The 57671-nt window shown below is 33.1% G+C and carries 68 protein-coding genes, 1 tRNA gene and 1 riboswitch (2 of these 70 only partly in view); of the genes, 41 read left to right on the forward strand and 28 right to left on the reverse strand.

The features are described from left to right. On the reverse strand, positions 1-554 hold the 5' portion of the coding sequence (locus ASJ80_RS10255; RefSeq protein ID WP_069582791.1) for an SDR family NAD(P)-dependent oxidoreductase. Its footprint begins 283 nt before the window's first position; only the first 554 of its 837 coding nucleotides appear in the window; its start codon is at positions 552-554; its stop codon lies beyond the left edge, outside the window. 43 nt (positions 555-597) lie between these two features. Further along, the gene (locus ASJ80_RS10260; RefSeq protein WP_069582792.1) at positions 598-1392 is read right to left on the reverse strand and encodes an acetoacetate decarboxylase family protein; all 795 of its coding nucleotides are present in this window, start codon (positions 1390-1392) and stop codon (positions 598-600) included. Between the two features lie 492 nt (positions 1393-1884). On the opposite strand from ASJ80_RS10260, the gene ASJ80_RS10265 reads away from it, so the two are divergent. Next, positions 1885-2415: a dihydrofolate reductase family protein gene (locus tag ASJ80_RS10265; protein WP_069582793.1), complete on the forward strand. Its 531-nt coding sequence runs from the start codon at positions 1885-1887 to the stop codon at positions 2413-2415. 59 nt (positions 2416-2474) lie between these two features. On the opposite strand, the gene ASJ80_RS10270 is transcribed toward ASJ80_RS10265, so the two are convergent. Together ASJ80_RS10270 and ASJ80_RS10275 are read right to left on the reverse strand one after the other, a co-directional pair. Further along, positions 2475-4112 carry a sensor histidine kinase gene (locus ASJ80_RS10270; RefSeq protein ID WP_069582794.1) on the reverse strand — a complete coding sequence of 546 codons (1638 nt, stop codon included), beginning with the start codon at positions 4110-4112 and terminating at the stop codon, positions 2475-2477. 491 nt (positions 4113-4603) lie between these two features. Further along, on the reverse strand, positions 4604-5041 hold the full coding sequence (locus ASJ80_RS10275) for a DUF3795 domain-containing protein (protein WP_069582795.1): 438 nt from the start codon (positions 5039-5041) through the stop codon (positions 4604-4606). 288 nt (positions 5042-5329) lie between these two features. Between ASJ80_RS10275 and ASJ80_RS10280 the strand changes: the two genes are divergently transcribed. Further along, positions 5330-5710 (forward strand): DUF5518 domain-containing protein, encoded by a 381-nt coding sequence (locus tag ASJ80_RS10280; RefSeq protein WP_069582796.1) that lies wholly within the window; start codon positions 5330-5332, stop codon positions 5708-5710. 96 nt (positions 5711-5806) lie between these two features. On the opposite strand, the gene ASJ80_RS10285 is transcribed toward ASJ80_RS10280, so the two are convergent. Further along, entirely contained in the window at positions 5807-6220 is a 414-nt protein-coding gene (locus ASJ80_RS10285) for a HEPN domain-containing protein (protein WP_069582797.1), read from the reverse strand. Between the two features lie 410 nt (positions 6221-6630). Then, positions 6631-6864 (reverse strand): hypothetical protein, encoded by a 234-nt coding sequence (locus ASJ80_RS10290; protein WP_069582798.1) that lies wholly within the window; start codon positions 6862-6864, stop codon positions 6631-6633. A gap of 918 nt (positions 6865-7782) precedes the next feature. On the opposite strand from ASJ80_RS10290, the gene ASJ80_RS10295 reads away from it, so the two are divergent. The 4 genes from ASJ80_RS10295 to ASJ80_RS10310 all read left to right on the forward strand — a co-directional run bounded on the left by ASJ80_RS10295 (position 7783) and on the right by ASJ80_RS10310 (position 10155). Then, entirely contained in the window at positions 7783-8148 is a 366-nt protein-coding gene (locus ASJ80_RS10295; protein WP_069582799.1) for a response regulator, read from the forward strand. Between the two features lie 56 nt (positions 8149-8204). Continuing rightward, the gene (locus ASJ80_RS10300; protein WP_069582800.1) at positions 8205-8444 is read left to right on the forward strand and encodes a thioredoxin family protein; all 240 of its coding nucleotides are present in this window, start codon (positions 8205-8207) and stop codon (positions 8442-8444) included. Between the two features lie 284 nt (positions 8445-8728). Then, a complete protein-coding gene (locus ASJ80_RS10305; RefSeq protein WP_069582801.1) occupies positions 8729-9385 on the forward strand; it encodes an NAD(P)H-binding protein in 657 nt (218 codons plus the stop codon). Positions 9386-9495: 110 nt separating this feature from the next. Further along, positions 9496-10155, forward strand: a complete 660-nt coding sequence (locus ASJ80_RS10310; protein WP_069582802.1) for a DUF998 domain-containing protein — start codon at positions 9496-9498, stop codon at positions 10153-10155. Between the two features lie 191 nt (positions 10156-10346). On the opposite strand, the gene ASJ80_RS10315 is transcribed toward ASJ80_RS10310, so the two are convergent. Both ASJ80_RS10315 and ASJ80_RS10320 read right to left on the reverse strand, forming a co-directional pair. Further along, the gene (locus ASJ80_RS10315; protein WP_069582803.1) at positions 10347-10562 is read right to left on the reverse strand and encodes a hypothetical protein; all 216 of its coding nucleotides are present in this window, start codon (positions 10560-10562) and stop codon (positions 10347-10349) included. A 178-nt stretch (positions 10563-10740) separates the two neighbouring features. Beyond that, on the reverse strand, positions 10741-11133 hold the full coding sequence (locus ASJ80_RS10320; RefSeq protein ID WP_069582804.1) for a hypothetical protein: 393 nt from the start codon (positions 11131-11133) through the stop codon (positions 10741-10743). 165 nt (positions 11134-11298) lie between these two features. Between ASJ80_RS10320 and ASJ80_RS16655 the strand changes: the two genes are divergently transcribed. After that, positions 11299-11550, forward strand: a complete 252-nt coding sequence (locus tag ASJ80_RS16655; RefSeq protein ID WP_141705151.1) for a hypothetical protein — start codon at positions 11299-11301, stop codon at positions 11548-11550. Here ASJ80_RS16655 and ASJ80_RS10330 read toward each other — a convergent pair. From ASJ80_RS10330 to ASJ80_RS10345, 4 genes are all read right to left on the reverse strand, one after another. Further along, a complete protein-coding gene (locus tag ASJ80_RS10330; protein ID WP_069582849.1) occupies positions 11524-12150 on the reverse strand; it encodes a hypothetical protein in 627 nt (208 codons plus the stop codon). The two genes, ASJ80_RS16655 and ASJ80_RS10330, sit on opposite strands and share 27 nt — an antisense overlap. 271 nt (positions 12151-12421) lie before the next feature. Further along, on the reverse strand, positions 12422-13885 hold the full coding sequence (locus ASJ80_RS10335; protein ID WP_069582806.1) for an MFS transporter: 1464 nt from the start codon (positions 13883-13885) through the stop codon (positions 12422-12424). 289 nt (positions 13886-14174) lie between these two features. Then, positions 14175-14834, reverse strand: coding sequence for an alpha/beta hydrolase (locus ASJ80_RS10340; protein ID WP_069582807.1), 660 nt, complete (start codon positions 14832-14834; stop codon positions 14175-14177). Between the two features lie 41 nt (positions 14835-14875). Next, the gene (locus ASJ80_RS10345) at positions 14876-15451 is read right to left on the reverse strand and encodes a flavodoxin family protein (RefSeq protein WP_245837558.1); all 576 of its coding nucleotides are present in this window, start codon (positions 15449-15451) and stop codon (positions 14876-14878) included. A 204-nt stretch (positions 15452-15655) separates the two neighbouring features. Between ASJ80_RS10345 and ASJ80_RS10350 the strand changes: the two genes are divergently transcribed. The 5 genes from ASJ80_RS10350 to ASJ80_RS10365 all read left to right on the forward strand — a co-directional run bounded on the left by ASJ80_RS10350 (position 15656) and on the right by ASJ80_RS10365 (position 18760). After that, complete coding sequence (locus ASJ80_RS10350) at positions 15656-16054, forward strand: winged helix-turn-helix transcriptional regulator (RefSeq protein ID WP_245837559.1); 399 nt, start codon at positions 15656-15658, stop codon at positions 16052-16054. Positions 16055-16270: 216 nt separating this feature from the next. Further along, a complete protein-coding gene (locus ASJ80_RS17080) occupies positions 16271-16423 on the forward strand; it encodes a hypothetical protein (protein ID WP_176720180.1) in 153 nt (50 codons plus the stop codon). 283 nt (positions 16424-16706) lie between these two features. Next, a complete protein-coding gene (locus ASJ80_RS17085; protein ID WP_069582809.1) occupies positions 16707-16901 on the forward strand; it encodes a hypothetical protein in 195 nt (64 codons plus the stop codon). Between the two features lie 29 nt (positions 16902-16930). Further along, entirely contained in the window at positions 16931-17626 is a 696-nt protein-coding gene (locus ASJ80_RS10360; RefSeq protein ID WP_069582810.1) for an MBL fold metallo-hydrolase, read from the forward strand. Positions 17627-17701: 75 nt separating this feature from the next. Then, complete coding sequence (locus ASJ80_RS10365; RefSeq protein ID WP_069582811.1) at positions 17702-18760, forward strand: AI-2E family transporter; 1059 nt, start codon at positions 17702-17704, stop codon at positions 18758-18760. Between the two features lie 39 nt (positions 18761-18799). Here the strand turns inward: ASJ80_RS10365 and ASJ80_RS10370 are convergent, their stop codons facing one another. Further along, positions 18800-19558 (reverse strand): nitroreductase family protein, encoded by a 759-nt coding sequence (locus ASJ80_RS10370; protein WP_069582812.1) that lies wholly within the window; start codon positions 19556-19558, stop codon positions 18800-18802. 221 nt (positions 19559-19779) lie between these two features. Between ASJ80_RS10370 and ASJ80_RS17090 the strand changes: the two genes are divergently transcribed. Next, positions 19780-19941 (forward strand): hypothetical protein, encoded by a 162-nt coding sequence (locus ASJ80_RS17090; protein ID WP_176720181.1) that lies wholly within the window; start codon positions 19780-19782, stop codon positions 19939-19941. 28 nt (positions 19942-19969) lie between these two features. On the opposite strand, the gene ASJ80_RS10375 is transcribed toward ASJ80_RS17090, so the two are convergent. Next, entirely contained in the window at positions 19970-22294 is a 2325-nt protein-coding gene (locus ASJ80_RS10375; protein WP_069582813.1) for a PAS domain S-box protein, read from the reverse strand. Between the two features lie 138 nt (positions 22295-22432). On the opposite strand from ASJ80_RS10375, the gene ASJ80_RS10380 reads away from it, so the two are divergent. Both ASJ80_RS10380 and ASJ80_RS10385 read left to right on the forward strand, forming a co-directional pair. Then, a complete protein-coding gene (locus tag ASJ80_RS10380; protein ID WP_069582814.1) occupies positions 22433-22693 on the forward strand; it encodes a hypothetical protein in 261 nt (86 codons plus the stop codon). Positions 22694-22716: 23 nt separating this feature from the next. After that, the gene (locus ASJ80_RS10385) at positions 22717-23316 is read left to right on the forward strand and encodes a flavin reductase family protein (RefSeq protein WP_069582815.1); all 600 of its coding nucleotides are present in this window, start codon (positions 22717-22719) and stop codon (positions 23314-23316) included. Positions 23317-23333: 17 nt separating this feature from the next. Here ASJ80_RS10385 and ASJ80_RS10390 read toward each other — a convergent pair whose 3' ends face one another. Further along, positions 23334-24560, reverse strand: coding sequence for an aldo/keto reductase (locus tag ASJ80_RS10390; RefSeq protein ID WP_069582816.1), 1227 nt, complete (start codon positions 24558-24560; stop codon positions 23334-23336). Between the two features lie 60 nt (positions 24561-24620). Continuing rightward, positions 24621-25181 (reverse strand): TetR/AcrR family transcriptional regulator, encoded by a 561-nt coding sequence (locus ASJ80_RS10395; RefSeq protein WP_069582817.1) that lies wholly within the window; start codon positions 25179-25181, stop codon positions 24621-24623. 435 nt (positions 25182-25616) lie between these two features. On the opposite strand from ASJ80_RS10395, the gene ASJ80_RS10400 reads away from it, so the two are divergent. The 3 genes from ASJ80_RS10400 (at position 25617) to ASJ80_RS10410 (ending at position 27021) form a co-directional block, all read left to right on the forward strand. After that, positions 25617-26111 (forward strand): TIGR00288 family NYN domain-containing protein, encoded by a 495-nt coding sequence (locus tag ASJ80_RS10400; RefSeq protein ID WP_069582818.1) that lies wholly within the window; start codon positions 25617-25619, stop codon positions 26109-26111. Between the two features lie 278 nt (positions 26112-26389). Then, entirely contained in the window at positions 26390-26833 is a 444-nt protein-coding gene (locus tag ASJ80_RS10405; protein ID WP_083240864.1) for a GNAT family N-acetyltransferase, read from the forward strand. Between the two features lie 104 nt (positions 26834-26937). After that, positions 26938-27021 (forward strand) — tRNA-Ser (locus ASJ80_RS10410). 70 nt (positions 27022-27091) lie between these two features. Here ASJ80_RS10410 and ASJ80_RS10415 read toward each other — a convergent pair. Beyond that, the gene (locus ASJ80_RS10415) at positions 27092-27343 is read right to left on the reverse strand and encodes a DUF5654 family protein (RefSeq protein WP_069582820.1); all 252 of its coding nucleotides are present in this window, start codon (positions 27341-27343) and stop codon (positions 27092-27094) included. A gap of 194 nt (positions 27344-27537) precedes the next feature. Here ASJ80_RS10415 and ASJ80_RS10420 point away from each other — a divergent pair, with 194 nt between their 5' ends. Further along, the gene (locus ASJ80_RS10420; protein ID WP_218105033.1) at positions 27538-28185 is read left to right on the forward strand and encodes a class I SAM-dependent methyltransferase; all 648 of its coding nucleotides are present in this window, start codon (positions 27538-27540) and stop codon (positions 28183-28185) included. A gap of 101 nt (positions 28186-28286) precedes the next feature. Here ASJ80_RS10420 and ASJ80_RS10425 read toward each other — a convergent pair whose 3' ends face one another. Further along, positions 28287-28574: a DUF5654 family protein gene (locus ASJ80_RS10425; protein ID WP_245837560.1), complete on the reverse strand. Its 288-nt coding sequence runs from the start codon at positions 28572-28574 to the stop codon at positions 28287-28289. A 393-nt stretch (positions 28575-28967) separates the two neighbouring features. Here ASJ80_RS10425 and ASJ80_RS10430 point away from each other — a divergent pair, with 393 nt between their 5' ends. From ASJ80_RS10430 to ASJ80_RS10480, 11 genes are all read left to right on the forward strand, one after another. Next, positions 28968-29423 carry a GyrI-like domain-containing protein gene (locus ASJ80_RS10430; RefSeq protein WP_069582821.1) on the forward strand — a complete coding sequence of 152 codons (456 nt, stop codon included), beginning with the start codon at positions 28968-28970 and terminating at the stop codon, positions 29421-29423. Between the two features lie 195 nt (positions 29424-29618). Then, positions 29619-30077, forward strand: coding sequence for a GyrI-like domain-containing protein (locus tag ASJ80_RS10435; protein ID WP_069582822.1), 459 nt, complete (start codon positions 29619-29621; stop codon positions 30075-30077). 38 nt (positions 30078-30115) lie between these two features. After that, positions 30116-30577, forward strand: a complete 462-nt coding sequence (locus ASJ80_RS10440) for an AraC family transcriptional regulator (protein WP_069582823.1) — start codon at positions 30116-30118, stop codon at positions 30575-30577. Between the two features lie 746 nt (positions 30578-31323). Beyond that, on the forward strand, positions 31324-31785 hold the full coding sequence (locus tag ASJ80_RS10445; RefSeq protein WP_069582824.1) for a GNAT family N-acetyltransferase: 462 nt from the start codon (positions 31324-31326) through the stop codon (positions 31783-31785). Between the two features lie 25 nt (positions 31786-31810). Then, positions 31811-32791 (forward strand): SDR family oxidoreductase, encoded by a 981-nt coding sequence (locus ASJ80_RS10450; protein WP_069582825.1) that lies wholly within the window; start codon positions 31811-31813, stop codon positions 32789-32791. 257 nt (positions 32792-33048) lie between these two features. Then, complete coding sequence (locus ASJ80_RS10455; protein WP_218105034.1) at positions 33049-33600, forward strand: PadR family transcriptional regulator; 552 nt, start codon at positions 33049-33051, stop codon at positions 33598-33600. Positions 33601-33757: 157 nt separating this feature from the next. Then, positions 33758-34774 (forward strand): ABC transporter ATP-binding protein, encoded by a 1017-nt coding sequence (locus ASJ80_RS10460; protein ID WP_069582827.1) that lies wholly within the window; start codon positions 33758-33760, stop codon positions 34772-34774. Positions 34775-34778: 4 nt separating this feature from the next. Continuing rightward, positions 34779-35963 carry an ABC transporter permease gene (locus ASJ80_RS10465; RefSeq protein WP_069582828.1) on the forward strand — a complete coding sequence of 395 codons (1185 nt, stop codon included), beginning with the start codon at positions 34779-34781 and terminating at the stop codon, positions 35961-35963. A 139-nt stretch (positions 35964-36102) separates the two neighbouring features. Further along, entirely contained in the window at positions 36103-36570 is a 468-nt protein-coding gene (locus ASJ80_RS10470; protein WP_069582829.1) for a 4Fe-4S ferredoxin, read from the forward strand. A gap of 13 nt (positions 36571-36583) precedes the next feature. Next, the gene (locus ASJ80_RS10475) at positions 36584-37153 is read left to right on the forward strand and encodes a class I SAM-dependent methyltransferase (RefSeq protein WP_245837561.1); all 570 of its coding nucleotides are present in this window, start codon (positions 36584-36586) and stop codon (positions 37151-37153) included. 49 nt (positions 37154-37202) lie between these two features. Next, positions 37203-37832 carry a class I SAM-dependent methyltransferase gene (locus tag ASJ80_RS10480; protein ID WP_069582831.1) on the forward strand — a complete coding sequence of 210 codons (630 nt, stop codon included), beginning with the start codon at positions 37203-37205 and terminating at the stop codon, positions 37830-37832. Positions 37833-37895: 63 nt separating this feature from the next. Here ASJ80_RS10480 and ASJ80_RS10485 read toward each other — a convergent pair whose 3' ends face one another. From ASJ80_RS10485 to ASJ80_RS10515, 7 genes are all read right to left on the reverse strand, one after another. Beyond that, the gene (locus ASJ80_RS10485) at positions 37896-38456 is read right to left on the reverse strand and encodes a DUF2226 domain-containing protein (RefSeq protein ID WP_069582832.1); all 561 of its coding nucleotides are present in this window, start codon (positions 38454-38456) and stop codon (positions 37896-37898) included. A gap of 368 nt (positions 38457-38824) precedes the next feature. After that, positions 38825-39481, reverse strand: a complete 657-nt coding sequence (gene ribB / locus ASJ80_RS10490; protein WP_069582833.1) for a 3,4-dihydroxy-2-butanone-4-phosphate synthase — start codon at positions 39479-39481, stop codon at positions 38825-38827. A gap of 113 nt (positions 39482-39594) precedes the next feature. Continuing rightward, positions 39595-39744, reverse strand: a riboswitch (FMN riboswitch). Positions 39745-39893: 149 nt separating this feature from the next. After that, positions 39894-41039, reverse strand: coding sequence for an O-phospho-L-seryl-tRNA:Cys-tRNA synthase (gene pscS / locus ASJ80_RS10495; protein WP_069582834.1), 1146 nt, complete (start codon positions 41037-41039; stop codon positions 39894-39896). 117 nt (positions 41040-41156) lie between these two features. After that, positions 41157-42074 carry an FAD-dependent oxidoreductase gene (locus tag ASJ80_RS10500; protein ID WP_069582835.1) on the reverse strand — a complete coding sequence of 306 codons (918 nt, stop codon included), beginning with the start codon at positions 42072-42074 and terminating at the stop codon, positions 41157-41159. A 210-nt stretch (positions 42075-42284) separates the two neighbouring features. Further along, the gene (gatE, locus tag ASJ80_RS10505) at positions 42285-44147 is read right to left on the reverse strand and encodes a Glu-tRNA(Gln) amidotransferase subunit GatE (protein ID WP_069582853.1); all 1863 of its coding nucleotides are present in this window, start codon (positions 44145-44147) and stop codon (positions 42285-42287) included. Positions 44148-44172: 25 nt separating this feature from the next. Then, positions 44173-45486 carry a Glu-tRNA(Gln) amidotransferase subunit GatD gene (gene gatD / locus ASJ80_RS10510; RefSeq protein ID WP_069582836.1) on the reverse strand — a complete coding sequence of 438 codons (1314 nt, stop codon included), beginning with the start codon at positions 45484-45486 and terminating at the stop codon, positions 44173-44175. 342 nt (positions 45487-45828) lie between these two features. After that, a complete protein-coding gene (locus tag ASJ80_RS10515; RefSeq protein ID WP_069582854.1) occupies positions 45829-46206 on the reverse strand; it encodes a CBS domain-containing protein in 378 nt (125 codons plus the stop codon). Positions 46207-46583: 377 nt separating this feature from the next. Here ASJ80_RS10515 and thiC point away from each other — a divergent pair, with 377 nt between their 5' ends. The 10 genes from thiC to ASJ80_RS10565 all read left to right on the forward strand — a co-directional run bounded on the left by thiC (position 46584) and on the right by ASJ80_RS10565 (position 54922). Next, positions 46584-47858: a phosphomethylpyrimidine synthase gene (gene thiC / locus ASJ80_RS10520; protein ID WP_069582837.1), complete on the forward strand. Its 1275-nt coding sequence runs from the start codon at positions 46584-46586 to the stop codon at positions 47856-47858. Positions 47859-48000: 142 nt separating this feature from the next. After that, a complete protein-coding gene (locus ASJ80_RS10525; RefSeq protein ID WP_048080498.1) occupies positions 48001-48180 on the forward strand; it encodes a hypothetical protein in 180 nt (59 codons plus the stop codon). Positions 48181-48469: 289 nt separating this feature from the next. Beyond that, entirely contained in the window at positions 48470-48748 is a 279-nt protein-coding gene (locus tag ASJ80_RS10530) for a glutaredoxin family protein (RefSeq protein WP_069582838.1), read from the forward strand. Continuing rightward, positions 48745-49248 carry a ferredoxin-thioredoxin reductase catalytic domain-containing protein gene (locus ASJ80_RS10535; protein WP_069582839.1) on the forward strand — a complete coding sequence of 168 codons (504 nt, stop codon included), beginning with the start codon at positions 48745-48747 and terminating at the stop codon, positions 49246-49248. The genes ASJ80_RS10530 and ASJ80_RS10535 overlap by 4 nt, the downstream gene beginning before the upstream one ends. A 177-nt stretch (positions 49249-49425) precedes the next feature. Then, the gene (locus tag ASJ80_RS10540) at positions 49426-50367 is read left to right on the forward strand and encodes a hypothetical protein (RefSeq protein ID WP_069582840.1); all 942 of its coding nucleotides are present in this window, start codon (positions 49426-49428) and stop codon (positions 50365-50367) included. After that, positions 50330-52162, forward strand: coding sequence for an ATP-dependent DNA ligase (locus ASJ80_RS10545; RefSeq protein WP_083240865.1), 1833 nt, complete (start codon positions 50330-50332; stop codon positions 52160-52162). Before ASJ80_RS10540 ends, ASJ80_RS10545 begins: the two co-directional genes overlap by 38 nt. A gap of 798 nt (positions 52163-52960) precedes the next feature. Beyond that, on the forward strand, positions 52961-53242 hold the full coding sequence (locus ASJ80_RS10550; protein WP_069585676.1) for an ATP cone domain-containing protein: 282 nt from the start codon (positions 52961-52963) through the stop codon (positions 53240-53242). Positions 53243-53340: 98 nt separating this feature from the next. After that, complete coding sequence (locus tag ASJ80_RS10555; RefSeq protein ID WP_069585675.1) at positions 53341-53661, forward strand: ATP cone domain-containing protein; 321 nt, start codon at positions 53341-53343, stop codon at positions 53659-53661. A 180-nt stretch (positions 53662-53841) separates the two neighbouring features. After that, the gene (locus ASJ80_RS10560) at positions 53842-54141 is read left to right on the forward strand and encodes an ATP cone domain-containing protein (protein ID WP_069585674.1); all 300 of its coding nucleotides are present in this window, start codon (positions 53842-53844) and stop codon (positions 54139-54141) included. Between the two features lie 46 nt (positions 54142-54187). Then, positions 54188-54922 carry a DUF72 domain-containing protein gene (locus ASJ80_RS10565; RefSeq protein ID WP_069585673.1) on the forward strand — a complete coding sequence of 245 codons (735 nt, stop codon included), beginning with the start codon at positions 54188-54190 and terminating at the stop codon, positions 54920-54922. On the opposite strand, the gene ASJ80_RS10570 is transcribed toward ASJ80_RS10565, so the two are convergent. The 3 genes from ASJ80_RS10570 to ASJ80_RS10580 form a co-directional block, all read right to left on the reverse strand. Further along, complete coding sequence (locus ASJ80_RS10570; protein WP_069585672.1) at positions 54923-55468, reverse strand: uracil-DNA glycosylase; 546 nt, start codon at positions 55466-55468, stop codon at positions 54923-54925. Between the two features lie 5 nt (positions 55469-55473). After that, positions 55474-55992, reverse strand: a complete 519-nt coding sequence (locus ASJ80_RS10575) for a hypothetical protein (protein WP_069585671.1) — start codon at positions 55990-55992, stop codon at positions 55474-55476. A gap of 282 nt (positions 55993-56274) precedes the next feature. Then, positions 56275-57069: an Fpg/Nei family DNA glycosylase gene (locus tag ASJ80_RS10580; protein ID WP_069585670.1), complete on the reverse strand. Its 795-nt coding sequence runs from the start codon at positions 57067-57069 to the stop codon at positions 56275-56277. 248 nt (positions 57070-57317) lie between these two features. Between ASJ80_RS10580 and ASJ80_RS10585 the strand changes: the two genes are divergently transcribed. Then, positions 57318-57671: the 5' portion of an ATP-dependent DNA ligase gene (locus ASJ80_RS10585; RefSeq protein ID WP_069585669.1), read on the forward strand. It continues 1305 nt past the right edge of the window; 354 of the gene's 1659 nt are visible here — the first part of the coding sequence; it begins with the start codon at positions 57318-57320; its stop codon lies off the right edge, out of view.

Consider the following 57671-nt stretch of genomic DNA (forward strand, 5'->3'; position numbering starts at 1 on the left):
GTTGAAAAATAGATGCCTTTTTCTGCATACTCATATTTCAAGCATTCGGTAAGGCCTGTGACGCCAAATTTTGTAAGAGAATATAACGCCTGGAACGGGAACGGGATAATTCCTGCAACGGAGCTGGTATTGATGATATGCCCATATCCCTGTTTTGCCATAATAGGTACAGCAGTATTGACACCGTAAATGACACTCCAGAGATTAGTATCAATAATAGTTTTCCAATCATCCAGTGTAGCATCTTCAAAAGGCAGCGTACCTCCAACCCCTGCGTTGTTGAATAAGAAGTCCAAACGGCCCGCCTCAGCAGCAGTGTCTTTAATGGCCTTTTCCACCTGTTCTTGAACTGTCACATCCACAATAACTGTGTGAATTCTATTTTCATATTTTGAAAGTTGCTCCGCAGCACTTGCAACCTTTTCAGGATTACGTCCGGCCATATAGACAATAGCTCCTCTTTCTAAAAGCTCTTCACACAATGCATATCCAATACCAGAATTTCCACCAGTTACAATACAAACTTTATCCGTATAATACTCAGAATTACTCATTATACCACCTCTTAAATTATCACACATTACCCAAACATGCCATTCATTTTAAGATTCTAGCGCCAAATGCCCGAAGCGTAGCACTTCCCTCTGAAAATAAGGCGTTAATTATTCTTTTTATAGGTAAAGCAGCGAGACTGTTGATTATGTGGAACTGAACTGGATTTTGCATTGGAGTCATTTCAGTCCACTTAAGACGGGCATTTCCAATTTGTGCTGTTTCCATTTCCATGCCCTGAGGGTAAAGGATAAATTGACTTAATTCTGCTCCAGGAGCTCCAATTTTAGGAATATACCTCCACCCGATGGTGTTTAAAGATGAAGACTGTGCTTTTGCCTGTTCAAATTCATCGCCAGTCAGCTCACCAGTGGCTTCAAAATTCATGTTTAAAAAAGTGTTTCCAGCATAACTGGCTGTGGTGGCATAATGAGGTTTTAGGACATGGAGGTCTTCAATATCGGCAAAAATTTTAGGAATCCCTGTTTGTTCACGTCCCCCCAAGATAGGTGCAGTGTTGTTTTCCCAGACCACCAGCGAATAATTTCCATCCAGTTGTTCATTTTTCCCATTAAATCTGACCGGCGCTGAAACATCAATCAGATTGTAATGCCCACCCTGCATCCAGTTAATTTCTGTGAATTTATTGAAGGCGACCTGAATTTCAGGAGCACTTAATTCAAATCCTTCAGGGATATAATTTTCAAGAAGTTTCTGGTCAGTTTCGTATCTTATCAACAGAGCTGTTGATTTTTGGGTAAGTTTTGCCTCCGGGTCAAACTTACCTCCGCCGAAATGAGCCGGCATTAAATATGTAAAATCTTTTTGCGTTTTAAACATATTATATACTCCTATACCACTTAATTAATTAATTTAATAATATGTTGTATGATATTTAAATATTTATGTTATTACTGACATTAAAAGCCATTTAAATTAATTTTTAATAAATATTAATAAATATTAAATCTATAAATGCGTAAATTTAAATTATAAAATCCATATTTAATTTAAAAATACATTATATACCACTTTATAATCTAAAAACATTTTATAAGCCAAAATATTAAATTAATTTTTAATCGAAATATTTATGGATTTATTGAGATTCCAATATCCTAAATTCAATAAAAAAATGACATATACTCATTTTAATCCATTATAAACTCTTTGAAAAGTCTTTGGTTTAATTTGAATTATTCCAAAATTCAGCCCGTGACATAGTAAAAAATTTTGACCAAAATTATTTCTGATTTAAATAATATATTTATCATGAAAAGTAATAGAAAAAGGGCCTTAAGCGACTGTTTTAACAATTAAACAGGAGATAAAATGAGAACTGTTGTTTATATTGCAACAAGCCTTGACGGGTTTATTGCCCGGCCGGATGGAGATATAGAATGGCTAGTTAATATTCCCAATCCAGATAACAGCGACTTTGGGTATGGCGAGTTTATAGCAGGGATTGATGCAATTTTAATGGGCAGAAATACGTATGAAACTGCTTTGAGCTTTGATTCATGGCCGTATAACAGGCAGGTATTTGTTCTAAGCAATATTTTAGAGAGCGTTCCCCACCAATTATATGGCAAAGCAGAAATAATTAACGGGAACTTAAAAGACATATTAAAGCGCCTTGAAGTTAGGGGAATCAAAAATTTATACGTCGACGGCGGCAGGACCATCCAGTCATTTTTAAAAGAAGATTTAATTGATGAAATGATAATTACCACGGTGCCTATTTTACTGGGCGAAGGTATTCCTTTGTTTGGGCATTTAGATGAGGATTTGAAGTTTAAGTGTGAGAAGGTCGAGTTTATAAGTGAGTATTTGATTAAGCATTATTATAGAAGGGATAAATAAGAACGAAAGAATAAATAATTTTTATTTAAATATAAAAATATTCGAATTTAGTTAATGCGTTATGATTCACCAACAGGAATACTAAAATAGAACACACTGCCCTCACCAAACGTAGATTCAACCCAAATCCTACCACCATGCCTCTCAACAATCCTCTTCGCAACGGAAAGCCCAATCCCAGTCCCAGGATACTCATCTCGCGTATGCAAACGCTGAAAAATGGTGAAAATGCGGCCAAAATACTGTTCTTCTATACCAATCCCATTATCAGAGATTGAAAACACATATTCATTCTTCTCATGGTCACAGGCAACAGAAATATGGATTTTTGGAGGTTCATTTTCTTTTCTAAATTTTATGGCATTTGTAATCAGATTTTGAAACAACAATAAAAGCTGGCTCTCATCACCAAACACCACTGGAAGAGGGTCATGTGTAATTTCAGCACGGCTCCTTTCAATTAAATCATTTAAGTTAACAAGTACATCATTTAGTTCTGACTCTATGTGTATGGCCCGGAACATTTCCTGCTTTGTTCCAACCCTCGAGTACTCCAGCAAATCCATGATCATCTGCTTCATCCGCACGCTGGCATCAACTATGTAGTCCATGAACTCATCAGCATCATCATCAAGCTTTCCTTTGTAGCGCCTTGCCATCAATTGAGTAAAACTGGCAATAGTCCTGAGGGGTTCCTGAAGGTCATGAGAAGTAACATATGCAAACTGCTGTAATTCCTCATTTGAACGCTTTAGTTCATCCAAAAGTGCCTTAATTTCCTCTTCCGCTTTTTTGTATCCTGTGATCTCCGATGCAACACCTACAATCCGAGATATTTCCCCAGATTCATCCATAATAAGGAAAGACTGCATCCATACCCATATAATCTTGCCGTCAGGCCTTATTACACGGTACTCAAAACCTTCTTTGGCTTCATCAATGTTATCAAATCCGTTCCAGATCATTTCAACTGTTCGATCCCTGTCTTCAGGGTGTATGGCCTCAATCCATGATTTATGGTTTTCGTATAAGCTCTGGCAGGTGCGACCCCACACCCACTGGTACACCGGGCTTACATATATTACTTCACCAGTTTTAGGGTCGATGACCCAGAACACTTCCCCCATATTCTCTGCTATTTGTCTGAATTTCTCTTCACTTTCTTTCAATGCATTTTCTGTTTTTTTACGCTCAGTGATATCATTACAACTTACTAAAATTTCTGGAGGAGCACTTCCTTTTTTAAGTAAAGTTGAATGGACTTCAATCCAGTGAATTTTACCATTCCGTTCTGCTATCCTTGATTCAAACGGTTCAACAGGTTTGCCATTTGCTAATTTAGAAATCCGTTCAATATGTGCATTCATTCCCGCTTTAGGCACAAAATCTAACTCTGTAAAAGGTATACCAATTAGCTTTTCCCGCGGCATCCCTGCAAATAATTCTGTTTTCTTATTAAAATTTTTAATTGTGCCATCCAATCCTAAAAGAACTGTGTAAGTAGGAGATAATTCAAAAAGAGCCTCATAATATTCTTGGCTTTCTTTTAAAGATTCAAAAATGTGTTTAGGGATAATTACATGGCTTCCCATATCTATAATTGATTCTGATTTAGAAGAAAATTCAATGAACTCTTTTAAAATATTTTTACTCTCTTTGAATTCATTTAGAGTCTTTTTAGGCGAATTTTCTCCCATAATTCCATCCTGCATATTTTTTTATGCATCCTTTAAACTCAATTAATCAAAATGTTATACTATCTCACATAAGTTTTTTATGACTTGACTTTAAATTAGAAAAAATAATGAAAAAGAGCAATTTAGACCAGTTATTTAACTAAAAACAAATAAATAGTTGATTAAAGTAAAAATAGGAATATCTAACTATTTTAATTTTTTAACATCGCCTATGCTTTAGTATTTCCAAAACTAATCAATATGTAACCAATATATTATGATAACCCACTACAAGCTATTAAAATATAGTGAATGCTCAAATATTTTTGACGCTATTTAATAATATAATTTGTTTATGCGGTTTAATCCTCTAAAAAATATTGAAAATATTTTTTAGGGTTTCGGAAAATTAGAAATTTTCCTCAATTTAAAGACTTAAATTTAATCAATTATCCCAAAGTTATAAGTTTAAAAAGTTACCTCATTCACTATAAAAATAATGATTAGACAGTTTACCAGCATCTATCCCCATTTACAAACTTTTCCACACCTTTCTCTTTAAGGACATCTAAATTTTTAATATGTGCATCACCGTGGGTTGCATTCAAGAAATTAAGCTTTTTACAGCTTTTAAACTCGCCGCATTCCCAGCAGCCCATAATTTCTTTTTCACCACAGCATTTTCTAATTTCACAAAAAGCTGGGCCTCCCCCGTCCCCGCAGCCTTCACAGGTTAGTCTTTTTAAGGTTTTTAATACATCTACAAAGCTGTCATAGTTTTTAAATTCGTTAAAAAAAGGAATTGCAGCAAAATGGTCCGCATTCTTTTTAAAATTTGTATTATCAAGTTCTTCATTAAGTTTTCCCGCTAAAGACGCTATTTTTCCATTATAGCCGTAACAGTCCCCACAGTACAGGCCGCAGCATGTAATCAGTTTTTCGTTTCCCATTTTAATCACTGAAATCAGTTTTTTAGAACATAGATATAAAACTATGGTATGCGAAATTCATTAAACTAAAATTAAATGCAGCAGTTGCTTAAATATGTCAAAAAATGTTTTGTATTTTTGCAACCTGAAATATTTTCAATTATACAAGTATTAGGAAAAAAACCGTTTAATTAAAATTTTTAATTCAAATATTCAATTAGATAAAATAGATTCAAGCACATGCAACCATAAACTTAAAAACATTAAAGGGAAAATTCAAGTAAATATAAACTTTAATGGGGAGATTAAATGGACTGGAAAATTATAGGAATAAGTGCTTTAATTAATGCAATTATAACTAGTGTTTTATCGTTGATATTCTTCCCTCTAGCTTTTTTAGGTCCTATTATTGGAGGATTTCTAGCATCTTACCCCAGTCAAGGGTTTGAAGACTATGAAGGAATGGATGAAAAAGATGGCGCTGTTGTAGGGGCAATTTCAGGCTTAATTGGTGGTTTAATAATTACTTTAATACTTGTCCTGGGCTTTGGAAATATAAGTGCCGTTGGATTAAAAATAGGGTTAGACAATGTCCTAACTACAGGATATATTGTCCTTCAATTATCCATAGTTATAAGCCTGGTTCTAAGTTTGATAGGAGGCGTTATTGGGGTTGTAGTCAAAAGGTGACTTTAAACTTACTCCAATTTAATGCCTAAAAAACATTTTTCCAAGTTTTAATTAGTTACTAATTTTATCTGAATATATGCTGTTTACCTATTAACCTTAAAAAGAACTTTCTACCTCATTAATTAACTTTTTGCTAGATTCAATTATATCCAATGCAATTTTTTCATCATAAATGTAGCTGTAATCTGCCATTTCTCTTGCTTTCATAGCAGCATCAAAATCTAAGAAAATATCATCACTTATAATTCCATAATTTACAAAAAGATTTTTAATTGCAAATTTAAGTCCAGAATGGCTTTTTTCTTTATAACCTCTGCTAAAAAGGAGCCCCCTAAAAGCATGGAACATGGAATAATAACTTTGAACTATAGCCCACTTGTAATTTCCTGATTTAATAGAATTTTCTGCAGATTCTAAATCATAGCGGGATTCTTTAAGCTCTTTTTCAATTAGTTCATAATCGATGCAAATCTGCACTATATTCCCTTTTTTGTATCGATTATAGTTCATTTGCATTCTCCTTTTTTAGTCAAGATTATTTGTTAAACTAGTTAAATCATTGAAATCATGTCATTTCAATATTTTATTCTTTTTGAGTCCTATTGTCCATTACAATTACTGTTAACAATATGAATTACAAAAATCTGTTCTATTATTTTATCAGTTGCAGAATAATTTTATTATTTCCTATTAAATACAAATGGAAAGACTTAATTATTAGTTTTTCAGAGATTTCATTCAAAATATAAAATTTGGATAATGATAGAAATTTAGTTCGCTATACAATTCTATAACGAAGCATGCGAAAATCTCTGATTTTGGAGGGATTTTTTGAGGATTTTGGCAGTATCCAGCATAATTTTTTATTTAAAATCTGTACCATTTACCAAAAAATAGACTTTCAAAAAGTAAAAAATAGATCATTCCACTGTTTTCTCACTTAAACTTTCTTCATTCAGCTTCTTTTTTATTCGCTCCAATGCTTTTGATAGTTCAAGGCTCGAATTAATATGATCTGCTATAAAATCAGTGATAAGGTCTTCATCATTAATTTCTTCATTTTTAGCATACCCTATGATGGCCAATAATGATTCCTGCCACGCTTGATATTCCTTTGTAGCTGCAAATTCATTTATCAAATCATCGTTACTCATATACATCACCCCCATTTGCTTAATTCCCCAATTAAGATTATAATAGAATAGATTTAAGTTAAATTTTAGGTGAAAACCCGCTAAAAAATTTTAAAAACATTTTATATTACTCTGACTTTTTATAGTAATAATTATTACTAATTTAGTAAAAAATTAAGATCGTAAAATAGTTAGAATAACTCCAATTAAAGGTATTTAAAAAGCAAAAAACCAATGTTCATTCCGACTCAGCAGGGGCAAAAACTCCTCATTCAAGAAATTAAGGCCTTTTCCACTCGTTCAAGTAGTACAAAGAATTTTAGTTATTTTGCACACTCCTAAAAGTTTCACTGATTTTAACCGGCTGGTTTTCTGGATTCAACTAAATATAGCTACAGCAGACCACCAATACAACAATAAACTTGTCCCTGCACAATAATGTCTCCAATATTAAAAAGCGCACATTTTGGCATTTTACCTTTTCCCATTAATTATTACAACTTTTTATTTTTCCACGTAAAATTATGATGGTTAACTATGAAAATTAATCTTTATGGAGGTATTTAATAGATATTGGAGCAATTCTCATAAGTGGAGGCACTATTTTAACGCTCCAGTTATGTACACATGTACTCTAGAGGAAAAAACGGCCTAATTACCCCTAAGTTCAGGATACTGATCTTCAAAACTATAAAAAGATTCATTTTTACCATGGAATATCGACATTTTAGAGCCCCTCCCACTTCATACCTGAACTGTACAGGTAACTCCTAACTCCATTCTTTCTGGGAGGGGTTCCCACATTCATCTAAAAAAATAAAGCGTTTCTGTTTAGTCTTTATATTACTTTAAAAATAATAATTAGGCATTTAACCACAATCGCCAATAAAAGTACTGTACTCAAATATAAATAAGATTAGTGCCACATATAAACTTGTTATGAACGTTTTAATCGTTGAAAATGAATCCAGCACTATTTTAGACTTAAAAGCAACTTTAGGGAGCTTAGGACACTCAGTAGTTGCTGTAGCTTCAAGTGGGAAAGAAGCAGTTCAAAAAGTAGGAAATTTAAACCCAGATCTAGTTTTAATAGATATAAAATTAAAGGGTGAAATGAGCGGCGTGGAAGCTGCAAACAAAATAAAGGATCTCTATAAAATTCCAGTTATATTCCTGACTATTTTTATTAAAAACTGCCTGATTAAATCATTCGGGCTACCTGAAGATGCTGTTGTTTTAAATAAGCCTGTGAAGCAGGAACATTTAAAATACGGGATCTCAAGAGCTTTCTCCAAAATTAAATGAATATTTAAACCTTTAAAAAGTAATATTTTTATCATATATATAACATACTACGTATAATGAAACTCCAAATTTACAGAACTGATGATTGTCCTAAATGTGGACTATTTTGGAAAAATCTAAAAGAAGCAGTAAAAGAGCTTAATTTAGATGAAAAAATAGAAAGAATTGATTTAGAGCATGCCATAAAGATGAACATAACTAGCTGTCCTGCACTAATTATAAACGGAGAAATAAAATCCATGGGAACGTTGTTATCAGTCGAAGAATTAAAAAAAATGTTAAAAGAGAATATGTAACATTTAACTAATTATTAGAGGGGATATCTCACATAAACCAACAGAATGAATGAAACAACCATTTGTATTTCATGATTAATTAAAAAATAGCTGGTTTTAATTGTTTATTAACTAAATAAACATCCTTTATAATCACATTGAAGACACCACATCATTATAATATTATCAGTTGAAATCTACATCAAATGTGATAGCACTGCAATTCTTGAAATATATCTTTTATTTTAACAGAAAACATTTATATCACCTGCAATTAAATATTTGGTTATTTAGAAGGTGAAAATTTGAAGATAATTATTTTTGGTGCTACAGGTATGGTCGGTTCAGAGGTAGTTCGCCAGGCGATCAAAAAACAGGATATTAACGAAATTACAGCAGTTGTGCGTAATCCCTTAAGTATTGATGATCCAAAGCTAAAAACAATCTTAAAAACTGATTTTTTAGATTATACCGATTTAATACCTGTTTTTAAAGAGGTAGATGCATGTATATGGTGCCTTGGTATTTCACAAAACCAGGTAAGTAAAGAAGAGTATGAGATAATTACTTATGAATATGCTGTTGCGGCAGCTAAAACTATGCTTGCAGCTAACCCTGCAGTAACTTTTGTTTTTTTAAGTGGACAGGGGGCAGATTCCTCTGAAAAAAGCAGAATTCTTTTTGCAAGAATAAAAGGAAAAACTGAAAATGCATTAAAAGAATTAAATTTTAAAGAGCTGTATATAGCCCGGCCTGGAGGAATTATACCAACATATCCCAAGACCAATGAATCTATTCTCAAGAAAATAACAGTAGGATTCATTAAAATTTCAGGTAAGATTGTCCCATCCACCGTGATAACTTCCAAGCAACTAGCGCAAGCCCTGCTTTACGTGGCTGAAAAAGGCAGTGATGCAATTACACTTGACAATAAATCACTCCAAAAGTTAAGTGCAAATTAAATTTAGTGTTTTTTTTTATGATTTTGCAAAATAGAACTAACATTCCCCACGTCAAAAGTAATAACATCAAGTTATATAATAATAAATAGAAGATGTTTGAAGGTAAAACCATGAAATTTCAAAGGGGAAGTATATTCAGACCAGAAAAAGATTACTATAAAGAAGCGGGAATTTTATTGTTAATAAGTTGTTTACAATTTTTTTTGGCAGTTAACCTAGCCGAAACACAGTTTCCAGGCTACAGCATTGCTAAAAACACATTAAGTGATTTAGGGGGTACATTACCCCCTGTAGAACCATCAGCTATGATTTTTAACCTCAGCGTTATTATCATGGGGATTCTTGTACTTGCAGCAGTTTATTTAATCCTCAAAAGTGGAGGCTGCCGTTTATTTTCATCCTGTCTGGCCATCGCCGCCGCAGGTGCTTTAGGGGTAGGACTATTCCCTTCATATACTGGAAGCACACATGCATTCTTTTCAGTAATTGTATTCCTATTTGGAAGTTTAGCTGTCATTTTTTCCTATAGATTGGGATTAAATATACCCATGGTTGTAGTTTCATTAGTAACTGGCTTATTTTCTCTCATGTTAATCCTATCATTCGCTGTAATTTATGGAAATAATCCTTTTGCAGCATATTTAGGTTTAGGCGGTGCTGAAAGGTTTATTGCATACCCCACTCTTTTATATATCATAGGCCTTGGGGGCTACCTTACAAGCAGGGGAAAAGACTGGGTTCGGATAAGGTTTACTAAAGGGTACTGGTAATATTTTAGTAATTAAAATCCATCACAGCATACTTATCTATTTAAAATCAATAAATATCTTTTTTACATTAAAGTATAATTAAAGAAGTTGAAAACATCTTCTTTAGATCTAAAAACTTAAAAAAGTTACAAACTAACAGCTTTAAAAATTAAAAAATAGAATATTCAGCACGTCAAAAGCAGTAATGAATCCTATTTGGAAATTTTCTCCTTATCATGTATTCTAGAACTCATTCTAGCCGTAAGTATTTTTTTAGCCCTTAAAAGGTTTTCATCAGGGTTTTCGGATTTCTCAATTGCATCTTCAACTTCCTTAAGCACTTTCTTAAAGTCTTTACCTCTGCTTTCACGCGCCTTTTTTAAAAGGTCTTTAGATCTATAACCTTCTTCCGTATTTTGAGGTGTCATTTTTTATAATCCTGTAAATTTGATCATCATATTAAATTATATATTTTTAATAATAAGTACTATTTCATATATCTATTCTTCTTTTAAGGATTCCGTTAGACAGTACTCAGAAAAAATTTACAGTAAATTTTAAAAAGGAACATATAACGCTTTATTTAATCTAAATAATAGATAACATTTATTTCTTTCGAGATTCCAGCAAACCAATAAAACTATCCAAACCATCCTTACTGGATTCTATTATATCTATAGCAGAGTCCAGTTCATCATCTTTAACTTTCTGATCTACCCTTAACCTGTGAATAATAAACCCAATAATGGAGAGTATTGCCATAAAAATCAAGATATAAAAAATTAAAGCCAACACATAAGGTAAAGTGTCCATGTTATCCATTGTAATAAACGATAAAATAAAAAGTACTAAAAATGCACTGCTAAAACAAGCTGCAATGATCAAAAGCAATTTTTTATCGTCATTTTTATCTCTAAATGCAGAATACGCAGCTATAGATAATGAAGCCCCCGCTAAACTAAAAACCAAAAATTCAGGAATTAAAACATTAATATCCATCCTTTTTACTCCTTTTTAATTTTTACTTTTATTTTTACATTTATTAACGCATAATAATTAATTAATCCAATAATAGATAAAATTGCTGTAAAAATCAGAATATAAAAAATTAAAGCTAACATATAAGGTAAAGTATCCAAGTTACCCCTTGTAATAAATGATAAAATGAAAATCACTAAAAATGCACAGTTAAAACAATATGCAATGATCAAAAACAATTTCCTATCGCTATCTCTAAATGCTGAATACGCAGCTATAAATAATGAAGCCCCTGCTAAACTAAAAACCATAAATTTCGGAATTAAAGCCGTGATGTCCATTTTTACTCCTTTTAATCTTTTATTTTTCTATTTATTAACCATAAAATACTGGAATGTTAAAAATTATATCTTATTCATTGTAACACTGCTGGTTTAACACTTCATCTTTAGTTAATAATTGAGCGTGTTCCAACATTTCATTAAACGCATTAACATAAATTTTTATTAATCCCGGATTGCTATTTTTAACACCGACTGATCCCCTGCTTTCATTGTGCCTATGAGGCTTTTCTATATATAAATGACCATTATTAAACTTACGAAAAACTGAGTTTTTCGAGGGCTCCAATAAATTCTGCGAATTTATTGAGAGAATCATGAAGTGTTTAATAGGTCTTATTGGCAAAATAAAGTATTTAACGCTTTTATATTTATCAAGAAGTGTGTAAATTTCAGTTTTATCTTCACAAAAGATTTTAGGTCCAGCTATAATTGTTATTAATCTAAATTTATGATTAATTGCGTGTTTAACTATCTCTTGAGTATCTTCGCTGAATTCTCCAACCACCAATTTGAGTTCCAATTCTCCCGTAATTTTTCCTTTATTTTTTAGGTTCTTCAGCTCTTCAATCAGATTAAATCTCCAAACTCTTTTTTTAAATCGTTCATCACTGTGAAAAAGGATAATTTCATTTCCATATTGCACATTGCCCGGAGGATTATGCCTGTAAATTAATTTAATTAAGACAATAACCATACAAAATGCAAATAAACTGACTAATGTTAAAACTATAAGATAATTAATCTGGATTTTCTGCACCCTCTAGATATCACAAAATGTGATATATTTTACACTTGAAGTGTATGTCTCATCTTACTAATAAATTCTCCGAAACGTATCAGAAAGATTACAACAAAAAAACTAATTTGATAACTATAATCCAAAATAGTAAAAAAACTAATTTAATGTTTTATAAATGCAGTTAAGCTTTATAAGTCCAATTTATCCATGTTATCCCTATTTAAGCCTATTTTGAAGCGCTGTTTAAAATATTTTCCAGATATTTTTTAGTCCTTTCCTCAAAGATACTCTTTCTATGCTTGACAGCATCACCATAATCTGATATAACCTTCTTCTTATTTTTAACACCCGTAAATGACAGTAAAGCCATTAAAGTGCTTAAAATAGCCCCAAATAAAACAACTCTATGTATCCCTGTTGTTAAATCAACTGCTGCACCTGAAAATAACTGATTTTGAAGCATGAGCTGTGAAGATATAGCAGAATTTATCAAAAGTCCTGCATAACAAACAGCAAAAACCATGCCCATATCCCTTACAGTTGCAATAATACCCGATGCCATCCCTGCATTTTTGTGGGACAGTGTTGACATCAATGTTTTATTTGCAGGGGCCTGAAATAATGCCGTACCAAGTCCAAGAAGTGCAAGGCGCCAGAAAACATCTATGACACTGGAAGAAACTGTAATTTGAGTCATTAAAAGCATTGCAGCTATGCAAATAACTGATCCAAAGAAAACTGGAATCCGTGACCCTACTCTATCCGACAAAGAACCACTTACAGTGGCCATAAACATCATAACTATAGGTGAAGCAGTTAAAACCATACCTGATATACTTGAGCTAAGATGCAAGACTTTCTGCAGGTAAAAAGGCATTGCAAAAAGCATCATGTACATGCATATATAATTTAAGTGCAAACACGCGTTGAATGCTGAAAATACTTTATTTTTAAATAATTTCAGTTCTATTATCGGGTTTTTTGATTTTAACTCAGTATGTACAAATATAACAAATGCCATCACCGCGAAAAGCCCCATAATAGCTGCAGTTGTGTAATTTGAGCTTTCTATAAGATTCAATGCATAAATTATCAGGAACAAATAAGTAAATTGAAGTATCGTTCCAGGAATATCCCACTGGACTTCATTAGATTCGCCACGTTTAAGCGTGAAATAGCAGATTCCAAATGCCAGAATTCCAACAGGAATATTTATCAAAAATATAGATCTCCAGCCAAAAAGACCATTCATGATTCCACCTATTGCAGGTCCAAATGCTAAACCTGCTGCAATAGCTACAGAGTATATGCCCATTGCTTTTCCAAGGTAACGCAGTGGAAATGATTTTTCAATGATAACCATTGAAACTGAGAGGATCATAGATGCTGTAACCCCCTGCAATCCCCTGAATATAATTAAAGCTGTAATTGAAGGAGATAAACTGCAAAGTAACGAAGATATTACAAAACCAATAAGTCCCCAAAGAAACAGGCGTTCATGGCCATAAAAATCTCCAAATCTAGCAAAAAACAGCACCAGACCTATAAACATGATCAGATAAGAAGTCAAAACCCATTCTGCTGTGGCCACATTAACCATGAAAAATTCAGCTATCTGAGGAAGGGAAACATTAGTTATACTGGCATTTATTGGAACCATTAAAGCGCCTATTGAAACAGCCAGAAGAATTCTCCATTTTTTACCATATTCATCCGTCGTACCAAGACCTTACAACTGGTGAAGTTAAAAAACAGCCTATGTCATACCGCATACGGCATGAAATTTGATTTTTAAGATTAAAAGAGCAGTTATGTATTTTTAATATATTTTTTTGCGTTTTCGGGATTCTGTAAAAAAAAATTGCATTGAAATCCAATTTTAGTTGCACCTTCTATTTCTAGACCTTTTTCAGGAACTATACATTTTATTAATAGACTTTATGGTATACTTTTCAGGATATATAAATGTTCTCCAGATTTTATACATACCATCCATGCAACTTTTGAGTTACAGTTTCAAAAGTTGGCCCAAACAAGAAAATATTATTATGCAGTGCGTTCTCTATTTGAACAACTTGCATGCATTCAGACTTCAATTTAGCACATTCAGACATAATTTCAGGTACATCACGCGATCCATAAATAATCAATGATCTACTTTCATCAGGCTGAAATTGTGGAAGATCATTTAAAATATTGAATACAGTACATTTAGACTCGCGTACCCTATAATCCCTTCGTTCCTCAAGTAATTCCTTAGTTTTAGGACTGAATGTTCTGTTCAATGCAGGAGATATCCCAATAGCATAATCTGCACTGCTAATAAGTGAAAGACGCCCACCTAATGAATAGCCCACTGCAGTTACTTTCCCAAAAGGTCTAAAATGTGAAATAGCCGTTTCAATATCCAAAAGAATATCTCCATCCAGATCAAGCAGGTGTTCACCATGACCCCTAAGATCTATAGCCCCTACTACAAATCCTTTTTCTGCTATATGCCATGCAACGCCCATCATCTCTTCTTTTAAACCGCCGTAACCATGGACAGCTACAACCGCTCCTATGGGGTTTGGAGGTTTAAAAGTTACACATGGAACTTTTAAACCGTTGCCGTTAATTATTTCTCTTTCAATTTCCATTTTTAGTGTACCATCTTTTAAAAAATATAATTTAAAAGTACTTAATCCGCTTTAACCAGCTTCTTACCTATTGCCCTGGCTTTTTCAAGGACATCTTTCTTGTCATTAACTGCCCCCGGAGCATTATTATCCTGTGAACTCAACATATCAACGACATTATATCCAAGGAACCCAAACATGTCTCTTGTAGAGTTATAATATCCTTCAAATGTGTTTTCATCAGGATTACCCTGAGTAAATACCAGTGCCATATCTTTTTTGCCGTATTTTTCTTCAAAACCAGTCATGAATAAAGCATAAAGTCGGTCTGTGAAGAGTTTTGCCTGGGCAGTCATCTGCCACATGTAAATTGGAGATCCAAGTACGAAAGCATCTGCTTCTTTTAGTTCTTTATAAATCTCCTGCATATCATCATCTGTAGCACATTCGCCATCATTGCTTTTACAATGCATACATGCCTTACACGGAGCTATAGCCATTTTATCAAGGTTGAAACTTTTTGTTTCTGCACCCACATCACCTGCTCCTTTAAGCATTTCTTCAACAAGAATTTCCGTATTACCGCCCTCTCTTGGGCTCCCTATAAATCCAAGTACCTTCATCTTTTTTGCCTCCATTTAAAAAATAAACATATTGATCTTTTCATTAACTGCTCTTAAAAAAGCTTTTATATTATGCAGTAAGAGAGTCTAACTAATAAATCAAGATGGATACCTTAAAGTTATCTCTCAAATTCCATTCGATGTCTGTTTGGAGTTAGTTAAGTAGATTTTGTAACTATTAAGTGACTAAGTAACCAGTTAGTAACCGGGTGAAAATATATGGCTAATGAAATGACATGCGATAGCTTCTGTCCTGTAAGTAAAGCGTTAGTATTTATCAGTAAAAAATGGAGTATTGAAATAATTCGGGACATGTTCTTTGGTAAGAAACGTTTTAAAGAATTTAAAGAAGGCAAACCTAATTTAAGCAACAAAGTTTTATCTGATTGTCTTAAAAATCTGGAAAATAACGGGATTATCCAAAAGAAAATAATTAATTCAACACCCATTTCTACAGAGTACTATTTAACTGAACGCGGGAAAGCATTAAATAAAGTCATATACGAACTAGCTGTTTTTGCTTTGGAAGACTGTGAAGATGACGAGTATAAAGAAGAATCCACCCGTATAAGAATAAAACAGGATTTTAGGGAAACTTTACAGATAAATGATCAATGATTATAACGATGATTCAATGATTTCGCAGCTCAAACACGAGCATTCCCCAACCAAAGATTTTTGAAATGTTTTTACATGTCTCGAAAACAGTGTTTTCCCCGGCTTTTTCAAGGAAAATATGGGGCAGATCAACACACAATGATAAAAGAAGAATTTCAGGGAAACTTTACAAATAGATGATTAACTACTGATTATCTAACTAAAAAGAGGTATATATTGGCTAAAAACGACTTAATTTCAGAAATATCTGATAAAAATGTAGATGTAGACAAATTCGCTGAAATTGTAATTAATAACGAGTCCATACATCAGAGAATGATAAATCAGATGTTAAACAACATATATAATTGTATACTACCATTCATATAACGTTTAGCTAAAGCAACTGAATTAAATCCGGAATTATTCTATAACTACTGGATGATTTCGCTTCACTGTTAGATCACAAGAATTCGTATCATCGAGATTTTGGTCTACATAATGCTAATTTAACGAAGGTAGATAATGAAGGTAAATTTTCATCTGCATCTAAAAGTTATTTTAAACGTATGAATGATGCCAAATTCATGCCTGCACGCCACTGCATCCAGAATACAGCAAAAATTCTGGCAAAAGAGAACTAACGGAAGATATTTTAGATATTTTATTAAATATGGATGAATTATGTAATTTTTCCGGAAAACAAAAAGCTTTACTAAAATCCGATGTTATAGCTGTATTTGACAAATTTTACGAACAAATAGACAGGAAAGAGAGGATAAATAAATTTGTCAAAGCTGAATTGGGCAGTATTAGCCCAAAAACTAAAAAAAGAGCCAGAGAATTCATTTCGAAGTATGAAATTTAAAAATTTTTAATTGAGTTTAAGGAGATTCTATGAAAACATGGAATACAAAAAGTTGCACAATTTATCAACTTTTAGAAGGAAGAAGTAACTCTTTTTTAATCAATTCACAAAATAATTACATTCTGATTGATACTGGCCGTGCAAATTCATGGAAAAAATTAAGCAGCAAACTTGACGAAATTCTAGGTAAAAATAAATTATCCGGTTTAATATTAACCCACGCTCATTTCGACCACGTGGAAAATACGGCTAAGATAAAGGAGAAATATAAATCCAGAATAATTGTTCATCAAAGCGAATTAGAATATATTATGCAAGGTAACAGCCCATTACCCAAGGGAAGTAACTTAGCCACAGGATTTATGGTTAATGTACTTGGAAAAAAGTTGCAATCTAAATATCAATATGAAAAGGTTAATCCAGATATTATTGTAGGTGAAAAATATGATTTAATTGATTTTGGGTTCAATGCATATATTATACATACTCCCGGCCACTCAAAAGGATCTATGAGTATTATTATTGATAATGAAATTGCCGTTGTAGGTGATGCCATGTTTGGAGTTTTTGGAAATTCTATATACCCCCCTTTTGCTGATGATCCTGAAACTATGATTAAAAGCTGGAATAAATTAATCAATACTAATTGTGATTTGTTTTTACCGGGTCATGGGAAAGAAATCAGCCAAAAATTATTGGAAAGCCAATATGAAAAGTATAAATAAAAATTATAAACGCAACAAATATTAATGTATTAAGTTAAGATAGAATACCATCATTTAAGGTTTGTAGGTGTCCCAATGATTTCTAATCTTAAAAAAATGTCATTTTCAACGGTAATTCCACTTATAATAATATTAACACTTCTTTCTCTTGGAATTTTAATTCCAATAATTTCTATGGTGATTTTTGGAGCTATTTTAGCCTATTACGTCAGGTACATATCCAAAAAAATCAGACCTTATGTTAAATACAATACTCTATCTGTTTTTTTGGGAATGATTATACTTGCCATCCCGGTTATTTTGCTGTTATATTTCACATTCAGTCAATTTTTAAGTATTGCCGGATCCTTTTTCGGATCGCTTCAACAGGCAGCTACAGGCAATTCTACAATGAATCTACCTCAAATAACTGATGCTGTACAGAATCTCGGCCTTCCGGGCAACATTTCACATGGCATTGATGAAACTATAAAATCATCCATCACTCAATTTATATCTTACATTGCTAAATTAGCAGTCGATTTAGTGAGTTCCCTTCCAGGCATTGCTGCACAGCTCCTTATACTGATCTTTTCGATATTTTACTTTGCCCGTGATGGAGACAAAGTAATGGCATATATAACAGATATCATCCCCGATAAGGACAAAGAATTCTACCAGCAGATATTTAACAGTGCCGATGATGTTCTCAAAAGTATTATAGTTGGTAATGTTATCCCTGCAGCTATCCTTGGTGTGCTGTCTGGAATCCTGTATTTCTTCCTCGGATATCCTTATGCAGTATTACTAGCCATTATAAGTGGAATAGCAATGTTTATACCCATTATTGGCCCATGGATAGTCTATGGAATCCTTGGAGTTTTCAGTGTCCTTTTAGGGAACACTTTTCAGGGAATTATGGTCATTTTCTTCGGCTGGATAATCGAAACTTCAACCGACTTTTATATCCGGCCCAGAATTTCAGTTCAATACTCAGAAGTTCATCCGCTGGTCTTTTTACTTGGATTTATTTATGGAGCGGTGACAATGGGCATTCCAGGCTTATTTATAGGGCCTTTGATACTGGGAATTACTTATGCAGCTTTTAAAATTTATCGAAAAGAAAAAGTGAAGTCAAAAAACACCCAAAATTAAAACTATTTTTTAGTTTTGAAAATGGTCAATTGTCATCTTTTATTCCATCTTTAAACTGGCAACATATTCATGTCCCTTAAGCATTTTCATTTTTACTGTTTTATCAAATATAATTTCAGCTTTCTTACCAAAATGCTCTGCTGCAATCTGCAAGTGGCAGATAGCAATGCCTACATCTATAGGAATGTATTTTTTTGTGAACCGTTTAATGAAACCAGGCTCAACACTGTAAACATGAATTAAATTTTTATTACCAGTAAAAAACCATGGCTGACTGTTAGTTGCAGATGGAGCAATACGTGCCGCTTCCAGTAGTTCGTCTGCGCCAGCTATGTCAGTTATTTCACCAATAGATTTTCTTTTAAACTCTGAAACACTGCTTCTGTGCAATGATCTGGGATCTTTAGGTTTTCCAAAGGCTATGAAAATTACAAAGTCGAGGTTGGAACTCCCCAATAATTCTTTAGTAGGGGATGGAATTCCCTGCCAGCAGCTGCCTAAACCATTAGCTGAAAAAAACAAATCAGCCTGTTGCAGCATATAACCTATATTGGTTAAATAACCTTCTTTAACCTCTGAAAACACCGCTATATAATGTGGTGCTTCTTTCATCATTCTTCTTTTAACATAATCAGGCGATATGATCTTCAATTCAGTTTTAATATCATCATAGATAGGTTTTAATGAATTGAGATACCCTGAAATTTCTTTAAGTCTAGCATCGTCAAGAGGAGTTAAATCATAATTTCTAATTGATTTCCTCTTGAATATGTGGGAGTAAAATTCAGTTTTTTCCATTTTTACACCTTAATAATATTTTCGCCATAATATCATTTATAAACATCGTTTATCCAATATTAGTTTATAGAATCTAATTTTAGGCTTTAAATTTCCATTATTATTAATTATTTTATTATTTTTTTAAAAGTTAACAAACTATCTAAATAGATAACTAAAAAAGGATAAATATAACTATTTAAATAGTAATATATATTGTTAAAATAGTATGAGTAGATTGTATGGCAGATAACGAAATCGTGCAAATTGCAATGAGGGCAGAAGTAGATCTTAAAAATGAAATTAAAATAATGGCCATCAAAAAAGGAATAACGATGAATGATCTTCTTATTAGGTATGTTAAGGATGGAATAGAGAGGGATAAGCGAGAAGAAAATGGATAATTTTAAATTTCACCTAAGTTATAGCAGATTAAATCCTATCTTTATATTCTAATTCCCCAAATGTAATCCTAAATTCAGTTCCAGCAGTCTTATCCACTTCTAAATTTCCTTTTAATTGATTTACGAGGATTGTTACCATTTTTAAGCCAAGAGTTTCAACATTTTCCATATCAAGATCTTCAGGTAATCCCACCCCATTATCAGATACAACAAGTTTCAAGTTATCCTTCTGCAGTTTTTTGAGTCCAACTTTTACTATATCTTCATTATTAGGGCATGGAAATGCATATTTAAGACTGTTAGTTACAAGCTCATTAATAATTAAACCACAAGGTATAGCTGTATCAATATCCATCTCTAAATTATCCATATCTATTTTTAGATCGATAGTTCCTTTTTTAACTCCATAAGAATAAAATAGATCAGAAACAAGACTTTCTATGTATTCTTTAAAGTTTATATCCTTAAGATCTTCAGATTGATACAGCTTTTCATGGACCATCGCCATAGTTTTAACCCGATTCTGGCTTTCCTTCAGGACACTTATAGATTCTTCTCCCTCTACACACCGGGTTTGCAGGTTGAGCAAACTTGATATGATCTGAAGGTTATTCTTCACCCTATGGTGAATTTCTCTTAAAAGTACCTCTTTTTCCATTAAAGACTCTTTAATTTTATTTTCAGCTATTTTGTTATCGGTAATATCTAAAAGAGATATCAAACTTTTCTTAGTTCCCGGAATTATAGCAACAGTTGCGAATATATCTTTAATCCTGCCATGCCTATCAACAAATTTTAATTCATAGTTTCTTGGAGCTAAATTAGGGTCAATACGCCTTATATTATGATATTCTTCTATTTTATCTTTGTAATCAGAGGCAACAAATTCTTTCCAGCTTTTTTTACCCTCTATTTCTTCTTTTGAATATTCATAAAGTTTTTCAAATTCTGCATTTACAAGGGATATTGTAGTATCTTCCTCAATTATAATTGTCGCAGTTCCAGTATTTTCAAATATAGTCCTGTAATATGCCTCCGATCTTTTAATTCGCTTTTCTGCTTTTTTACGATCGCTAATATCTTTGGAAACCCCTATAACTCCAATCATTTTACCATTTGCATCATGCATTATTGTTTCCCTTACATCCACATACACTTTAGAACCATCTTTTCTTTTACCTTCCCATTCCCCATTATATTCGCCAAATTTCAATATTCCTTCTAAATCAGGTTTAAAGTAACGTTTGTTCCTATTTAAATACAGCATTTCAATATTTTTATCAATTATTTCTTCTTCCAGGTAGCCATAAATTGTTTCTGCTCCCTTATTCCAGTAAATAATTCTTCCCTGAACATCATATACAATTACACAATCCCGGACATTAGTTAAAATATTTGCCTGAAACTGCAGCATATTTTCTGTCCTTTTACGTTCTATGACAGGGTGCGTAGTAACAACAACACCATCTATTCCTGGAACACCTATTAAATTCTGAAATACAGATTCTACAGGAATATATTCACCATCTGCTCTTCTAATCCTAAATTCTGTTGGAATCTCGGGATTTCGTTTTTCATAAACTTCGCATAAATTCATTTTTACTCTTTCTAGATCGTCAGGATGAACAAAGTTCAGAGGGTTTTTTCCTATAAAATATCCCTCAAGATAACCAAGAATACGTTTTGATGATGGAGAATCAAATATAATACGCCCACCCTTATCAAGTATGCGGATTAAATCACTGGAATTATTAATTAAAGAGTGGAACCTTTCTTCACTTTCCTGTAAAACCAGTTTGCTGTCCAGTAATCTTTTCTTCTCCAGGCCCATTTCACCAATAACACTTGCCAGGTTTGTAAGAAAACTCATGGCTTTTTCAATAAACTCTTCAGAGAACACATCGACTTTAGATAGTGCATCCAAATATTCATCTTCATCAAACCCATATTTATGTGCCTGTTGCCTGAAAAATTCCATATTTGGAGGTTTAAAGAAAAATTGGCCTGTAAAAAGGTTAGCTAAATGTTCACCTTCAATATAAATTGGCACAGCTATGTCCACAAGGCCATTAAGACATATATGGCTGGATTGTTTTTCACCGGCCTTTAATTTGTCACAAATTTTAGTACCGCTTTCTATACACTTTTTAAGGGTTTCAGGATGTTTACGGTGGAAATTTAAACAAATATCCTGCCAGCCTATAGCAACAGAACCGTCCCTAGACTCAAAAACATTTCCATCCAAATCTTCTAAAGCAGATATAACTCCGGTTAATTCATAAAAACTAGTTAATAGCTCCTTAATCTTATCTATATCCACCAGATCTGTGAAAGAATAATTGTTAGACGTCATTAATTTAACCAGATATATTCTGTCACTGCAATGATTTAAATTTAATTCAATAATTTAATCATAAATTGAAGATAATATACAAAAAAGAAACTTCAACCATTATACCCAAATAATATAACTGAATAAGTAGGGAACATTATGGAATCAAATATCAAGCTTGAAAAACTTAAAAAAGCTCTCAAACATAGAAATTGTACTGTAAAAAAGCATTCTAATGTTATGGAAATTACATTTGAAAATGAAGGAGATGCGAACTGGTTTGAAAGTATTTTTGAGTACTATCAAAGAGAATCTGCAGTATGCTGCCTAATGCCAATAAGGCCAAAAAATGCCCCTTCTAAATTCATATTCAATGTTAAAGACCTGGATAAATTCATTGAACTCATAAAAGAAGATTAAATTAAATAATTTGGAGAAAAAATATGAAAGAAAGCATTGGACCAAGAACTCTAGGTTTCCCTACACCTGTCTTTATAGTGGGCTCATATGACGACAAAGGAAAACCCAATATAATGAATGCTGCCGCTGCAGGTATGTGCTGCCTTGTACCTCCCTGCATATACGTGTCTCTGCGTGAAGCAACTTACACTTACCATAATATCATGAAAAGGAAAGCATTTACTGTAAGTATTCCCCCTGAAAAATATGTTGTAGAAGCCGATTATTTTGGACTTACTTCTGGAAAAAAAGCAGATAAATTTGAAGTATCTGGTTTAACTCCAGTTGAAAGCGAACTGGTTGATGCACCTTATGTTAATGAATTTCCAGTGATACTGGAGTGTAAACTAAAAGAAACTGTCAATTTAGGATCCCACAACATGTTTATCGGAGAGGTTCTGGATTTAAAAGTAGATAAAGAAGTTTTAATTGACATAACATCCAAATCAGGGAAAAAATTGAACAGAATAGACCCTGAAAAGTTTTTACCTCTTATTTTCGATTTGTCTACTCGAAATTACTATAAACTTGGTGAAAAAATAGGCGATGGGTTTTCAGACGGCTCAAAATTGTTAAAAAAATAAATAAAAATTTGATTTTTCTAAAACCTTGAGCTTAAAGACATGAAAGCTCTAAAAACAGGTAAAATTACTGCTTTTCCAATTTTCAGTTTATACTTAAATCCTCTTCCACCCATTTCCTTTGAAACTACTCCTAAAAGTTCTGGAATATCTAGTTTTTGAGGGCACGCCTTTAAACATTTTCCGCAGCCATTACAAAGTCCAGCATGAACCTCACCATCACCCATAATGCCTCCTAACTGGCCTAAATAAAGGAAAGAAGCTCTAACTCCTTCATTGAACATGTATTTATGATTGTAAATTTCAAAGCACATGGGAATGTTGACGCCCCTTGGGCAAGGCATACAGTAGCCGCATCCAGTACAGTCAATTTTCATAAGTTCTTCATAGACGTCTTTAACTTCAGTGTAAAGTTTTAATTCATCTTCAGTGAGTGAATTTGGTAAAACTTCATTTGCAACTTTTATATTCTCTTTAACGTGCTTTTCCTCACCCATTCCAGATATAACACATGTAACTTCCGGATGGTTCAAGACCCACCTCAATGCCCAATCTGCAGGGCTCCTTTTGACATCAGATTTGCCCCATATTTTATCTACATTCTCTGGCACTTCTCCAGCAAGAATTCCACCTTTTAAAGGTTCCATGATGAAAACTGCAATTCTTTTTGAGTGGGCATATTTTAAACCTTCAGTACCTGCCTGATTAGTTTCATCTAAATAGTTATACTGAATTAAACATGCATCCCAATCATATGCATCTACAATCTCTTTAAATGAGTTAACATTATCATGGAATGAAAAGCCGATGTTTTTTATTTTTCCCTTTGCTTTGGCATCTTCTAAAAATTCAAAAACTCCAATTTCTTTTAGTTTTTCAAAGCTGCCTTTACCTAATGAATGAATCAAATAATAATCAATATAATCTGTCTGAAGTTTTTCGAGCTGTATTTCAAGATATTTTTCCATATCCTCATATTTTTTAATGAACCATGACGGCATTTTCGTGCAGAGCTTTACCTTCTCTCGGCATTCACCCTGCAGTATCTCTCCTAAAAATGATTCGCTTGCTCCCCCATGATAAGGATATGCCGTATCAATAAAATTTACTCCATTGTCTATTGAATCATAAACCAGCTTTTTAGCGCTTTCTTTATCAATCCTACCTGTTTTTGTAGGAAGTCTCATTGCACCAAATCCCAGTGCTGATATTTTATCGCCATTTTTCTCAATTTCTCTCATCTGCATTTAACTACTCCCATCTATCGATTGACCTGTCAGTCTAATAATTAAATATATTGAATTTTACTATTTTGAGATTCCATCCCATAAAAGTTCAAAAGCCATGTCTAAATTTTTTCCATTTAATTTCTCAGGATATTTTTCAAAATGAGTTACCACCGTAACTATATTACCCCAAAAATAATCCATTACCATTTCAAAAGATATTTCCTTTATTTTTTGTTTTCTAATGCCGTTTTTATAAATTCTGAGCATACTTTCAGCATGCAATTCAACCTGTTCTTTAGTAAGTGAAGTTATATAAGGAGAACAGTGGAAAGTAAGTATAAATTGAAATTTATAAGGATCATCAACACCAAAACGCACAAATTTAAGCCATAATTCTTTAATATTTTCTTTAAATGTTTTTTTATCGTCGTAATGTTCGCTGACTTCACACAACATGCTTTCTTTGGTATATAAATATAGACGATTTATAAGTTCTTCTTTAGTTTTAAAATAGTGGAATAGAGTCCCTGTAGCAACACCTGCTGTTTTTGCAATCTCCGCAGTGGAAGTTCCATGAAATCCCCTTTCAACAAAAAGTTTTAGGGATGCATCCAGTATTTTCTGTTCTTTTTCTTTCAAAGTAACACCCTGCAAATTAATCTATTTATAGACTGATTAGTCAATTTACTATTTAAAAGTTGTGATCTGCAAGTTTGTATAAAATCATAAATAAATTTATAAAAAATAAAATGTCTAATCACACTTAAATTTGTTGAATACATTTGATTATGGGTACTATCTTATAACAAGTTTGAATTAAGTCCCCAATTCATTAATTTTTTATCTAAAATGAGAGTTTTTATTGGTTAGATTTGGTAATGATTTGGGCATATCTATTTAATAGATTATAAATAATAAAAGATATATATTAACTATGAAAAATTTTCATTTTAGCGGCCAAAAATCAGGATATAAAATGAGAAATTTTCAAGTTATAATCAATAACTAAATATATTTCAATATAATATATTAAAATTCATTCAAATTATTTAAACAAATAATTAGGAGGAAAAAATGCGCAATCTAGAAAAATTAAGTTCATTTAAACAGTATATTCCATTAACTAGAAAATCCAATGAACGAAATATTGGACTGCTGGTAGATGGACCAAATATGCTCAGAAATGAATTCCATCTGGATCTAGAAATGATAAAAGAGATAGTATCAGAAAACGGTACAATAAAGGTTGCAAAGGTTCTTATGAACCAGTATGCTTCAGATAAGCTTATAGAAGCTGTAGTAAATCAAGGTTTTACTCCCATAATAGTAGCAGGAGATGTAGATGTTCAACTTGCGGTAGAAGCTTTCGAACTTGTTTATAATCCTAATATTGATGTTATTGCTCTTATGACTCGTAATGCAGACTTTTTACCATTAATAAACATCGCTAAAGAAAATGGGAAAGAAACTATGGTAATTGGAGCCGAACCTGGTTTCAGTGTAGCCTTAAAAAATTCAGCAGATAGTGCAATAGTCTTGAATACCCAACCAACTCCTGAAACTGCCTAAAATTCACCTTTTATCATTTTACCTATTCACTGCAAAGTGAAATATTTTTATCTTTTTAAATAGGTAGATCCTGGAATTTATTCATAAAATCTTTTTTTAATTTTTAAATAAAATACATAATCCACTTTTCAATTTATGGAAAACCATTCCCCTAAATTCAGAGGACTAATATGATTTATCTAAAAGAAGCAGTACTGCAAAACAGAAAAAAAATTTACGACTGACTTTATTTTTCAGATTTTTCCTCTTTTTTAAATGAATTACAATCTTCTAGCCAAATTCCTTCACCCCCCGAATTTAAAGAAGATTATGAAGACTTCTTTTTTGAAAGTTCTAATCCAGAAAAAGGACAGGGATACATTATAATTATTAATGAAGATGAAGAAGAAGAAATAGGGTTTATATCTTATACCTCCTTTCATTTAATGAACGGAATTGCCGAACTGGATATATGGCTTAAATCACTTAATTATACAGGCAAAGGGTATGGAACATCTGCTTTAAAGAATTTAAGTGAGAAATTATTCAATGAAGGATTTCATACTTTGATTATAAGGCCTTGTGCAAAAAATATTCGAGCGGTAAATTCATATAAAAAAGCAGGATTTGTTGAATCTGTTTTTGAACCTGAAAAATATTATAAAAAAGAATATATCGACAAATATGCACCTGGAGATTGCAAAGATGGTGAAGATATATTTATGGTGTTAAAAAATATTTAAAATAATTTTGCCAATATTTTTAACAATAAAACTTTTAATTCAGTTTAATCTAATACTTATTGACAGCAGTTTTGCGGAGCAATCCACCTGCTCAAAAATCAAGTGCCGGGATAGTCTAGTCAGGTAAGGCGTAGGATTCGAAATCCTATGAGCGTCGCTCACCCTGGGTTCAAATCCCAGTCCCGGCGTGATTTCCTTTTAAAATGAAACTAAATATGTAATTATTCCATAATTTATATGGCTAATTTAAAGGAGTGCCTACTTTTTTGGCATTTCCACTCCATATTTGGCTAAAGATCTTGCAATTGCATAAGTTGCTATGAGAGCTATGATAGTTACAATTACAGCATAGATAAAGAGTCCCATGAGCGCATTACCTGTGCCTATATATAAAAGGATCAAAGCTTGTATTGCCTGGTTCCATGCAAGAGCTGCAATTAAACCAAATGCTGCAGTGATCAAAGCAGCAAATGTTTGCAGAAATAATTTTTTTGAATCATCACTGTCCATCCAATTACCTCCCATTTTTTTAGTAATAATAATTATATAACTAATATTATTTATTTTTAATTGAGCTAAAAGAAGTCATTTATAAAAAAAAGGACATCATGAAAAGTACAGATAATTTACATCTAATATTGGAATTTAAGAGGATTGCTAATTTTCGGCAGATTTATATTACTAAATAATCATAGAAAAATAATATGAATGCCATAATAACGATCCTGATAGTCATTTTAGTAATTTTTATTTTATGGCAGGTAATTATAAGGATTTTAAGACGGTATCTTGATTTTCCAGCCCCTGCATTTATCGGTAATTTTTTAGATAGTGATTTTAGAAGGAAAATGCAGTCTCCAGATAAAATAATTAGTAGAAGTGGAATAAAAGAAGGAATGAAAGCTCTAGAAGTTGGATGCGGCAGCGGCGCATTTACAACATTTGTGGCAAGAGCTGTAGGAGATAAAGGTGAAATATTTGCACTAGATATACAACCAAAGATGTTAAAACAGATAGAAACTAAACTAAAACGACCTGAAAATAAGGATATCAAAAATATCCACCTAATTAATGGAGATGCACTCAATATGCCTTTTGAAGACAACACTTTTGATCTTATATACAGCATAACAGTTTTTCAAGAGCTGCCCGATAAAAATAAAGCATTAAAAGAGATGAAAAGAGTTTTAAAACCTGATGGGATTCTCTCAATTACCGAATTTTTACCAGATCCAGATTATCCTCTTAAATCTACCACCGTTAAAATGGGCACGAGTGAAGGGTTTATTCTAAATGATGTTGAAGGAAGTTTCTGGAACTATACTGCAAGGTTCATAAAACCACATAATTAATTCATTAGCAAAGTTAAAGTTCAATTCACTGAAATAATACCTTTTATAAATATTCAGGCCCATCAAATACATTAAAAATAAAACAAAGTTTAAATATCATTTTATTTCTTATTAAGTTCCATCCCATACCTCGATAAAGCCCTTGCGATCATATAGGTAATTAAAATAGCTATAACTGTAACAATTATCGCATATACAAATAATCCCATTAATTCATTACCTGATTTGAAAAATTGGGCAATCAAAGCTTTAATAGCTTCATTCCAGGCAAGAGCTGCAATTAAACCAAATGCTGCAGTGATCAAAGCCGGGAAAAACTTAAGTTTTTTCGGCCCCAAACACGAAGTGTTTAATGGCAGCGAATGTTTCAAGGAATAATTTCTTTGCATCTACTTCTCCCATGTACGTCCTCCTCAAATGGATTAAATGATAATGATTCCCCAAACATATATACTATTCTATGAATAAAAATCAAATATTGCTTTTGACATCTAAATCCTGCCATTTTAACTTATATCTTTGAAAGTAAAGTGCAAATTATTTATCGCCATCTAGAATAAATTTCAACTGAAACTATCCCACCAAGTTTTAAAATACTATTTTTTTATTGTAAAAGTAATGTATTGTCTTTATTTACATCTAAAAAATAGGCACATACCCCCATTTCAAATTAGATTAGTTTTCAGGTGCTCTTACATAAATGAGTATCCTTATGAGATTCATATTTACAGTACATGTTCCAAAAGCTAATTTAAAAATATAAGCCTATTTAGAGGCGTTTTATGGAAATAAAATTTAAAAATATCAAAGAAAGGCAAGTGGCATATATAATAGCAACCGGACGTGCCCATATACCCCACATTTTTGGTGAATTAATGGATTACATTACAAAAAACAATATATCAACTATTGAACATTATTACTGTACCTTCTTTAACAACACCCTCGATGTAGACCATGAAGAGTTACATTATGAAATAGGGATCCCCCTCACTGGAGATGTACCTGGAGAAGGGAGGATACAAATTAAAAAAATACCTGGAAATCAGGTTGTGTCAACCATACATAAAGGCAGTTATAATCAAATGAATCATGTCTACCACACTTTACTTGAGCACTCCATTAAAAATGGATACATAATATCCGGACCTGCTACTGAGATTTATATTAAAGGCACACCTGAAGTTTCAAGAAATGAAGTCTCAGTGGAAGTGCGTTTTCCTGTAATTAAAAAGTAAATATGCATTTATTACAGTTGTTTTTCATTTAATACAAACTAATAAATCCATTTAGCTAATTAAGCATGATATTATGCTTATTTCAATATTTAGTAGTTCTCATATGCTCTTACCAAACCTATATTTCTATTATCCACATACTTGTTATAAAGTAATAAATGCTTTATTTTAAAGAAATTATCAGGAAGTGCCGTTATGAAAATGGAAATTAAGGATATAGAAGAAAAGAAAACAGCTTATGTATCTGTAACAGGTCCTTATGACCAGTTGCCAGAACTTTTTGGTGAAGTAGTTGGTTACGTTATGAAAGAAAATTTACAGATCATAGAACATCCCTATGGCATATTTATGAATAGCCCACTAGAGGTAGCTCCAGAAGAACTACAATATGAAGTAGGAATAGCATTTATAGGAGATGCAAATGGCGAAAGTAGAGTTAAAATTAAAGAAATCCCTGCCCATCAGGCCGTTTCAACAGTATATAAAGGACCATATGGACAAGCTGCACAAATATATCAAGCTTTAATAAAATATGCTGATGAAAACGGTTATAATATAGCAGGGGCAGTTAAAGAAATATACATGAACAACCCTATGGAAGTATCAGAGGACGAGTTACTTACTGAAGTTCAGTTTCCAGTGATGAAAAAATAGTTACATAAGCAAGTCAATAGTTTACTGGAGGACTAATTATGGAAGTAGAAGAGAAAAGAATTAAAGATACACAAGTAGCTTTTATGAGGTACAAAGGTGGTTATGAGAAGATTCCCGAACTTATTGCAGAAACAGTGCAATGGGTAACAGACAAAGGATTGAATATGACTGGAATGATTTATGGGGCTTATTTTAACAGCCCTGAAGATGTACCCCCAGAACAACTGCGTTATGAAATAGGTGCTTCCTTCGAGGGTAATGCGGAAGATGAAGGAAAAGTAATGGTTAAAATAATTCCAGAACATAGCGTAATTGCAACACTTCATAAAGGACCTTATACCGAAGTTGGGCCTGTAATTCGCGGATTAGCAGGATATGCAGATAAAAATGGGTATGATATAATAGGGCCTGTTACAGAAGTTTATCTTAACGACCCGAATGAAACTGAACCAGGTGAATTGCTCACTGAAGTGCAGTTTCCAGTAATTAAAATAGGATAAATAACCTTTGAATTTAGTCAACTCTAATTTTCTTTTATTTATGGTGGAAATATATTCTACAATCTAAATTTCTCTGTCCTGCAAAATTCCACTATTTCTTTTTCAATAATTTCCCAGTATGGATTTTCAGGAAATAAATTTCCCCATATTTTGATCCTCTCTCTGGGACTAAATCCGGAGCATTTATCTTCATATCGATGAATTCTCCTATTTTTCTTTATGTCAAGTAAACCTCTTCATAAAACACGCATAACAAAAAATACATTCATTATTACAACCAACATAAATATTAGCTCATAATCTGCAATTGGAATTCCTGTTTTTGAATGTTTGATTTTGTTTTTATTTCTCCAATTATCATATTCAAATTATTTAAGATAATATTAATTCGTTCATGTCTTGAATATTGTAAAATCAAAGCTTACGAATTTTCAATTCGTGCCCCAAAAATTCAAAGCCAACAAACATGAAGTGTTTGTGGCCCCGAAATTCTACGAATATCGAGGGAATTTTTGAGGGATTTTACACCGTGAAAATATTTTCAATTTTCACATATTGTGCAATGTTGTTTGCTTAAATATTTACGTATATTTATTGGTTAAATAAATTAAAATTTTTCAACAATACTATGTTAAATTAACGGACATTATACATTCAATACATACATAAACATTGTACTTTATCCCGGACATGAGCGTTGGAATTTATAATTCAGAATAGATATATTTAATTAAGGAGGGAAATATTTGGCTGATGTATGTATTAAAAAACTAAAAGAGAATATAAATATTCCTTACAACTTGTTATTTTTAGCTGATGATTCCAAAGAAGCTATTGAGGATTATATTAAAAGAGGGACTTGTTATGGTGCATATATTGGTCAGGAAATAGTTGGAATTTACGTACTTTTAAAAACAAGACCCTTTACAATGGAATTAGTAAATATTGCTGTGAAAAAGCAATGCCAGAATAAGGGAATTGGAAAGAAAATGGTTTTAGATGCCATAACTAAATCCAGATTAAAGAATGCAAAAATTCTAGAGGTTTGCACAGGAAATTGTGGCATTTCACAAATAGCATTATATCAAAAGTGTGGTTTTAGGATTACTGGCATTGATCGTGACTTTTTTAAGCGGCATTATGAAGAAAAAATAATAGAAAATGGTATTGAATGTATAGATATGATAAGATTAAGCATTAATTTATAAAAAAATAGCATGGATTAAGATAACAATGATAGCAGTCACAGGCGCGACAGGGCACATTGGAAATGTACTCGTCCGCAAATTACTTGCAAGAGGTGAAACCGTAAGGGTAATTGTACCCCCATTTGAAGATATCAAGCCTCTTAACGGATTAGAAGTTGAAATAGTTGAAGGTGATGTGCGTGATGTGGATTCACTTATTAAAGCATTTCGTGGCGCTGAAATTGTCTATCATTTAGCAGGTATTGTAACAATATCATCTGGAAATGATGATTTTCTTCACCAGGTGAACGTTGAAGGAACAAAAAACGTTGTTATCGCCTGCTTAAAAAACAATGTGAAACGCATGGTTTATGTTAGCTCTGTTCATGCCCTTAAAGAACCTCCTCACGGTACAGTAATTGATGAAACATGCGATTACGATCCAGAATGTACAAGGGGAAGCTACGACCGGTCAAAGGCTTTAGCATCCCTTGAAGTGATTAAAGGTATTGACAAAAACCTTGATGCAGTGCTGGTCTGTCCAAGTGGAGTGATAGGGCCTTATGATTACAGAATATCTCAAATGGGACATTTGTTTATTAACTTTATGAAAGGCAATTTAAAAGCCCGAGTTGATGGGGCTTATGACTTTGTTGATGTTCGAGATGTTGCAGAGGGAATAATACTGGCCTGCAAAAAGGGAAAATGCGGCGAAAGCTACGTTTTAGCCGGCGAACAAATTTCAGTACAGGACTTATTTTTAGAGCTTGAAAAACTTACTGGAATAAAAGCTCCCTCATTAAAAATACCGTTATGGCTTTTCAAGGCAGTAAGTAAAATTTCCCCATTGTATTATAAAGTTACGGGCAAAGAACCTCTTTTTACGACATATTCCATTGAAGTAATTAACAGTAACTCCAAAATAAGTTCTAATAAAGCATTTAATGAGCTGGATTATTTTCCTAGACCTATAAAAGAGTCAATTAAAGATTCTGTGGAATGGATCAGGAAAAATATTGAATTTTAACTATCTGAACCTTCAGCCTTAAAATAGTTTTAATTTGTTTTCTGTTTTATTTAGATCAAAATACCGCAATCTATTTATATAAGTTTCACAATAATATCGATCAGTCGATATCGAGTACTTGATATTGATTATATGAATATACTTTAAATTTAATGTAAAAGAAAGTATAACTAATATTCAATATCAAGTTAACGATATTATATCGGCAGTACGATAGGAGGTAATGATTCTATATGTGGGATAACTGGAGAGATAAGTTGAGCAGTTTAAAGGACGTTCATGACAGATTGGAAGAACTAGGAAGACTTGGCGGTTTGAGAATCTGGATAATTCACGTTCTAGAGGATAACCCAAAAAATGGCGTAGAAATTATGGACGCTATTCAGGAACATCATGAAACAATGCATAGAATGCATGATGATCGAATGCGCCATATGAAAGATGATAAGCATTACCAACAACATCTACAGAGGGCAATGAAACGTACATCACGAAGACCTTCACCAGGCTCAGTGTATCCAATGCTTAAAAAAATGGTTGCTGAAGAGTTAATAGTCAAACAAGAAGATGGAAGATATAAACTGACAGATAAAGGGCAAGAAATGGCCCATAAAATATTCGGACAATTCAGATCGAGTGCAGGGCAAATGGATAGAGGAGCACATGCAGTAGAACACTCCTTAAACGAAATTAGTAGTTATATCTCTCTCCTTGAAAATATTAAAAGAGAGAAGTTAATTCCACATGAAGAAAGAATAGGAGAACTGAGTGAAAGGCTCAAAAAAATGAAGGATTCGCTCAAAGAGTAATGATTTAAAGTTAATAATTAATTAAGACAACAAATAGTCCAATTACACCATAAAAACTGCTAGAAGCAGCGTTTAGCTATATATTTTTGCGTATTTAGATTTAAGTTAGCTACGGCTCTCTTCGATCAGTAAATAAAATGAGAAATAGGAGAAAAATATGACAGAATATGCCATAGAATTAAATAACCTCACTAAAAAGTTTGGTGATTTTACAGCAGTAGATGATTTATCACTTACTGTAAAAGAGGGAGAAATATTTGGCTTTTTAGGTCCAAATGGTGCGGGTAAAAGTACCACCATAAGAATGCTCTGTACGCTCGCCCAACCTACATCTGGATCGGCTAAAGTTGCAGGTTACGATCTGATTAAAGATTCTGCCAGAGTTCGGGAAAATATTGGACTGGTTGCAGAGAAAATGATTATGTATGACAGACTTACCGCTGCTGAAAACCTCAGGTTCTTTGGAAAACTCTATGAAATACCAAAGCAGAAACTTGAAAAACGAATTGACGAACTGCTTGAACTGGTTGACATGCAGGAATGGAAGAACACACAGATATCTAAATTTTCCACAGGTATGAAACAGCGGATTAATGTTATCCGAGCATTATTGCCAGAACCCAAAATTGTTTTCATGGATGAACCAACACTCGGGCTTGACCCACAGACGACATTTTCCATAAGAGACATTACAAGGGAAATCAACGACAGTGGAGTGACAGTGATACTTACAACTCATGCCATGGTAGAAGCAGAAGCTTTGAGCGACAGAGTTGCTATTATTGACCACGGCAAAGTCGCTGCCCTCGATACGCCACAAAAACTGAAGAATATGATAACAAACAGCGATACAACAATTTTCGGCACCAAAATTACAAATCTAACGTCTGATTTAATTGGAAAGATCAATTCACTTGATGTTGTAACTGCAATGTCCCAACAGGATGATTACAATCTGAAAATTAGTGCCAAAGGTGATGATGCACTTAATCAGATCATCGATACGGTCCGTCATGAAGGCGGTAATATCGCATCAATAACAAACAGCAATGAATCAACCCTAGAAGATGTTTTTTTAGCTGTAACAGGTAAAGAAATGCGTGACCAGGCCAGTGAAAAAGCAGCCCCTGTACATCATGGGCATGGACATACACCTAAAGCGAGGGTGAGGTGAAACCATGGATGCAATGAAGATGTTAAAAGACAGTTACCATGTAATGGCTAAGGACATGCTTGAACTTAGGCGCAACAAAATGTCTCTGGCAGCCCTTTTTATCATGCCTTTGATTTTCCTGGTCATGTTCGGTTTCATTTTCCCAACTGGTAACACTCAATTGAACATGCCAGTAGGGCTGGTTAACCTCGATCATGGACAAGGAAGTAGCGAATTCATAGCACAGCTTGAGACAGTTAATAATAATACCCATTATATGGCATTAACGAACTTCACGAGTGTTGATGATGCCATGACACAGGTAAAAGAAGGAAAACTATCAGGTGTAATTATTATACCGCAGGGATTCTCTGATAATATAACAAACGGAAAATCTGGTACTTTCACGGCTTATATTGATAACAGTATACCCCAAAGCTCAGCACAGATCCAACAATCACTATCAAGTACAGTAATTAATATGAACAACATTAAAGCCGAAGCTAACGTCATGAACTTAAGCAAAGCCACAAATCAGGTTGTTAACCCCCAGGCGATGATTTTCCCTTATACCCCAAATGTTGAGACTTCTATACCTGGCCAGACAAATTACTTCAACTTCCTGGCACCTGGACTGATGATCATGATTGTGATGATGTCAGTTATGACAGGTATTCCTGAAGCCATTTCCAAAGAAAAGGAAATAGGCACATTTGACGGGATGTTATCAGCCCCAATCAGTCAGATCTCAGTTATAATCGGGAAAACTGCAGCACTTTGTACAAGAGGTTTTATCCAGTGCATCATAATACTTACAATCGCGATACTCCTCTTTGGAGTCACTATTCAGGGAAATATCCTGCTGGCATTCTTCATGCTTCTCCTTGGGATATTCAGCTTCATAGGAATTGGAATAATGGCCATTTCCATGTCTGGAGACCAGGCATCAAGTACAATGATCGTGAACCTGCTGATGTTCCCAATGATGTTCCTTGGAGGTGTATTCTACCCAATTCAGCAGATGCCCTGGTTCATGCAGATTATTTCGCAGTTTATTCCCCTGACATATGCTGCAGATGCAATGCGTAAAATAATGCTCTTGAACGCAGGTATCGGTGAGGTAATGACACAGATAGTCATACTTATAGTGTTTGGTATCGTTACAATGGCTATTGCTGTACCATTATTCAGAAAATCAATGACAAGATGAATAACAGCTAAAACAGGGTTTAATTAAAAAAGATATTTAACGTTGAATGGTGGTTTAATCCATCATTCAAGCATTTATTTAAAAATTAGGAGGATTAAATACCCCAAAATATAATTTTAAAGTTTAGGAAGGAATAATTATGGAATTTGAGAACACAATAAGAAAAATTATTGAAAAAGAGTGTGAAGATTACTATTTAGGTATTGCTGACTTATCTCTTGCAGAAAACGACATACTCCAACAGTATAAGTCCTTTTTTGATGAATATCCTCGATCAATATCTATAGGCATTACACTGCCATATAACGCTGCTGGAGAAATAATAGACAGAAATACTAAACTTTATAATGAAATTAATCAACAATTAAACATTATTACAACACATTTAAGTAAATTACTACAACAAGAAGGATATAAAACCCTATCTATCCCTAAAACAGAAAAATTAGATGATAAAAACTTTATTTCATTGCATAAACTGGCTGCAAATGTGGCAGATCTTGGGGAGATTGAAACCAATGGATTACTGGTAACGCCAGAAGTAGGTCCTGGAGTTAATTGGGGTACAATACTTACGGATGCCCCCCTTGAAGCGGCCAATCAATGAATTTTAAAGTGGGATGAAAATGTTTACAAACTTAAGATTGAACATGCTAAATAAAAAAGCTGCTTCACTTGAAAACAGACCAGAAGAAGTCTTAAAGAATCTAAATATACATAAAGGAGATATTATTGGAGATGTTGGTGCTGGAGGAGGATATTTTACCTTTGAATTTTCCAAAAAAGTAGGGAAAAAGGGCAGAGTATACGCAATTGATACCAACCAGAAATCACTGGCTTTTATAGATAATAAGTCAAAAAAAGAGATGATTAATAATATAAAACCAGTATTAGCTAATGAAAAAGGGTTTTTATTGCCCGAAACAGCAGATATATTCTTTTTAAGGAATGTATTTCATCATCTCCCAGAACCTGTTGAATACTTTAAAAATATAAAACAGTTTTTAAAAAAAGATGGAAAAATAGTTATAATGGATTATAAAAAGGAACAATCCCGCTTTGTAGGTATGTTCGGACATTATACTCCCGAAAAAACTGTGATAGACATCATGAAGAAAGCAGGATTTGATGCATCAAAAAAATTTGAGTTCTTACCAAAACAATCGTTTATTATATTCAAAATAAAATAATTTCCATAAATGGCAAATGAAAATAATAAACAAATACTGAAGGGAAAATATGTTAAAAAATAAAGCAGATAATTATAAAGAAAAATCAAAGAAGAGTTTCAATCAACAGGCTGAAAACTACGACGCAGGGTATTATGGAAAGCACGCTAATGCCCTATATAACACTGTACTTCAGAAATTAAACCAATTTTCCTTTAATAAACTTCTAGATGTAGGATGTGGTACAGGAAACCTCTTATCACTCATATCTTCCAAATATGAAGTTCAAATCGTTGGAATTGACCTTTCACCAGAAATGTTAAATATTGCTCGAAATAAGCTGGACGAAACTGCAGATTTAAGACTATGCGACTCTGAAAGTCTACCATTCAATGACAACAGTTTTGATATGGTCATATGTACTGATTCATTTCATCACTACCCCAATCCTGCAAACGTTTTGGCAGAAGTTAAAAGGGTACTTAAAGCAGGAGGAAATTTCATAATTGCAGATCCATGGTTAGCTACACCTTTCAGGCAATTTGCTAATATATTCATGCCTTTTAACAAAGATGGAGATATTAAAATTTACGGCGAATCAGAAATTCGTAAATTACTGGAAAATGCAGGTTTCAATACCGTAGAATGGGAGCAATTAAATAAAAGAGCTTTTATAGCCACTGCACATACTACAAATTAAGATTAAACAAACAACAGCACACAACCATCACATAAATTAAAATGAAAATATTTGGATAAATAATTAAAATGACTCTATATTTATTTCAAAATTTTCAACAAGATCATAAGAATTAAAAAGTTCACTTATTTCTATTTGAGTTACTTCTATTGTTTCAGCATCCATACTATTTGAATGCCCCATTATTTTGTCTAAAAAGCCTTTAGATTCATATTCTACGATAATTGTCACTATCCCATACAATTCATCAGAATAATCTATGAATACTTCGACTGCAGCTTTTTTTATGGCTTTTAAAGACATTACAGCACTATGTATCTTTTTAGATAAAATTCGCTCCATGCTTTCAAGTTCTTTATTATTTAAAGTATCTCGACTATATGATCCTAAAAGTTCATCGATTTCCTGTTCTTCCATATCTTTGAGCCCATATTTCTCTAAAAGATTATCCCTTTCAGTAAGCTCTTCATTCAGATCATTATTTTCATTATCTGGATCATTATCAAAATTTTTCCTTGCTAATGGATCTTCTATTGCTGCTTTGAGTTCATGTATATCCACATTACTTCCCCATTCTGTACTAATGGCATTACATAAATGGGCCGTATCCAACATCTCCAGCATGTTAGTTACAGCATAATTTTTTATACTTAATATAAGTTTAATTTCATCTAATAAATCATTTTAGTAAATACACAAATATGCAATAGTTAATTAAGCATGCTGAACAAATATAGACTAAAAAATGAGAATTACTTATTATTGTACTAATTAGTACTATCTAACTTATTTAGATCAATATTTACCAATTTACAACTCTTCAAACCATTTTGGAGAAATAAAATTTATAATTACTTTTTGGCTGCCAATATTCAAATAAACAATTATGATGGCATACAAACTAATTATCGTGTTAAATAATTAAAAAAAACCTGATATATCTCAGGTTTCCACAAATATCTTATTAATTTTAGCCAGTTGAGATTTTAGGCTCAGTTTAAGCTGTTCAGTTCAACCTGTTTACGGTAGTTGACCAGATCTTCAACTGTAACTACAGGCATGCCGTGCTTTACAGCAAAATCTACTATTTCGGGCATGCGCGCCATTGTCCCATCTGGATTTGTAAGTTCACAGAGAACACCATATGGTTTTAATCCAGCAAGACCCATCATATCAACAACTGCTTCAGTATGCCCTCTACGTTCCAATACTCCACCCGGACGGGCTCTTAAAGGAAACATATGTCCCGGGTGATGAAGATCTTCAGGCTGAGCATCATCAGCAATAGCAGTTTTAACTGTTTTGACCCTATCAGCCGCTGATACACCAGTAGTGACTCCTTCTGCAGCTTCAATAGATATCGTGTATGCGGTCTTAAAACGGCTTGAATTATTTTCCACCATCATTGGAAGTCCTAATTCATGCACTTTTTCTTCATTGAGACATAAACATACAATACCACTGCATTCTCGGATAAGCATTGCCATTTGGGCTTCATTAAGGGATTCTGCAGCAAAAATTATGTCTCCCTCATTTTCTCGTTGCTCATCATCGGTAACTATTATACCTTGACCACAGCGAAGGGAATTTAAAGCATTTTCCACCCTTTCTACTGAGTTACCGAATTGCGCCAATAAATTTTGATTCATGGTAATAAACCTCCATTTTTAGTTGACTTACCAGAATCAGGGCAAAAAAAACATAGACATGCCTAGTACTGAATATACCTGAATATTACAAGCATTCAAAACATTACAGACATTCATATTCTCTCCCATCCGGACTTTCACCGTCGGCTCTGGATTCTAACCAGATCTGCTGACCTCTTTTAATATAAAAGAGCGCTCGCGGGCTTACTAATTTAAACTAGCATACCGCCGGTAGGGAATTCCACCCTGCCCTGAGAATAAGTCATTGATACATCACTTTTAATTTAATAAATAATTTTCGCTTAATACCTAAAACTAAATTTAAAATAATTCATCAAAACAGCCGTTTATAAATAAAAATACCATAATCCACTCTTTGATGAATTCATACCAAAATAAAATTTTAATTTTTTTAAATTAAGTCTTTATATTTAGCTACAATTTCTTTAAATGAATCTGTAATATATGCTATCTGCTCTTCGCTGAATCCATAAACACTGCATTTGAACCATTTGGTTTGTCCACGTTTTATTCCAACGATACTTCTCTTTTTAAGTTCTTCATACAGGAAAAATCCTCTCCTTGGATGGTTTTCAGCTATTTTATCAAAGACAGGTGTTTCAAATCTGGTGAGGTCATGTTCTTTTGGTTTTACCCCTATCTGATGAACACCTTCAATTTCTTCCAGCTGCCTTACAAAATTCCTTGTCTTTTCAACTTCCTCATCCCAATGCTTGACCCTCTCTGCAACATATGGGAGTGATGCCATTAAAGTTACTATTGGAGCCCCTCTACTGGTACATCCAAGCATTTCAATTTCTTTAACTTTATGCCTCTTTGAATGTTTAAGTAAAGCATCTGAATATTCTTCCTTCATTCCAAGCACACCAATTGGTCCTGATGCCGCCATACTTTTATGGCCGCTTCCAACTACAAAATCCATATTTAACGCTTTTGCATCTATCGGAAGTCTTCCCATAGAATATGCGCAGTTTAAAATTATAGGAATCCCTGCTTTATGAGTTACAGCACCAACTGCTTTTGCATCAGCCAGGTTACCATAGTCACCATCCACATGAGTAAGCAAAGAAAGTTTAATATCTATTCCACTGTCAATTGCGTTTTCCAAAGTTTCCCTGTATTTTTCAGGGGTTATTTCATATGCAGGATGCCCATTATTTGGAACTTCAATCACATTAAGCTTATTTCGTTCTGCAGCAAGGTGGGTTGTGTAGTGTGCATTTCCATCTACAATTACAGTATCGCCAGGTTTACATAACGCATGCATTATTGCAAATTTACTTTCCCTTGCACCATGTGTAGTTCTTACCTCATCAACATTGATAAATTTCGCTAAATCCTGTAAAAATCCGCTTATTGAAGGATTAGGCACTTCATCAAGCCTTCCAGCACAGTAATCACATACACTGTAACCGTCAGCATACTCAATTAAAGCTTTTCTTGCCTCAACAGGCAGCATTCCCCCACGCTGGAGAGGATTTAAGTTCAAATTGTCTCTTTCTGTATTTCGTGTAAGTCCATACTCCTGACATTCCATATTATTCACCTGTATCCCTATTAAATAATTAAAAAAAGATAAAAATATATTAAAAGCATCCATTAATACTTGATTTAAAGTTAATGATATTTTATTGATTATTTTATAAATTTGATATTAACTGATTCTCATTAAGTCATCGTAAGCTGACAAAGCAGCTACTGCACCTTCTCCACATGCAACTACCCACTGATTAACTCCACCAGTGACATCACCTGCAGAGTATATTCCCTGAATACTGGTTTTTTGACTTTTATCAGTTATAATGTAACCATTTTTGTCAGTCTCTAATCTTATATCTTTAGCTATACCATTTGAAGGTATGTCCCCAACTGCTATAAATATTCCATCAATCGGGTATTCATTTTTTTCATTAGTTTTTTTGTTAAGCAGTACTACACTTTTTACAAACATGTCACCCTTTATTTCATCTATAACAGAGTCCCAGAACATTGCAATATCTTTTTCTTTTAATTTCTCCTGCAGATATTTTTCAGCCCTAAGTTCATCTCTTCTATGTGCAACAGCTGTATATGAACCAATAGTATCTAAATATAAAGCTCCCTGAATAGCGGTATTACCTCCGCCCACTATTAAAATCCTTTTGCCCATAAACAAAGGCCCATCACAGACTGCACAGTAAAAAACACCTCTTCCAAGGAATTCTTTTTCTCCAGGCGCGTTAAGTTTTCTGTGAGTAGTTCCTGTACACAATATCACTGATTTAGCCTTATATTCTGCTTTCTGGGATGAAACTTTTATTTCGTGGTCGCTGATGATTTCTAATTTTTTGACTTCTTCCATTTCATTTATTTTAGCATACTTCAATGCCTGCTTTTTAGTGTAGTCTATTAACACTTTACCCGAAACTAATTCAAATCCAGGATAATTTTCCATATTAGGAACCATCAGCCCTGCTCCACCTGCAAGCTGTTTTTCAAGTATTAATGTCTTCAATCCCTGCCTTCCAGCATAGATTCCTGCTGTCAGCCCAGCAGGCCCTGATCCTATAATAATAACATCATATTCATCCATCAGATCACCTTAAGTCACTAATTATAGTGAATAACCTAAATTATTCTGCAATTTTAAAGAATTTAAACAGAGTATCATACAATTAAAGCGCGTAAATACGGTTTAAATGGATGATTTCAAGCATCTAGTTATCCACTAAAAAAATAGTGGTTTTAAGCACTCTAAATCAAATTTAACGCTTTTAATTCATTATTCATTTTTTGAGTTAACTCATTCTATATTCTGTAACTTATCCCTCAAAAGTTTATTCACAAGCTTTCCATCAGCTTTCCCCTTTAACTTTTTCATGGACATACCCATAAGAGGACCCATAGCACCCATTCCACGTTCTTCCACCATTTTCTTATTTGAGGAAACTATTTCAGCTATTATCTTTTCAACATCATCTTCAGACAGCATCATTAAATTCAAACTTTCTGCTGCTTCTTGTGGTGAATTGCCCTCACTGCACACATTTGCTAAAATCTGAGGAAGTGCATCTTTTGATATTTTACCATTTTCTAAAAGTTCAAATGCCTCAAGCAAAATGCTGTTATTCAATTCATCTATACTGCAGCCATCCCTTTTTAGTTCCTTTAAAGTATAAGCTAAAGTTGATGCTATCGTTGTAGAATCTACACCCGATTCTGCTTTGATTTTTTCAAAGCTGTCAGCCCTATTTCTCCTTACAAGCTGTTTTGCAAGGTCTTCACTTAAATTATACTGTTTAATTATTCTAACTTTCTTTTCATCTGGAAGTTCTGGTAAATCAGACTTTATATCACCAAGTAGCTCTTTTGATACGCTGATTGCAGGAATATCTGTTTCCACGTACATTCTGCTTGCTGTTGGAAGCGGCCTCAAATAATCTGAATTTCCATCAGGTAATGCTTTCCTTGTTTCTTCGGGTACTGCTTGAAGTGAGATTTTTGCCCTTCTCTGGACTTCCTGTAAAGCATTGATGACTTTTTCTTTTTCATCTGCAATTAAAATAAAAGCATCTTCATCTCCAAGGCCTAAAAACTCATTTATTGCATTAACTTCATCTTCAGTTATGCCATAAGCGGGAAGTTCATCAGTGTGGAACAGTCCAGATACTCCCATTTTCTTGGCATACCCAGCAAGTTCTGTACCAAATCTTCTACCTGGCTGAATTTCAATTCCTATTAATCCTTTAAATCCATTCAATTTAATTGCAAATACACTTTCAGCCTTTGCAATTATTTTGGATTTAGTTTCTTTTAATAACGGAGCTATATCATGCAATTCATCTTCAACAGATGCATTTCTATTATTCAATTCATCCTTTATTTTTAAAAGGTTTACCTGCCTTTTAACTTCATTTTCAACCATTGTAGACATGAGATCTAAGTCTTGAACTCCTTTTAGCTCGACCCTTGCCCCTTCCTTAATAGATATGTTTAAATCTTGACGTATAGTCCCTATTCCTCTTTTAACTTTAGTACTCCTAAGTACTTGCCCTATATGGTATGCAACTTCTTTTACCTGTTCAGGGTGAGTTATAGAAGGTGCGGTTGTTATCTCAACGAGAGGAATTCCAAGCCTGTCCAGCCTGAAGTTAACTTTACCCTTCTCTTGTCCAATTCTTCTTGCAGCATCTTCTTCAAGACATAAAACATCAATCTTGACATTTCCGTATTTTGTTTCCAGAACACCTTCTGTTGCAACAAGACCTGTTCTCTGGAAACCACCAGTATTACTTCCGTCTATTACCTGTTTCCTCATGGTATGGAATTCATCCACAACATGCATATTGAGGAGTGTTGCTATTATTAAGGATACTTCAAGCGCTTCCCTATTTAATGGATGTGGAGGTTCTTCATCTGCTTCAACAAGGCAAGTTTCATGTGCATAAGCATCATAGATGAAATTTAGTTTTCTTCGTGCCTCTTCAAATGCGGCCCGGTCTATTTTTCCAAGTTCACTTTGGGTAGGCCTTAAATTCCTTAAAATTTTAAATTCTGGTTCTTTATCAGTAAGATTACAATCGCATGGGCAGAATAATTTTTCTTTCGTATTCAACTGCTGATGTACTTCAAGACCCATTTTAAGTCCAAGTTTTTCATAATCAATCATTAAATCACCGCTAACCATCAAATTATATTAAAAAATACTTTATGGAGCTTTTATCTTCAATTTCTCCAGCTATGTTAGTTTGCATTGTTTTTTCGACTTCTTCAATTTCATCAGTTTGCCCTAAAGCCCAGCAGAGTTTAACATAAGCTGTTTCAGGTAACATATCTCCGGCAGAGATTACGCCTGCAGTTATAAGTTTTCTCCCAGTACTGTAAACGTTCATGTTGACTTTTCCATAAAGACACTGGGAAGCCATTACCACAGGAATTCCACTGTCCCTTGCTCTTTTTACGGATGGAATAATTTCCTCCGGACAGTGACCTAAACCAGTGCCTTCCAGAACAATCCCCTTATACCCCTTATCAATATGATAATCAATTATTTCACCAGAAATTCCAGGGTAGCTCTTAATAAATGCAACATCAGATTCTACAGCATCCTGAAGCTCAACTTCACCATCGGTTCTTGTTTTATACCTTAACTGTTCATCTAAAATTTCAATTCCGCCGTTTTGAACCCGTGCAAGTGGAGATGTATTTATACTTCTAAAAGTGTCTCTTCTTGAGGTGTGCATCTTTCTTACCTTTGTACCGCGGTGTAAATCACAGTAGGTATCATCTTCAGTCGCATGCATGCAGACCATAACTTCAGCCATATCAGATTTAGCAGCAGTCATTGAATTTAAAAGATTTAAAAATGCATCAGAAGAAGGCCTATCTGAACTCCGCTGCGCACCAGTAAGCACTACCGGTACAGGAGTATCCAACATAAAGCTCAACGCAGCAGATGTGTAGTGCATGGTATCAGTCCCATGGGCAACAACAACACCATACGCACCGTCATTTATTTCATCAGCTATAGATCTTGCTGATTTAACCCAGTATTCAGGTTTCATGTTTTCGCTTAAGATGTTTAAAACTGCTTTTCCTTTGATATTTGCATATTCCAGAAGCTCAGGGTTAGCCCTGATAAGGTCATCAGCTGTAAATGCAGGATGAACTGCACCAGTTTTGTAATCAATTATTGATGCAACTGTTCCCCCAGTTGATATTATAGATATATCATGTTTCTGGTTATCTCTTTCAATATCAAGTTTTGACAACTCAATTTTAGGTTTTTCACCCTTTTTAACGAGTTCAATTGTTGCATTTTCTATATTTATTCCAACATTGTAACCATTTTTAAGCTTTAAAACAAGATGCGTCTCATCAGCATCTTCAGCTCTGTCTAAAAGCATGCCTTCGTAGGAAATATCTTTTTTGGTTATTTTAACACTGTCACCAACTGATATACCTGCAGATCCTAAAAATATTTCTGAAGCTCCTCTGTAACTCATAAAATCCCTCTTTTATCGGTTGTAATTATGAAATTAAATTCAAAATAGTTTATACCTACTCTATATCTTAATTAGTTATTAAATAATTTAAATGAGTTTGAATAATTAACCATGTTGATCATAGTTTAATATGCCACTTGAAACTTTTTGTAATTCAACTTAATTTTGATTAATTTTATTTAAATTGATTCATTAATATCAAGCACTACAAAAAGTAATTGTAGAAAACAGAAAGGTAACAGAAAATAAAAAAAAACCCAAAATTACCTAATCTTGATAAATACATGCAATAGATTAATTCCAAAGTCTTTAAAAAAATGTTGAAGTTCAGGCATTATCAACCTAATCTAACCCTGCAAGTGCACGAATAAGGGAACTTTGAGTTATAAGACCAACTAAATTTCCATTTTCAACTACAGGAATCCTTTGATAACCTTTATCTGCCATGACCCTTGTAATCTCAAGTATAGGAGTATCTCTATTAGCCACGTATAATTCTTTAGTCATTAGATCATTTACTTTAAGACCCAACGCTTCTCCCCCAGCTAAAAGAACATCTCTATGGGTTATTATCCCTACGATTCGCTTATCATCAACTACAGGAAGTCCTCCCACATTACATCTCATCATTTTCAATTTAGCTGCTGCAACCAGGTCTTTTGGAGAAGTTACGTGAACTTCTTCGATCATGATGTCCTCTGCCTTTAGCTTTTTAATCATAGACTTATTTTTAGTACCAGTCATATATTAAGATAAGGAATTGAACTTCCAAATGTAATTCATCATAAACTATGAACTATACAAAATTACTGAATTAAAGTAATTTTTTTTAAAAGATACAGTCTCTACATAATAAATTAACAGTATTGCAAAATGTAATTACTTAAATATACAATACTAAACACAATATTGAAATTATAATGAATTTTAATTTAAGTCGTGTTAAATCTATGAGTGGCAGTTACATGCATTGTATTTTTAGATAATGCAATATACCACTTTAATAATGGATTTTTGCATTACCAGTTTATATTAACATGAAAGTAAAAAGTTATAGTTAGAGTTTTATCTAAATTTTTTAAGACGAGGGATTAAACGTGACTCAGTTAGAATACGCCAGAAAAGGCCAGATCACCAATGAAATGGAAATTGTCGCTAAAGAGGAAAATATTGACATCCAAAAACTTATTAAACAAGTGGCAAAAGGTTATATCACAATTCCAAAGAATGTAAATAGTAAAAGTGTTCCCAAAGGTATTGGAAAAGGACTCAGCACAAAAATTAACGCCAATATCGGATCATCTTCAGAAATAGAAGATATAGATGTTGAAATTCAAAAAGCCAAAGTAGCGGTCGAATACGGCGCTGATGCTATAATGGACTTAAGTACCGGGCCAAATCTGGAATCAATTAGAGAAAAGATAATGCAGGCAGTGAATGTTCCAATTGGAACTGTCCCTATTTATGAAGCAGCTGTGAGCGCATCCAAAGAAAAAGGTGCTGTAATTAACATGGATGAAGACGACATGTTCAACGCCATAACAAACCAGGCAAAAGAAGGTGTTGATTTCATGACCATCCATTCAGGAATAACCATGGACACTGTAGAAAAAGTAAAAAATTCTGATAGAATTATGGGCGTTGTAAGTCGTGGAGGATCTTTTTTAGCTGCATGGATACTTCAAAATGAAGAAGAAAACCCCCTTTATAAAAATTATGACTATTTACTTGAAATAGCTCACGAATACGACGTTACACTAAGTTTAGGAGACGGGTTAAGGCCAGGATGTCTTGCAGATGCTTCAGATGTTTCCCAAATTCAGGAACTTATTACTCTTGGTCAACTTGTAGAAAGAGCAAGAGATGCAGGAGTTCAGGTCATGGTAGAAGGTCCAGGACACGTGCCACTGGATCAAATCCAGGCAAACATGAAAATTCAAAAAACCATCTGTAAAGGAGCGCCTTTCTATGTTTTAGGCCCGATTGTAACCGATCTTGCTCCAGGTTACGATCATATAACATCTGCTATAGGGGGAGCTATTGCTGCTTCTTCAGGGGCAGATTTCCTGTGTTACGTTACCCCTAAAGAACATCTTGCAATACCAGACATTGAAGCTGTAAAACAGGGAGTTATAGCATCCAAAATAGCTGCACAAGCTGCAGATGTCGCAAATGGAGTTAAAAGTGCATGGCAAAACGAACTCCAGATGGCAAATGCACGGAGAAACTTCAACTGGAAGAAACAATTTGAACTTGCATTTGACCATGAAACACCTCGAAAATACAGGGAAAGTAAGCCCACAAGCGGAGATATGTGTACAATGTGCGGTGAATTCTGTGCTTTGAGGATTGTAAGGGATAATTTAAGCTAAATTACACACATTCACTTTTTTTCAAATTTCTTTTTCAATTCAAACTGTACCCAACATCCTGTCAGATTTTCATTTTATGGATTTTAAACCACTTCGAAAAATAAAAATACTAAAACGCATAATAGTATTACAAGGTGATTGTATGAGATCCATATCTAAAAGATCAAATTTAATAAAAAGAATAAGATCTTACAGCACATGTCCAAGTTGCGGGTCTAACAATCTGGTAAAGGTGGACGAATATTATTACGAACCATCAGGATGGTTAGAAATATATGAATGCCAGAATTGTGGATCTCTAATTGAAAGACCTTTATCATAATATTTTTAAGACCTTGTGGAACAGAAACCATATAAATTAAAAAATATTTTTCGAAATAGTACTGTTTCAGGAGATTATATACGCAAAATAAGTTAAAATAATCTAATTCTAAAAATATCAAGTTTTATTTGCCTATTTTTAAGAAATTATGTTAAATATATCTAATTAAATAAATAAAAACTATTTAATTTCTTAATTTTGAAATTAAGGTTTTATCCATTTAAAAAATTATAAATAGATTCGTTTACATAATAATAAAAGATTTTTCATAAATTTCAGGAGGAAAAGTATGGCCATGGAACACGTAGAAGGAAAAAACAAAGGAGATGTAGTTCTTTATGCTTTAAGTACTTGTGGATGGTGTAAAAAAACCAGAATGCTTCTTGAAAAGCTTGGTATCGAATTTAATTATATTTATGTTGACCTTACAGAAGGTGAGGAGCGATCAAATGTTATAAAAGACGTTCAAAAATGGAATCCTCAGCTTTCATTCCCAACGGTTGTAATAAACAATAAAGATGTTATTGTAGGGTTCAAGGAAGATGAAATCAAGGAGAAACTTGTATGAGTAATATAAGTGATGCCGAACTGGATCATTTTTACGAAAAAGTGAAAAAAGACGTTGAAGCCAGCGGATATCACCTGAATTCAAATGTTGAATTCACAAAAGAACTCTTAAAAGGCATACTTACCAATGAAAAACGTTATGGATATGGATCTTGTCCTTGCAGACTTGCAGCAGGTGATAAAGAAATAGATATTGATATAATCTGCCCATGTGATTACAGAGACCCTGATTTAAATGAGTATGATGCATGTTACTGCGGTCTTTATGTCTCAGGAGATATTCTAAAAGGTACAAAAGAAGTTTTTGCAATACCAGAAAGAAGACTTACACTTGAAGAACGAGAACAATCCCAAAAAGGAACCTTAAGTGGTGCACCATCCTCCCTTCAATTTCCCGTTTGGAGATGCAGCGTCTGCGGCTACCTATGTGCACGTGAGGAACCACCTGAAGTATGTCCAATTTGTAAAGTTGAAAAAGAACGCTTTAGGAAGTTCTTATAATCAGATTAACTAATTTTTTTATTCAAAGCTAAAATACATTCAATTTAGCTTATTTTATACTATTCAAATTAAATCCAATCTGTTTAATCTATTTTATACTTAAATCTTAATTTAATCAAGCAAAAGAATAAATAATCATTTTAACAAATATGATATTAAATTTTCTGGTTGATTTTTATGAATTCACTTCTAAGTTTTGCTGAAAAAAATCTTGAAGAGTTGGTCACACCATTTGGACAGACAGATGTTTTATTACTTTATGCTATTGCTGCAGGTAGACTTAAGAAATATTTAGGAGATCGGGAACTTGCAGGTAAGATATGGATGCCTTCTGGAAGAATGCGTTATTTGATTAAAAGAGGATCTAAGTTAGAACCGTTATTTGCTCATGAGCTTGAGGAAGCTGTTACTTTAGAATTTTTAGAACTTAGATCAAAAACAGAACACTTATCATCTGCAAAAAAAGAAATAACAGACGTACAGGCGAAAGTATGGCAGTATTTTCTTCCAAGAAAGCTTTCTGATTTTTTCTATGCCACAAATCATGAAGGTCCAGGAAAAGAGATTGACAGGATATTTTTTGACATAGACCGTTCTAATGGTATTTCTGCAGAACAGGCACAGGAAACCACACAAATATTTGTAGAAACTATAAAAGAAGATCAGGAACTTGAAGAGTTATTAGGAAACTATGACCTATCTATTAACTGGACTGGCAATTCTTTCCATGTTTTATTCTTTTTAGATGAATTAATGCCCAGTCCATTCTATGATGAACATTTTCAGTATTCAAAAAATGATCCTGAACGTAATTTTACAGGTAAATGGGCTAAAAAAATTAATGAACAGGTTGAATTTAAAGTAGCAGGAGGCCATGAAAGACAAGGTAATTCTATTAATATAGACCCTTCACAGAGCCCTTCAGGTAAATTATGCCGTGTTCCTTTAGGATCGTTGCATATGGAAAATCCCGAAACAATAAATGGTATTTCTGTACCTATAACTGAAAAAATGCTTTATAATGAAGATCTGATTTCTAAATTAACCCTTTATACTCCAAAAGATATTATAAAAAATTTAAGTGAAATTGAAAAAAACTTACCTGAAAGATTCAGGTAAAAAATTAAGTTTGAAAGTATCGAGATGCCCGGTGATCAAAATTAAGTTTGAAACATTTACAAAAACCCTTGAGAAGTTGGAAAATACCAGTTCTCAAAATGAAATGGTAGACATCCTCGCAGAAACATTCAAAAATTTATGCGACGATGAGATAGGTGAAGTCTGCTATTTAGTACTGGGAGAAATAGGGCCAGGTTATGAAGATGTTAATCTTGGTTTAAGCGAAAAAACCGTACAGTCTGCAATTTCACTTGCAAGTGGTTACGATAAAGCACACGTGGGCGAAGAAATAAGAAATATAGGAGATATAGGCGAAGTTGCAAGTAAAATGCTAAAAGACTCTGAAAAGAAATTTAAAAGGCTTTTAGAAGAGCATAAAGAGCCATCTGTAAATGATATTTATAACGGCTTTAGAAAAATCGCTTTTGCAAGTGGTAAAGGTTCTCAAAAGGTTAAAACTGAAACATTAGCTTCAATGCTTCTGGATGCAGATGATATGGGGCGGAGATACATTGCAAGATATGCTAATGGTAAAATGAGACTCGGTATTGGAGATATGACTGTTCTAAACAGCCTTTCTGTTTCATTCTTTGGCTCAAAGAAAGAGAAAAAAGAACTTGAACATGCCTACAACATAAGTTCAGATATAGGACTCATAGCCCGAACTTTAAGTAGCAGTGGGTTACGGGGAGTTAAAGAGATAAAAATTTCATTAAATAGGCCTATAAAGGCCATGTTAGCCCAAAGAGTATCGGAATTTCAAGATATTAAAGAAAAAATTAAGTCCCGAGATATTGCAGCTGAAGAAAAATTCGACGGTGAGCGGATTCAGGCCCATAAAGATGGAAATAATATAAAATTATTTTCCCGGCGTTTAACTGATATAACTGACCAATTTCCAGATTTAATTGAACATATTCAAAAATATGTTAAAGTGGAAAAAGCTATTTTAGACGGGGAAGTGATGGCCTATGATTTTCAAGAAGAACTTTTTGGCTCGTTTCAGATATTAATGCAGCGTCGAAGGAAATATGGAATTAAAGAATACCGAAAAAAGATTCCTGTCAGGTACATGCTGTTTGATGTTCTTTATGTAGACTGTGAATCATTTATGCATAAAAGCTACCCTGAAAGAAGGAAGAAACTTGAAACAATTGTAGAAGGTTCAAAATACATTTCACTAGCTAATCGGAGAGTTAGTTCTGACCTTGATGAGATAGATGATTTCTTTCAGGAGTGTATAACTAAAAATCTGGAAGGTATCGTTTGTAAATCATGTGCAGAAGATTCATATTATAAAGCTGGGGGAAGAGAGTGGACATGGATTAAATGGAAAAAAGAATACCTCAGCGAACTATCAGATACCCTTGACTTAGTTATCGTAGGCGCATTTGCAGGTAGAGGAAGACGAAGTGGTACTTATGGAGCCCTTTTATGTGCTGCTTATAACTCTGATGAAGATGTATTCCAGACTGTCTGTAAACTGGGAACTGGATTTTCTGATGAACAATTAGCTAACTTACCTAAAACGCTTGAGGACGCAAAAGTAGATAAAAGTCCAGCACGAGTTACAGTGGCCAAAGAAATGAGCCCTGATTTCTGGTTTACCCCAAAATATGTGGTAGAAGTACTTGGATCAGAGATAACTAAAAGCCCTGTTCATACATGTAACTGGAATAAATCTGAAAAACAAGGTTTGGCTTTAAGATTTCCTAGATTCATTAGATGGCGTGAAGAAAAATCTCCAGAGCAAGCTACAAGCTCAAATGAAATTTTACAGATGTATAAAGGATAACAAATATGCTGAATCCAACTTTTCCCAAATATAAACTTGGAAGGAATGAACGCATGGCAGTAATATTATACAACTCTATTTAACAGCTTATTTTCCAATAATTATCCCAATAAAAATAATTTGATCTAAACTTTTTTAATTATAGATATTCATAAATCACTCCCAATTTACATATGTAACAATAATACAGATTAAATACTACTCTTTTTAAATATAACCATTAAAAATCATATATAACCATTAAAAAGACATATAAACCTATTTAACAGCTTATTTTCCAATAATTATCCCAATAAAAATAATTTGATCTAAACTTTTTTATAGATAGATATTCATAAATCACTCCCAATTTACATATGTAACAATAATACAGATTAAATACTACTCTTTTTAAATATAACCATTAAAAATCATATATAACCATTAAAAAGACATATAAACCTATTTAACAGCTTATTTTCCAATAATTATCCCAATAAAAATAATTTGATCTAAACTTTTTTAATTATAGATATTCATAAATCACTCCCAATTTACATATGTAACAATAATACAGATTAAATACTACTCTTTTTAAATATAACCATTAAAAATCATATATAACCATTAAAAAGACATATAAACCTATTTAACAGCTTATTTTCCAATAATTATCCCAATAAAAATAATTTGATCTAAACTTTTTTATAGATAGATATTCATAAATCACTCCAATAAGTAATACTAAACTATAAAGTAATATGATAAATCATGGAATAAATTTTTTCACATGATTTTCATTATAGTGGAGGTGAATTTATGACAGATGTTATAAAAAGTAATGGAAAAAGAGAGCAATTTAGCGAACAAAAAGTAAAAAATTCAATTGAAAATGCAGTTAAAGATGCTGGTTTTAGCCCACAGGAAAAAATGAACGTTATAGAACATGCATCACAGGATGCTGCACAAATGGCTCAAGGCCAGGATGAAATTAAAACAAGACAAATAAGAGACACCATATTAAATGATTTAGAACAAGATGATCAGCAAGTTGCCAACGCATGGAAGCAGTATGAACGCCAGCATGGAATTAACTACTGATTTCTTAAAATTTCTATTTTAAACCCGTTTAATAGATAAATAAGGTTACTTTAGTCTAAATTTATGAAATAATATTTTAATATGGTGGAGGTGAATTTATGACAGATGTTATAAAAAGAAATGGTAAAAAAGAACAGTTTAGCGAACAAAAAGTAAAACATTCCATTGAAAGTGCAATTAAGGATGCCGGACTAAACCCGCAACAAAAAAGTGGCTTAATTGATAATACCGTAAATGATGTAAAACAGCAAGTAATGAACAAAGATGAAGTAAGAACAAACGAAATAAGAGATATAGTAATAGATGACTTAGACCAAGATGAAGAACAGGCCGGAGAAACAACAGTTGGACAGGCATGGAGAAATTATGAAGAAGAACATGGAATTATCTATGAAGAAAGCAGCAGACGCAGAAGATAATTCTATTTAAATTAGGGGAGAATTATAAACTCCCCACATTTAGCCTAATAATAAGTATATTCTTATTTAATTAATTTTAGATAGTTTAATTAAAAAATAACATTCTATACATGCTTTTATATTTTGATTTCATAGTTTCTTAATAAAAAGTTAACTTTTATATTGGGAGGATGTAAATTTATGACCGATGTAATTAAAAGAAACGGCAAAAAAGAGCCTTTTAGCGAACAAAAAGTAAAAAATTCTGTTGAAAGTGCAGTTAAAGATGCAGGATATAGAACGCATGCCAAAAAAAGACTCATAGATAAAACTCTGAAGGACTTAAATCAAGCAGTGCAAGGTAAGGAAGAAATATCCTCAGCAAAAATACGCAACATAGTAATAAATGAACTTGAACAGGAGTGGGACGGAGATCAGGTCCCTGTTGCAAGGGCATGGCTAAATTATGAATTAAAACACGGAATAATCTATCAAGAGTAATTCATAGTTAAGTAATGACTAATTAATCATTTAAGTGTTTAAAAAAATGAAATCCACCCAAAAATACTTTTTAGGCTGCTCTGGATGGTATTATAAGGACTGGGCAGGAAATTTTTATCCTGAAAAACTGAGTAAGTCAAGATGGTTGGAATACTACTCTAAACAGTTTAACACTGTAGAAATTAACAACACTTTTTATCGATTTCCAAGCGAAAAAACAGTTAAAGGATGGTATAATAAAACTCCCGATAATTTTAAGCTTACTTTAAAAGCCAATCAGGTTATTACCCATAGAAGAAGATTTAAAAACACACAAAGCACACTTAATCATTTCTATAGTCTTGCAGAAACTCTTAATGAAAAATTAGGATGCATATTATTCCAGATCCCTCCTCAAAAATCAAAAGATATTGATTTTTTAAAAAATGCCGTCAAACAGTTTGACCTTTCAAAAAATAATATTATAGAATTTAGACATCCAAGCTGGTATAATGACGAAGTTTATGACTTATTAAACGAATCTGAAGTAGGATTTTGTTCAGTTTCATCTGCTGATCTTCCAGATGATCTTGTAATAACAGCAAATATCACTTACATTAGATTTCACGGAGTTGGAAGTGAAAAAAATCACTATCTTTATTCTGATAAAGAATTGAAAGAATGGACAAATAAGCTAAAAGAATCAAATTCAAATCAAGTATTTTGTTATTTTAATAATGATTATAATGCAAACGCCCCTAAAAATGCTCAAATGCTGCAAAAAATAATTAGTAACTCATAACTACTTTTCAATTGCTTTTTTAAGAATTACCATATCCTTTTTTAATTGAGGTAAAAGTACACGTGAGTACAACGCTGCAGCTGGGTGGAAAAGAGCCATATATTTTCTACCGTTTAATTTGTATGTATTTCCATGGATCTGTTTAATATTTTTTTTACCAATTAAGGCATAAGCTGCACTGTTTCCAAGCAATCCCACGATATCAGGGTCGATTAATTCTATCTGCTTGTTTAAATATAGATCAATACAGGTAGTATATTCTAACTTTTTTGGTTTTCGGTTGTTTTCAGGCCTGCACTTTACAATTGAAGTGATGTAAATATCAGACCGATCCATGCCTGCTTCTTCTATTATCTCGCTTAAAATTCTACCTGCCATTCCGATAAATGGTCTTCCAGTTTCATCTTCTTTTTTTCCAGGTGCTTCCCCTACAAGCATTATCTTAGCATTTTTCGAGCCTTCCCCAAAAACAACTTTGGTTCTACTCTCATGTAATGGGCATTTAACACAGGTACTTGCAACTTCACAAAGCTCTTCTAAATTCATATATACTATTTTTTAAACAATTGTATATATGCATATTTTGCAAAATTCTTTTCACGTTTAGATTCTATGAAGTTCCTTAAAGAATCAGCACGTGAGGTAATTTTCTCAATATTAAATAGCTCCTGCATGTACCCTTCATAATCTACATTTTCAAGTTTAGATTCTATAAAATGATCTAAAGACTTAATGTAGGAAAGAATAAGTTCAACTCTAAGCATTTCATAAACGTATTTTGCATAATGATTTCTTTCTACGCTTTTTTGTACAAAATGAGTAATATAAGAAACAATGATTTCCATTTCATCCGATTCATCCGTAGTTCTATGACCTGGCTGATTAACAACACCTTTGATGTTTTCTATCCCTCTAGTTGATCCTACAGTACTTATTGCCAGTTTAAATGAAGTAATTCCAAACTTAAAGATTAGAACTCCCACTATTGCTATAAATGCCAGTAAAGCAGCATATGATGCAACCATCCATACAAGGTCCAAAACTGCCATGCCTACCATTTTGTTATTCATAATATTTAAATTTTTATTACTTTATTACTGGCCTGTTCATAATTTTTTTTAAATAAGCAAAATAACTCATATTAGGAACAATTAAAAATACATATCAAAATAGTTTTGTCTAACACTAGTTAAAAACAGATATTAATGCAATTAATTTGACTTATAACAATACAAACAGGTAAAAAAATAAAAATATCATTTATTAATTACAGCATCAGTATTACTTTTCCTAAAAAGTGAAAAATATGTAAAATCTTGATTTTTACAATTGTGAAAATGAGATAAAAATATCTATTCAAATATTTCTTTTTGGCAATTCGGGCAATAATAAGCCGTTCTACTTGAAATTTTAATTGTTTTTAATTTTATATCAGAATTTGGGCATTTCCCATTCTTTTTTCTGTGGGGAATTATAAATGAATCTGGAAGTTCTTCGCCGGCTATCCTTTTACCCACCGATGTTTTAAGCACATCTTTCATTACTTTAAAAATTTGTTCTGTTTGATGATCATTTAACTTATTAGCAGGCACTTTAGGATGAATACACGCCTGAAAAAGTATTTCATCAGAATATATATTACCAATGCCTGCTATTATATGCTGATCCATCAATACTGATTTAATGGCACCTTTTTTCCTTTCAAATATCTGTTTAAATGTTTTTAGATCAATTTCAGTCGCATCATGTCCTAACTTCTTTTCTTTAACAAATTCTTCAATTGAAGAGGCCAGATTGATCTTTCCAAACTTCCGCGGATCATCAAATGCAATGTGGCTCTCATCCTCAAAAGTTATGAGGAGTCTATCATAAGAAGGTGCTTCATCCTGATTTTTAAAGTATTTAAGCCTTCCAGTCATTCCATAATGTAAAATTAACCAGAAATCATTGTCTAGAGCTGTAAAAGTATATTTACCATATCTTTTAGTATATTTAAACTTGTGACCTTCTAATTTTTCTTTTAATGCATCTGCATCCACATTTTGAAGAAGTTCAGGATTCTTAACCTCTACATTTTCAATAATTTTATCAAGTGAAGTCCTATCTAAATATTTTCCAAATGCTTCCACTTCAGGTAGTTCCGGCATAAAATCCCCCATTTAAGTTACTTGTTTAATATATTTGACTTTGAAATTTAAAAACTTTAAATAAGTTATAAAATTTGGAAAATTTTAGTTTAATTCTATATCAAAGATTTTTAACTGGTACCTGAAAGGGAGATAAGTTTATTTTAATGAGCGCTCTATTGTATAACAGAGCAGTTGACGTTTTTATAAGATCTCATTTATTAAATCTAATTCTATATGTGATAATTATGGCCAAGCTAGAGAGTAAAATGAAATACAAAGAGCTCGTGGATGTCTATGAATCATTGAATTCCACCACCAAAAGACTTGAAAAAACAACAATTCTTGCGGAGTTTCTAAAAAATACCGACGCAGAAATTCTTCCAATTGTCACTTTATTATCATTGGGCAAAGTATTTCCAACATGGAGCGAAAAAGAGATGGGAGTGGGCCTAAAAATCCTTATGAAAGCCATATCATTAGTTGTAGGAGTAAGTCCTGAAGCTGTGGAGGACAGTGTAAGGGACAGGGGAGACATCGGTTTAGCTTCGGAATATCTTTTCAGTAATAGATTTCAATCAACTCTATTTACAATGCCCCTAACTATAGTCAAAGTTTACAAC

The sequence above is a fragment of the Methanobacterium bryantii genome (genome assembly GCF_002287175.1).
GTDB classification, from domain to species: Archaea; Methanobacteriota; Methanobacteria; order Methanobacteriales; family Methanobacteriaceae; genus Methanobacterium_D; species Methanobacterium_D bryantii.

Coding starts and splice junctions, on each gene's coding strand:
- ASJ80_RS10415 (WP_069582820.1), bottom strand. CDS start 27,343: ATGGACAGTGATGATTCAAAAAAATTATTTCTGCAAACATTTGCTGCT.
- ASJ80_RS10280 (WP_069582796.1), top strand. CDS start 5,330: ATGGACTGGAAAATTATAGGAATAAGTGCTTTAATTAATGCAATTATA.
- ASJ80_RS10560 (WP_069585674.1), top strand. CDS start 53,842: ATGACCGATGTAATTAAAAGAAACGGCAAAAAAGAGCCTTTTAGCGAA.
- ASJ80_RS10465 (WP_069582828.1), top strand. CDS start 34,779: ATGGATGCAATGAAGATGTTAAAAGACAGTTACCATGTAATGGCTAAG.
- ASJ80_RS10525 (WP_048080498.1), top strand. CDS start 48,001: ATGAGATCCATATCTAAAAGATCAAATTTAATAAAAAGAATAAGATCT.
- ASJ80_RS10330 (WP_069582849.1), bottom strand. CDS start 12,150: ATGGTTATTGTCTTAATTAAATTAATTTACAGGCATAATCCTCCGGGC.
- ASJ80_RS10450 (WP_069582825.1), top strand. CDS start 31,811: ATGATAGCAGTCACAGGCGCGACAGGGCACATTGGAAATGTACTCGTC.
- ASJ80_RS10300 (WP_069582800.1), top strand. CDS start 8,205: ATGAAACTCCAAATTTACAGAACTGATGATTGTCCTAAATGTGGACTA.
- ASJ80_RS10420 (WP_218105033.1), top strand. CDS start 27,538: ATGAATGCCATAATAACGATCCTGATAGTCATTTTAGTAATTTTTATT.
- ASJ80_RS10440 (WP_069582823.1), top strand. CDS start 30,116: ATGGAAGTAGAAGAGAAAAGAATTAAAGATACACAAGTAGCTTTTATG.
- ASJ80_RS10385 (WP_069582815.1), top strand. CDS start 22,717: ATGAAAGAAAGCATTGGACCAAGAACTCTAGGTTTCCCTACACCTGTC.
- ASJ80_RS10370 (WP_069582812.1), bottom strand. CDS start 19,558: ATGGAAAAAACTGAATTTTACTCCCACATATTCAAGAGGAAATCAATT.
- ASJ80_RS10295 (WP_069582799.1), top strand. CDS start 7,783: ATGAACGTTTTAATCGTTGAAAATGAATCCAGCACTATTTTAGACTTA.
- ASJ80_RS10375 (WP_069582813.1), bottom strand. CDS start 22,294: ATGACGTCTAACAATTATTCTTTCACAGATCTGGTGGATATAGATAAG.
- ASJ80_RS10555 (WP_069585675.1), top strand. CDS start 53,341: ATGACAGATGTTATAAAAAGAAATGGTAAAAAAGAACAGTTTAGCGAA.
- ASJ80_RS10350 (WP_245837559.1), top strand. CDS start 15,656: ATGGCTAATGAAATGACATGCGATAGCTTCTGTCCTGTAAGTAAAGCG.
- ASJ80_RS10400 (WP_069582818.1), top strand. CDS start 25,617: ATGCGCAATCTAGAAAAATTAAGTTCATTTAAACAGTATATTCCATTA.
- ASJ80_RS10550 (WP_069585676.1), top strand. CDS start 52,961: ATGACAGATGTTATAAAAAGTAATGGAAAAAGAGAGCAATTTAGCGAA.
- ASJ80_RS10390 (WP_069582816.1), bottom strand. CDS start 24,560: ATGCAGATGAGAGAAATTGAGAAAAATGGCGATAAAATATCAGCACTG.
- ASJ80_RS10580 (WP_069585670.1), bottom strand. CDS start 57,069: ATGCCGGAACTACCTGAAGTGGAAGCATTTGGAAAATATTTAGATAGG.
- ASJ80_RS10275 (WP_069582795.1), bottom strand. CDS start 5,041: ATGGGAAACGAAAAACTGATTACATGCTGCGGCCTGTACTGTGGGGAC.
- ASJ80_RS10485 (WP_069582832.1), bottom strand. CDS start 38,456: ATGCTGGAGATGTTGGATACGGCCCATTTATGTAATGCCATTAGTACA.
- ASJ80_RS10320 (WP_069582804.1), bottom strand. CDS start 11,133: ATGGATATTAATGTTTTAATTCCTGAATTTTTGGTTTTTAGTTTAGCG.
- gatD (WP_069582836.1), bottom strand. CDS start 45,486: ATGAGTTACAGAGGAGCTTCAGAAATATTTTTAGGATCTGCAGGTATA.
- ASJ80_RS10345 (WP_245837558.1), bottom strand. CDS start 15,451: ATGGAGGCAAAAAAGATGAAGGTACTTGGATTTATAGGGAGCCCAAGA.
- ribB (WP_069582833.1), bottom strand. CDS start 39,481: ATGAATCAAAATTTATTGGCGCAATTCGGTAACTCAGTAGAAAGGGTG.
- ASJ80_RS10265 (WP_069582793.1), top strand. CDS start 1,885: ATGAGAACTGTTGTTTATATTGCAACAAGCCTTGACGGGTTTATTGCC.
- ASJ80_RS10380 (WP_069582814.1), top strand. CDS start 22,433: ATGGAATCAAATATCAAGCTTGAAAAACTTAAAAAAGCTCTCAAACAT.
- ASJ80_RS10470 (WP_069582829.1), top strand. CDS start 36,103: ATGGAATTTGAGAACACAATAAGAAAAATTATTGAAAAAGAGTGTGAA.
- ASJ80_RS10260 (WP_069582792.1), bottom strand. CDS start 1,392: ATGTTTAAAACGCAAAAAGATTTTACATATTTAATGCCGGCTCATTTC.
- ASJ80_RS10500 (WP_069582835.1), bottom strand. CDS start 42,074: ATGGATGAATATGATGTTATTATTATAGGATCAGGGCCTGCTGGGCTG.
- ASJ80_RS10460 (WP_069582827.1), top strand. CDS start 33,758: ATGACAGAATATGCCATAGAATTAAATAACCTCACTAAAAAGTTTGGT.
- ASJ80_RS10290 (WP_069582798.1), bottom strand. CDS start 6,864: ATGAGTAACGATGATTTGATAAATGAATTTGCAGCTACAAAGGAATAT.
- ASJ80_RS10360 (WP_069582810.1), top strand. CDS start 16,931: ATGAAAACATGGAATACAAAAAGTTGCACAATTTATCAACTTTTAGAA.
- pscS (WP_069582834.1), bottom strand. CDS start 41,039: ATGGAATGTCAGGAGTATGGACTTACACGAAATACAGAAAGAGACAAT.
- ASJ80_RS10365 (WP_069582811.1), top strand. CDS start 17,702: ATGATTTCTAATCTTAAAAAAATGTCATTTTCAACGGTAATTCCACTT.
- ASJ80_RS10310 (WP_069582802.1), top strand. CDS start 9,496: ATGAAATTTCAAAGGGGAAGTATATTCAGACCAGAAAAAGATTACTAT.
- ASJ80_RS10570 (WP_069585672.1), bottom strand. CDS start 55,468: ATGAATTTAGAAGAGCTTTGTGAAGTTGCAAGTACCTGTGTTAAATGC.
- ASJ80_RS10540 (WP_069582840.1), top strand. CDS start 49,426: ATGAATTCACTTCTAAGTTTTGCTGAAAAAAATCTTGAAGAGTTGGTC.
- ASJ80_RS10285 (WP_069582797.1), bottom strand. CDS start 6,220: ATGAACTATAATCGATACAAAAAAGGGAATATAGTGCAGATTTGCATC.
- ASJ80_RS16655 (WP_141705151.1), top strand. CDS start 11,299: ATGAAAATCACTAAAAATGCACAGTTAAAACAATATGCAATGATCAAA.
- ASJ80_RS10340 (WP_069582807.1), bottom strand. CDS start 14,834: ATGGAAATTGAAAGAGAAATAATTAACGGCAACGGTTTAAAAGTTCCA.
- ASJ80_RS17090 (WP_176720181.1), top strand. CDS start 19,780: ATGGCAGATAACGAAATCGTGCAAATTGCAATGAGGGCAGAAGTAGAT.
- ASJ80_RS10425 (WP_245837560.1), bottom strand. CDS start 28,574: ATGCAAAGAAATTATTCCTTGAAACATTCGCTGCCATTAAACACTTCG.
- ASJ80_RS10515 (WP_069582854.1), bottom strand. CDS start 46,206: ATGATTAAAAAGCTAAAGGCAGAGGACATCATGATCGAAGAAGTTCAC.
- ASJ80_RS10270 (WP_069582794.1), bottom strand. CDS start 4,112: ATGGGAGAAAATTCGCCTAAAAAGACTCTAAATGAATTCAAAGAGAGT.
- ASJ80_RS10575 (WP_069585671.1), bottom strand. CDS start 55,992: ATGAATAACAAAATGGTAGGCATGGCAGTTTTGGACCTTGTATGGATG.
- ASJ80_RS17085 (WP_069582809.1), top strand. CDS start 16,707: ATGGATGAATTATGTAATTTTTCCGGAAAACAAAAAGCTTTACTAAAA.
- ASJ80_RS10535 (WP_069582839.1), top strand. CDS start 48,745: ATGAGTAATATAAGTGATGCCGAACTGGATCATTTTTACGAAAAAGTG.
- ASJ80_RS10430 (WP_069582821.1), top strand. CDS start 28,968: ATGGAAATAAAATTTAAAAATATCAAAGAAAGGCAAGTGGCATATATA.
- ASJ80_RS10435 (WP_069582822.1), top strand. CDS start 29,619: ATGAAAATGGAAATTAAGGATATAGAAGAAAAGAAAACAGCTTATGTA.
- ASJ80_RS10480 (WP_069582831.1), top strand. CDS start 37,203: ATGTTAAAAAATAAAGCAGATAATTATAAAGAAAAATCAAAGAAGAGT.
- ASJ80_RS10530 (WP_069582838.1), top strand. CDS start 48,470: ATGGCCATGGAACACGTAGAAGGAAAAAACAAAGGAGATGTAGTTCTT.
- ASJ80_RS10475 (WP_245837561.1), top strand. CDS start 36,584: ATGAAAATGTTTACAAACTTAAGATTGAACATGCTAAATAAAAAAGCT.
- ASJ80_RS10315 (WP_069582803.1), bottom strand. CDS start 10,562: ATGACACCTCAAAATACGGAAGAAGGTTATAGATCTAAAGACCTTTTA.
- ASJ80_RS10565 (WP_069585673.1), top strand. CDS start 54,188: ATGAAATCCACCCAAAAATACTTTTTAGGCTGCTCTGGATGGTATTAT.